75 protein-coding genes, 1 tRNA gene and 1 pseudogene (1 of these 77 running past the window's edge) are annotated in these 44,776 nt (G+C 67.2%); 38 read left to right on the forward strand and 39 right to left on the reverse strand.

The window, feature by feature from the left end:
- The 13 genes from IWC96_RS14425 to IWC96_RS14485 form a co-directional block, all read right to left on the reverse strand.
- Positions 1-369, reverse strand: the 5' portion of a protein-coding gene (locus IWC96_RS14425) for a hypothetical protein (protein WP_196839152.1). 18 nt of this gene lie to the left of the window's left edge; only the first 369 of its 387 coding nucleotides appear in the window; its start codon is at positions 367-369; the stop codon falls past the left edge of the window.
- The gene (locus IWC96_RS14430; RefSeq protein ID WP_196839153.1) at positions 369-803 is read right to left on the reverse strand and encodes a Bbp16 family capsid cement protein; all 435 of its coding nucleotides are present in this window, start codon (positions 801-803) and stop codon (positions 369-371) included. The genes IWC96_RS14425 and IWC96_RS14430 overlap by 1 nt, the downstream gene beginning before the upstream one ends.
- A gap of 27 nt (positions 804-830) precedes the next feature.
- Positions 831-1,868 (reverse strand): major capsid protein, encoded by a 1,038-nt coding sequence (locus IWC96_RS14435; protein WP_196839154.1) that lies wholly within the window; start codon positions 1,866-1,868, stop codon positions 831-833.
- Positions 1,868-2,626, reverse strand: a complete 759-nt coding sequence (locus IWC96_RS14440; protein WP_196839155.1) for a hypothetical protein — start codon at positions 2,624-2,626, stop codon at positions 1,868-1,870. The genes IWC96_RS14435 and IWC96_RS14440 overlap by 1 nt, the downstream gene beginning before the upstream one ends.
- The gene (locus IWC96_RS14445; protein WP_196839156.1) at positions 2,592-2,882 is read right to left on the reverse strand and encodes a hypothetical protein; all 291 of its coding nucleotides are present in this window, start codon (positions 2,880-2,882) and stop codon (positions 2,592-2,594) included. The genes IWC96_RS14440 and IWC96_RS14445 overlap by 35 nt, the downstream gene beginning before the upstream one ends.
- Positions 2,882-4,420 (reverse strand): portal protein, encoded by a 1,539-nt coding sequence (locus IWC96_RS14450; RefSeq protein ID WP_196839157.1) that lies wholly within the window; start codon positions 4,418-4,420, stop codon positions 2,882-2,884. The genes IWC96_RS14445 and IWC96_RS14450 overlap by 1 nt, the downstream gene beginning before the upstream one ends.
- Before the next feature lie 3 nt (positions 4,421-4,423).
- Positions 4,424-4,729 (reverse strand): hypothetical protein, encoded by a 306-nt coding sequence (locus IWC96_RS14455; RefSeq protein ID WP_196839158.1) that lies wholly within the window; start codon positions 4,727-4,729, stop codon positions 4,424-4,426.
- Positions 4,674-5,084, reverse strand: coding sequence for a hypothetical protein (locus IWC96_RS14460; protein ID WP_196839159.1), 411 nt, complete (start codon positions 5,082-5,084; stop codon positions 4,674-4,676). The genes IWC96_RS14455 and IWC96_RS14460 overlap by 56 nt, the downstream gene beginning before the upstream one ends.
- Positions 5,081-6,640: a hypothetical protein gene (locus tag IWC96_RS14465; RefSeq protein WP_196839160.1), complete on the reverse strand. Its 1,560-nt coding sequence runs from the start codon at positions 6,638-6,640 to the stop codon at positions 5,081-5,083. Before IWC96_RS14465 ends, IWC96_RS14460 begins: the two co-directional genes overlap by 4 nt.
- 41 nt (positions 6,641-6,681) lie before the next feature.
- Complete coding sequence (locus IWC96_RS14470) at positions 6,682-6,882, reverse strand: hypothetical protein (protein WP_196839161.1); 201 nt, start codon at positions 6,880-6,882, stop codon at positions 6,682-6,684.
- Positions 6,882-7,538 (reverse strand): hypothetical protein, encoded by a 657-nt coding sequence (locus tag IWC96_RS14475; protein WP_196839162.1) that lies wholly within the window; start codon positions 7,536-7,538, stop codon positions 6,882-6,884. Before IWC96_RS14475 ends, IWC96_RS14470 begins: the two co-directional genes overlap by 1 nt.
- Entirely contained in the window at positions 7,535-7,828 is a 294-nt protein-coding gene (locus IWC96_RS14480; RefSeq protein WP_196839163.1) for a hypothetical protein, read from the reverse strand. The genes IWC96_RS14475 and IWC96_RS14480 overlap by 4 nt, the downstream gene beginning before the upstream one ends.
- A 193-nt stretch (positions 7,829-8,021) precedes the next feature.
- On the reverse strand, positions 8,022-8,672 hold the full coding sequence (locus IWC96_RS14485) for a hypothetical protein (protein ID WP_196839164.1): 651 nt from the start codon (positions 8,670-8,672) through the stop codon (positions 8,022-8,024).
- Between the two features lie 408 nt (positions 8,673-9,080).
- Here IWC96_RS14485 and IWC96_RS14490 point away from each other — a divergent pair, with 408 nt between their 5' ends.
- The 4 genes from IWC96_RS14490 to IWC96_RS14505 all read left to right on the forward strand — a co-directional run bounded on the left by IWC96_RS14490 (position 9,081) and on the right by IWC96_RS14505 (position 10,855).
- Positions 9,081-9,269, forward strand: coding sequence for a hypothetical protein (locus IWC96_RS14490; RefSeq protein ID WP_196839165.1), 189 nt, complete (start codon positions 9,081-9,083; stop codon positions 9,267-9,269).
- Between the two features lie 98 nt (positions 9,270-9,367).
- Positions 9,368-9,820 carry a hypothetical protein gene (locus tag IWC96_RS14495; protein WP_196839166.1) on the forward strand — a complete coding sequence of 151 codons (453 nt, stop codon included), beginning with the start codon at positions 9,368-9,370 and terminating at the stop codon, positions 9,818-9,820.
- A gap of 2 nt (positions 9,821-9,822) precedes the next feature.
- Positions 9,823-10,383 carry a hypothetical protein gene (locus IWC96_RS14500; RefSeq protein ID WP_196839167.1) on the forward strand — a complete coding sequence of 187 codons (561 nt, stop codon included), beginning with the start codon at positions 9,823-9,825 and terminating at the stop codon, positions 10,381-10,383.
- A gap of 193 nt (positions 10,384-10,576) precedes the next feature.
- Positions 10,577-10,855, forward strand: a complete 279-nt coding sequence (locus tag IWC96_RS14505) for a hypothetical protein (protein WP_196839168.1) — start codon at positions 10,577-10,579, stop codon at positions 10,853-10,855.
- Here the strand turns inward: IWC96_RS14505 and IWC96_RS14510 are convergent.
- The 8 genes from IWC96_RS14510 to ssb are packed head-to-tail and all read right to left on the reverse strand — an operon-like array spanning position 10,852 to position 15,218.
- Positions 10,852-11,241: a hypothetical protein gene (locus IWC96_RS14510; protein WP_196839169.1), complete on the reverse strand. Its 390-nt coding sequence runs from the start codon at positions 11,239-11,241 to the stop codon at positions 10,852-10,854. The genes IWC96_RS14505 and IWC96_RS14510 overlap by 4 nt on opposite strands.
- The gene (locus IWC96_RS14515; protein ID WP_196839170.1) at positions 11,238-11,390 is read right to left on the reverse strand and encodes a hypothetical protein; all 153 of its coding nucleotides are present in this window, start codon (positions 11,388-11,390) and stop codon (positions 11,238-11,240) included. The genes IWC96_RS14510 and IWC96_RS14515 overlap by 4 nt, the downstream gene beginning before the upstream one ends.
- Complete coding sequence (locus IWC96_RS14520; protein WP_196839171.1) at positions 11,387-12,238, reverse strand: DUF1376 domain-containing protein; 852 nt, start codon at positions 12,236-12,238, stop codon at positions 11,387-11,389. The genes IWC96_RS14515 and IWC96_RS14520 overlap by 4 nt, the downstream gene beginning before the upstream one ends.
- Positions 12,235-12,768: an HNH endonuclease gene (locus IWC96_RS14525; protein ID WP_196839172.1), complete on the reverse strand. Its 534-nt coding sequence runs from the start codon at positions 12,766-12,768 to the stop codon at positions 12,235-12,237. Before IWC96_RS14525 ends, IWC96_RS14520 begins: the two co-directional genes overlap by 4 nt.
- The gene (locus tag IWC96_RS16270) at positions 12,765-14,180 is read right to left on the reverse strand and encodes a DnaB-like helicase C-terminal domain-containing protein (RefSeq protein ID WP_196839173.1); all 1,416 of its coding nucleotides are present in this window, start codon (positions 14,178-14,180) and stop codon (positions 12,765-12,767) included. Before IWC96_RS16270 ends, IWC96_RS14525 begins: the two co-directional genes overlap by 4 nt.
- Positions 14,177-14,356, reverse strand: a complete 180-nt coding sequence (locus IWC96_RS14535) for a hypothetical protein (RefSeq protein ID WP_196839174.1) — start codon at positions 14,354-14,356, stop codon at positions 14,177-14,179. The genes IWC96_RS16270 and IWC96_RS14535 overlap by 4 nt, the downstream gene beginning before the upstream one ends.
- Entirely contained in the window at positions 14,353-14,739 is a 387-nt protein-coding gene (locus IWC96_RS14540) for an HNH endonuclease signature motif containing protein (RefSeq protein WP_196839175.1), read from the reverse strand. Before IWC96_RS14540 ends, IWC96_RS14535 begins: the two co-directional genes overlap by 4 nt.
- Positions 14,739-15,218 (reverse strand): single-stranded DNA-binding protein, encoded by a 480-nt coding sequence (gene ssb, locus IWC96_RS14545; RefSeq protein ID WP_196839176.1) that lies wholly within the window; start codon positions 15,216-15,218, stop codon positions 14,739-14,741. Before ssb ends, IWC96_RS14540 begins: the two co-directional genes overlap by 1 nt.
- Positions 15,219-15,250: 32 nt before the next feature.
- On the opposite strand from ssb, the gene IWC96_RS14550 reads away from it, so the two are divergent.
- Entirely contained in the window at positions 15,251-15,460 is a 210-nt protein-coding gene (locus IWC96_RS14550) for a hypothetical protein (RefSeq protein ID WP_196839177.1), read from the forward strand.
- Positions 15,461-15,471: 11 nt separating this feature from the next.
- On the opposite strand, the gene IWC96_RS14555 is transcribed toward IWC96_RS14550, so the two are convergent.
- The 6 genes from IWC96_RS14555 to IWC96_RS14580 form a co-directional block, all read right to left on the reverse strand.
- On the reverse strand, positions 15,472-15,942 hold the full coding sequence (locus IWC96_RS14555) for a GcrA family cell cycle regulator (RefSeq protein WP_196839178.1): 471 nt from the start codon (positions 15,940-15,942) through the stop codon (positions 15,472-15,474).
- Positions 15,939-16,394, reverse strand: coding sequence for a RusA family crossover junction endodeoxyribonuclease (locus IWC96_RS14560; RefSeq protein ID WP_196839179.1), 456 nt, complete (start codon positions 16,392-16,394; stop codon positions 15,939-15,941). Before IWC96_RS14560 ends, IWC96_RS14555 begins: the two co-directional genes overlap by 4 nt.
- The gene (locus tag IWC96_RS14565) at positions 16,394-16,627 is read right to left on the reverse strand and encodes a hypothetical protein (RefSeq protein WP_196839180.1); all 234 of its coding nucleotides are present in this window, start codon (positions 16,625-16,627) and stop codon (positions 16,394-16,396) included. The genes IWC96_RS14560 and IWC96_RS14565 overlap by 1 nt, the downstream gene beginning before the upstream one ends.
- A complete protein-coding gene (locus tag IWC96_RS14570) occupies positions 16,627-17,796 on the reverse strand; it encodes a hypothetical protein (protein ID WP_196839181.1) in 1,170 nt (389 codons plus the stop codon). Before IWC96_RS14570 ends, IWC96_RS14565 begins: the two co-directional genes overlap by 1 nt.
- Complete coding sequence (locus tag IWC96_RS14575; protein WP_196839182.1) at positions 17,793-18,221, reverse strand: hypothetical protein; 429 nt, start codon at positions 18,219-18,221, stop codon at positions 17,793-17,795. The genes IWC96_RS14570 and IWC96_RS14575 overlap by 4 nt, the downstream gene beginning before the upstream one ends.
- 316 nt (positions 18,222-18,537) lie before the next feature.
- Positions 18,538-18,732, reverse strand: coding sequence for a hypothetical protein (locus IWC96_RS14580; RefSeq protein WP_196839183.1), 195 nt, complete (start codon positions 18,730-18,732; stop codon positions 18,538-18,540).
- An 87-nt stretch (positions 18,733-18,819) separates the two neighbouring features.
- On the opposite strand from IWC96_RS14580, the gene IWC96_RS14585 reads away from it, so the two are divergent.
- Entirely contained in the window at positions 18,820-19,503 is a 684-nt protein-coding gene (locus IWC96_RS14585) for a hypothetical protein (RefSeq protein WP_196839184.1), read from the forward strand.
- A gap of 1 nt (position 19,504) precedes the next feature.
- On the opposite strand, the gene IWC96_RS14590 is transcribed toward IWC96_RS14585, so the two are convergent.
- Positions 19,505-19,729 (reverse strand): hypothetical protein, encoded by a 225-nt coding sequence (locus IWC96_RS14590; RefSeq protein ID WP_196839185.1) that lies wholly within the window; start codon positions 19,727-19,729, stop codon positions 19,505-19,507.
- 214 nt (positions 19,730-19,943) lie between these two features.
- On the opposite strand from IWC96_RS14590, the gene IWC96_RS14595 reads away from it, so the two are divergent.
- From IWC96_RS14595 to IWC96_RS14615, 5 genes are all read left to right on the forward strand, one after another.
- Complete coding sequence (locus IWC96_RS14595; protein WP_196839186.1) at positions 19,944-20,171, forward strand: hypothetical protein; 228 nt, start codon at positions 19,944-19,946, stop codon at positions 20,169-20,171.
- Between the two features lie 29 nt (positions 20,172-20,200).
- The gene (locus tag IWC96_RS14600) at positions 20,201-20,419 is read left to right on the forward strand and encodes a hypothetical protein (RefSeq protein ID WP_196839187.1); all 219 of its coding nucleotides are present in this window, start codon (positions 20,201-20,203) and stop codon (positions 20,417-20,419) included.
- Between the two features lie 19 nt (positions 20,420-20,438).
- A complete protein-coding gene (locus IWC96_RS14605) occupies positions 20,439-21,191 on the forward strand; it encodes a hypothetical protein (RefSeq protein ID WP_196839188.1) in 753 nt (250 codons plus the stop codon).
- Entirely contained in the window at positions 21,191-21,463 is a 273-nt protein-coding gene (locus tag IWC96_RS14610; protein WP_196839189.1) for a hypothetical protein, read from the forward strand. The genes IWC96_RS14605 and IWC96_RS14610 overlap by 1 nt, the downstream gene beginning before the upstream one ends.
- A gap of 79 nt (positions 21,464-21,542) precedes the next feature.
- Entirely contained in the window at positions 21,543-21,956 is a 414-nt protein-coding gene (locus tag IWC96_RS14615; RefSeq protein WP_196839190.1) for a hypothetical protein, read from the forward strand.
- A 2-nt stretch (positions 21,957-21,958) separates the two neighbouring features.
- On the opposite strand, the gene IWC96_RS14620 is transcribed toward IWC96_RS14615, so the two are convergent.
- Positions 21,959-22,348 (reverse strand): hypothetical protein, encoded by a 390-nt coding sequence (locus tag IWC96_RS14620; RefSeq protein WP_196839191.1) that lies wholly within the window; start codon positions 22,346-22,348, stop codon positions 21,959-21,961.
- 28 nt (positions 22,349-22,376) lie between these two features.
- Between IWC96_RS14620 and IWC96_RS14625 the strand changes: the two genes are divergently transcribed.
- From IWC96_RS14625 to IWC96_RS14700, 16 genes are all read left to right on the forward strand, one after another.
- Positions 22,377-22,622, forward strand: a complete 246-nt coding sequence (locus IWC96_RS14625; RefSeq protein ID WP_370541146.1) for a general stress protein — start codon at positions 22,377-22,379, stop codon at positions 22,620-22,622.
- Between the two features lie 29 nt (positions 22,623-22,651).
- Positions 22,652-22,912: a DUF2312 domain-containing protein gene (locus IWC96_RS14630; protein WP_196839193.1), complete on the forward strand. Its 261-nt coding sequence runs from the start codon at positions 22,652-22,654 to the stop codon at positions 22,910-22,912.
- Between the two features lie 5 nt (positions 22,913-22,917).
- Positions 22,918-23,640: a lambda exonuclease family protein gene (locus tag IWC96_RS14635; protein ID WP_196839194.1), complete on the forward strand. Its 723-nt coding sequence runs from the start codon at positions 22,918-22,920 to the stop codon at positions 23,638-23,640.
- Positions 23,637-24,287, forward strand: coding sequence for a hypothetical protein (locus IWC96_RS14640; RefSeq protein ID WP_196839195.1), 651 nt, complete (start codon positions 23,637-23,639; stop codon positions 24,285-24,287). Before IWC96_RS14635 ends, IWC96_RS14640 begins: the two co-directional genes overlap by 4 nt.
- Before the next feature lie 11 nt (positions 24,288-24,298).
- Positions 24,299-24,511 (forward strand): hypothetical protein, encoded by a 213-nt coding sequence (locus IWC96_RS14645; protein WP_196839196.1) that lies wholly within the window; start codon positions 24,299-24,301, stop codon positions 24,509-24,511.
- A complete protein-coding gene (locus IWC96_RS14650; protein WP_196839197.1) occupies positions 24,508-24,888 on the forward strand; it encodes a hypothetical protein in 381 nt (126 codons plus the stop codon). The genes IWC96_RS14645 and IWC96_RS14650 overlap by 4 nt, the downstream gene beginning before the upstream one ends.
- Positions 24,885-25,166 (forward strand): hypothetical protein, encoded by a 282-nt coding sequence (locus IWC96_RS14655; RefSeq protein WP_196839198.1) that lies wholly within the window; start codon positions 24,885-24,887, stop codon positions 25,164-25,166. Before IWC96_RS14650 ends, IWC96_RS14655 begins: the two co-directional genes overlap by 4 nt.
- 4 nt (positions 25,167-25,170) lie before the next feature.
- A complete protein-coding gene (locus tag IWC96_RS14660; RefSeq protein WP_196839199.1) occupies positions 25,171-25,482 on the forward strand; it encodes a hypothetical protein in 312 nt (103 codons plus the stop codon).
- Positions 25,479-25,964 carry a hypothetical protein gene (locus tag IWC96_RS14665; protein ID WP_196839200.1) on the forward strand — a complete coding sequence of 162 codons (486 nt, stop codon included), beginning with the start codon at positions 25,479-25,481 and terminating at the stop codon, positions 25,962-25,964. Before IWC96_RS14660 ends, IWC96_RS14665 begins: the two co-directional genes overlap by 4 nt.
- Positions 25,957-26,163 (forward strand): hypothetical protein, encoded by a 207-nt coding sequence (locus IWC96_RS14670; protein ID WP_196839201.1) that lies wholly within the window; start codon positions 25,957-25,959, stop codon positions 26,161-26,163. The genes IWC96_RS14665 and IWC96_RS14670 overlap by 8 nt, the downstream gene beginning before the upstream one ends.
- Positions 26,163-26,933, forward strand: coding sequence for a hypothetical protein (locus IWC96_RS14675; RefSeq protein WP_196839202.1), 771 nt, complete (start codon positions 26,163-26,165; stop codon positions 26,931-26,933). Before IWC96_RS14670 ends, IWC96_RS14675 begins: the two co-directional genes overlap by 1 nt.
- A gap of 171 nt (positions 26,934-27,104) precedes the next feature.
- The gene (locus IWC96_RS14680) at positions 27,105-27,446 is read left to right on the forward strand and encodes a hypothetical protein (protein WP_196839203.1); all 342 of its coding nucleotides are present in this window, start codon (positions 27,105-27,107) and stop codon (positions 27,444-27,446) included.
- Position 27,447: 1 nt separating this feature from the next.
- Entirely contained in the window at positions 27,448-27,765 is a 318-nt protein-coding gene (locus IWC96_RS14685; protein ID WP_231379106.1) for a hypothetical protein, read from the forward strand.
- A 264-nt stretch (positions 27,766-28,029) separates the two neighbouring features.
- Positions 28,030-28,353: a hypothetical protein gene (locus IWC96_RS14690; protein ID WP_196839205.1), complete on the forward strand. Its 324-nt coding sequence runs from the start codon at positions 28,030-28,032 to the stop codon at positions 28,351-28,353.
- A gap of 295 nt (positions 28,354-28,648) precedes the next feature.
- The gene (locus IWC96_RS14695) at positions 28,649-29,041 is read left to right on the forward strand and encodes a helix-turn-helix domain-containing protein (RefSeq protein WP_196839206.1); all 393 of its coding nucleotides are present in this window, start codon (positions 28,649-28,651) and stop codon (positions 29,039-29,041) included.
- Between the two features lie 34 nt (positions 29,042-29,075).
- Positions 29,076-30,071, forward strand: coding sequence for a hypothetical protein (locus tag IWC96_RS14700; protein ID WP_196839207.1), 996 nt, complete (start codon positions 29,076-29,078; stop codon positions 30,069-30,071).
- Between the two features lie 100 nt (positions 30,072-30,171).
- Here the strand turns inward: IWC96_RS14700 and IWC96_RS14705 are convergent.
- Both IWC96_RS14705 and IWC96_RS14710 read right to left on the reverse strand, forming a co-directional pair.
- Positions 30,172-30,246, reverse strand: a tRNA-Asn gene (locus IWC96_RS14705).
- A gap of 86 nt (positions 30,247-30,332) precedes the next feature.
- Positions 30,333-31,109: an Ig-like domain-containing protein gene (locus tag IWC96_RS14710; protein ID WP_021698296.1), complete on the reverse strand. Its 777-nt coding sequence runs from the start codon at positions 31,107-31,109 to the stop codon at positions 30,333-30,335.
- Positions 31,110-31,189: 80 nt separating this feature from the next.
- Between IWC96_RS14710 and IWC96_RS14715 the strand changes: the two genes are divergently transcribed.
- Together IWC96_RS14715 and IWC96_RS14720 are read left to right on the forward strand one after the other, a co-directional pair.
- Positions 31,190-31,795, forward strand: a complete 606-nt coding sequence (locus IWC96_RS14715) for a TIGR00730 family Rossman fold protein (protein ID WP_196839208.1) — start codon at positions 31,190-31,192, stop codon at positions 31,793-31,795.
- A gap of 130 nt (positions 31,796-31,925) precedes the next feature.
- Complete coding sequence (locus IWC96_RS14720; RefSeq protein WP_021698298.1) at positions 31,926-32,228, forward strand: hypothetical protein; 303 nt, start codon at positions 31,926-31,928, stop codon at positions 32,226-32,228.
- A 50-nt stretch (positions 32,229-32,278) separates the two neighbouring features.
- Here IWC96_RS14720 and gltX read toward each other — a convergent pair whose 3' ends face one another.
- The gene (gltX, locus tag IWC96_RS14725) at positions 32,279-33,613 is read right to left on the reverse strand and encodes a glutamate--tRNA ligase (RefSeq protein WP_021698299.1); all 1,335 of its coding nucleotides are present in this window, start codon (positions 33,611-33,613) and stop codon (positions 32,279-32,281) included.
- A 116-nt stretch (positions 33,614-33,729) separates the two neighbouring features.
- On the opposite strand from gltX, the gene IWC96_RS14730 reads away from it, so the two are divergent.
- Both IWC96_RS14730 and IWC96_RS14735 read left to right on the forward strand, forming a co-directional pair.
- Entirely contained in the window at positions 33,730-33,981 is a 252-nt protein-coding gene (locus IWC96_RS14730; protein ID WP_045319307.1) for a type II toxin-antitoxin system VapB family antitoxin, read from the forward strand.
- Complete coding sequence (locus IWC96_RS14735; protein ID WP_021698301.1) at positions 33,978-34,364, forward strand: type II toxin-antitoxin system VapC family toxin; 387 nt, start codon at positions 33,978-33,980, stop codon at positions 34,362-34,364. Before IWC96_RS14730 ends, IWC96_RS14735 begins: the two co-directional genes overlap by 4 nt.
- Before the next feature lie 9 nt (positions 34,365-34,373).
- Here the strand turns inward: IWC96_RS14735 and IWC96_RS14740 are convergent, their stop codons facing one another.
- The 3 genes from IWC96_RS14740 to IWC96_RS14750 all read right to left on the reverse strand — a co-directional run bounded on the left by IWC96_RS14740 (position 34,374) and on the right by IWC96_RS14750 (position 36,240).
- The gene (locus tag IWC96_RS14740) at positions 34,374-35,222 is read right to left on the reverse strand and encodes an alpha/beta hydrolase (RefSeq protein ID WP_021698302.1); all 849 of its coding nucleotides are present in this window, start codon (positions 35,220-35,222) and stop codon (positions 34,374-34,376) included.
- A gap of 1 nt (position 35,223) precedes the next feature.
- Positions 35,224-35,637 (reverse strand): RNA polymerase-binding protein DksA, encoded by a 414-nt coding sequence (gene dksA / locus IWC96_RS14745; protein ID WP_370541147.1) that lies wholly within the window; start codon positions 35,635-35,637, stop codon positions 35,224-35,226.
- A gap of 180 nt (positions 35,638-35,817) precedes the next feature.
- Positions 35,818-36,240 carry a flagellar assembly protein FliX gene (locus IWC96_RS14750; protein ID WP_021698304.1) on the reverse strand — a complete coding sequence of 141 codons (423 nt, stop codon included), beginning with the start codon at positions 36,238-36,240 and terminating at the stop codon, positions 35,818-35,820.
- Positions 36,241-36,433: 193 nt separating this feature from the next.
- On the opposite strand from IWC96_RS14750, the gene IWC96_RS14755 reads away from it, so the two are divergent.
- The 4 genes from IWC96_RS14755 (at position 36,434) to IWC96_RS14770 (ending at position 39,963) form a co-directional block, all read left to right on the forward strand.
- Positions 36,434-37,543, forward strand: a complete 1,110-nt coding sequence (locus IWC96_RS14755; protein WP_021698305.1) for a flagellar basal body P-ring protein FlgI — start codon at positions 36,434-36,436, stop codon at positions 37,541-37,543.
- 8 nt (positions 37,544-37,551) lie between these two features.
- Positions 37,552-37,878 carry a rod-binding protein gene (locus tag IWC96_RS14760; RefSeq protein ID WP_231379107.1) on the forward strand — a complete coding sequence of 109 codons (327 nt, stop codon included), beginning with the start codon at positions 37,552-37,554 and terminating at the stop codon, positions 37,876-37,878.
- Positions 37,875-38,300, forward strand: a complete 426-nt coding sequence (locus IWC96_RS14765) for a hypothetical protein (protein ID WP_021698307.1) — start codon at positions 37,875-37,877, stop codon at positions 38,298-38,300. The genes IWC96_RS14760 and IWC96_RS14765 overlap by 4 nt, the downstream gene beginning before the upstream one ends.
- Before the next feature lie 64 nt (positions 38,301-38,364).
- The gene (locus IWC96_RS14770; protein ID WP_196839209.1) at positions 38,365-39,963 is read left to right on the forward strand and encodes an EAL domain-containing protein; all 1,599 of its coding nucleotides are present in this window, start codon (positions 38,365-38,367) and stop codon (positions 39,961-39,963) included.
- Here the strand turns inward: IWC96_RS14770 and IWC96_RS14775 are convergent.
- From IWC96_RS14775 to IWC96_RS16130, 4 genes and pseudogenes are all read right to left on the reverse strand, one after another.
- Positions 39,944-40,405, reverse strand: a complete 462-nt coding sequence (locus tag IWC96_RS14775; RefSeq protein ID WP_148291540.1) for a hypothetical protein — start codon at positions 40,403-40,405, stop codon at positions 39,944-39,946. The two genes, IWC96_RS14770 and IWC96_RS14775, sit on opposite strands and share 20 nt — an antisense overlap.
- 14 nt (positions 40,406-40,419) lie before the next feature.
- Positions 40,420-41,547, reverse strand: coding sequence for an ATP-binding cassette domain-containing protein (locus IWC96_RS14780; RefSeq protein WP_255552795.1), 1,128 nt, complete (start codon positions 41,545-41,547; stop codon positions 40,420-40,422).
- Positions 41,548-41,722: 175 nt separating this feature from the next.
- Positions 41,723-42,043 (reverse strand): annotated as a pseudogene (locus tag IWC96_RS16275) (ATP-binding cassette domain-containing protein); the annotation flags it as partial.
- On the reverse strand, positions 42,009-42,140 hold the full coding sequence (locus IWC96_RS16130) for a hypothetical protein (protein WP_255552796.1): 132 nt from the start codon (positions 42,138-42,140) through the stop codon (positions 42,009-42,011). The gene IWC96_RS16130 and the pseudogene IWC96_RS16275, both read right to left, overlap by 35 nt.
- A 46-nt stretch (positions 42,141-42,186) precedes the next feature.
- Here IWC96_RS16130 and chrA point away from each other — a divergent pair, with 46 nt between their 5' ends.
- The 3 genes from chrA (at position 42,187) to IWC96_RS14795 (ending at position 44,743) form a co-directional block, all read left to right on the forward strand.
- Entirely contained in the window at positions 42,187-43,494 is a 1,308-nt protein-coding gene (chrA, locus tag IWC96_RS14785) for a chromate efflux transporter (RefSeq protein WP_021698313.1), read from the forward strand.
- A gap of 32 nt (positions 43,495-43,526) precedes the next feature.
- A complete protein-coding gene (locus tag IWC96_RS14790) occupies positions 43,527-44,033 on the forward strand; it encodes a group III truncated hemoglobin (RefSeq protein WP_021698314.1) in 507 nt (168 codons plus the stop codon).
- 116 nt (positions 44,034-44,149) lie between these two features.
- The gene (locus IWC96_RS14795; protein ID WP_196839210.1) at positions 44,150-44,743 is read left to right on the forward strand and encodes a LysM domain-containing protein; all 594 of its coding nucleotides are present in this window, start codon (positions 44,150-44,152) and stop codon (positions 44,741-44,743) included.
- The last annotated feature ends 33 nt before the right edge of the window (positions 44,744-44,776 follow it).

The raw sequence follows: 44,776 nt of genomic DNA on the forward strand, positions 1-44,776 counted from the left end.
CAGGGCCTTCAGCTTGTCCGTCGGGGCGCCCATGAAGAACTTGATCTCCTTGGCCTTCAGGGCGGCGATGACCTCGGCGCGTTCATGGTCCGTGGCCTTGGCCTTCGGGGCCGGGGCCGGTTCGGCGTGGCTGTGGTCGTCGGCCACCGGCCGGGCGCGGCCGGCGATGGCATCCTCTGACGCCGGGTCAGCGACCGGCTCCGGCTTGGAACCGACGGGCTTGCCGTCGCCGTCGTGGTCGAACGCGGCGGGGTCGGCGCCGTTGAAGGGGCTGAACCACGACGCCGTGCCTTCGGCCTGGAACCGGTCGCCCGGCTGGCGAAGCAGGCCGCCGTAGTAGCCCATGCTGTGCGCGACGACTTCCGGCATTACAGCGGCGCCTGCTGGTTGCCCATGGTGATCGCGGCATCGACCGTGCCCGCGGAGGCGTTGGTGCCCGCGACGGTGTAGTAGATGCGAATGTAGCGCTGGTTGGACTTCAGCGGCACCGAGTCGATGGCGAAGACGTAGCCCGCCTTCAGGCTGGCCACCGGGATGGCGCCGGTCTGAACGACCGTGTCCGGCGAGGCGAAGTTCTCCACCGTGTCGACCTGCACCGCGACCGTCAGGCTGGTCAGGGTGGCGAAGTCGGCGGTGACCTGGATGTGCAGCGGAATCTTGCGGCCCTTGCCGAAGTCCACCGGCATCGCGCCGGACTGGCCGGGAACGGTGCCCGGCAGGCCCAGGTCGATCACGTTGGTCGACGCAGCCGACGCGGTGATCGCCTGGTCGTCCGACAGGATCAGTTCTTGGGAGCGGATCATGGTTCTGTTCCTTCAGGACGCGGCGGTTTAGACCACCTCAGCTTCGGTGTTGAGCAGCGAGTCGGTCAGGCGAAGCGGAATGCCGCGATAGGTCAGCACTTCCTGCCCGTCGATCTCCATGGGGCGGAGGCGGACGAAGTTGTCGCTGGCGCCCGCGTTGGTGCCGAGGGCGTCAAGCGCCTCCAGCACATCCGCGTTGCAGTAGATCGCCGCGCGAACCGGGGGGATGCCGGTGTCGGCGCCGCCGGAGCGGCGGAAGCTGTCGAAGCGACCGCGGTAGTAGGCCTTCCGCATGTAGCTGTAGAGATCGACGTTCCCGGCCAGCATCTCCGACACATCGATGTTGGCGATGCGGGCGTTGCGCTGCCAGTTGGCCACGGCCACCCCGTTGTGCCACGAGAACAGCTCTTCCTTGACGTAGTAGGGATCGCCGTTGTCGTCGTTGACGCGCTGCTCGCCCTTGTCCTCACGGACCAGACCGGCCTGCATGCCCGACGGATAGATCAGGTGAGTGTAGGCCTCGCCCCAGGTCACGAACCAGATCGAGGTGTTGTCGGAGCCGGCGCCGGCCGCGTCGATCACCTGATGCGAGGCGCCGGTCGTGCCGATGGTGTTGTAGCGCGAGGCCAGGCCCTTGAAGCCGTCCGGGTTCGTCGCGGTGTCCTCGTAGAAAATGTACGAGCCCATCGAGTTCGACATGCCTTGCATCTGGCCGTCTGCCTCGCGCATGCGGATGGCGTCCTCGCGGCCCGGATTCAGCTTCAGTTCGCGGCTGTCGATGGACGAGCGGCCCTCGATGAAGCCGGTCGTGTCGTCGACCTGCTGGTACTGCGACTTGGACTGGGGAATGCCCTTGTACAGGCGGCCCCAGCTGGAGGTCGGCAGGCCGGTGCGGATCTTGTGCCGGTGCTTGGTGCCCATGTTGCACTCGACCGCCACCGCATCCTCAAGGATGGGCGTGTGCGCGCGCAGCATTTCGATCATGAGCGAGGTCTCGGCGCCCTTGCCGTCCTCGCCCTTGTAGATGTCGATCAGGTCGACGAAGGTGTTGCCGATGGTGGCCATTAGCGCGCCCCTTGCTCAGAGTTGCCGTAGAAGATTTCCTCACGCGACTTGGGGCGCGAAGGCTTGGAGCCCGTCCCGCCCGGCATGTCGGGGCCGGAGCGGAGGGCGATGATGCGTTCCAGGCCGGGCACGGCGCCCGGACCGATATTGTTCAGCAGGGCGTCCGCTTCCTTTTCGGGAAGGTTGGCCAGCACCCAGTTCTTCGCGGCTTCGGTGCGCTCCTTGGCGCGGTCGCCGAGGCCGGACATCTGGGTGGCGTAGTCCTCGACCACCGCGTTCTGCGCCGCGATCTGCTGGCGGGCGTAGGCGTCGACCATCTTCTGGACGGCGGCCTTGGGCATGCCCGCTTCGTGGGCGGCGGCGGCGAACTCCTTGAAGAACGGGCTGTCCTTGTCGGTGTCGATCACGAAGCCCTCGGGCACCGTGACGGCCTCGGACACGGCCAGTTCGTAGCCGTCGGGCGCTTCCGGCACGTCGGCGCGGGCGGTGTCGGTCTGGGTCTTGAGGTCGCGGTAGGCGGCGAACAGGTCGGCGGCCTTCACGCCCTTGGCGTCGTCCCAGAACTCGTCGGGGAGGCCTTCGGGTCGGAGGGGGGCTGAGGCTGCGGGCTCGGCGGCCTGTTCCTTCGGCGCGGCTGCGGATTCGGTGGAGGCGCCGGTTTCAGCCGCAGTTCCCTCGGTCGCGGCAGCAGCCGCGGCCTCGGTCGCAGCGGCGCCCGCACCTTCATTCGCTTCCGCGTTTTCCGTCGCTTCGGTCATCTGTCACCCGGTTCCTGAGACTTCTCAGTTCGCGGACGACGGTGCGGCGACCCTCTGTGAGCAACAACGCACCAGTATTCGGGGCCTGCCTGTCGACGGACTCGGCGTCGATGCGGGCGGCCAGGTATTCCAGCAGCACCGGCCACTCGGCTTGTTGCGTCAGGCGTTGCAGCGCGGCGCGGGTGTTGCGGTCTATCCGCTCCGGCGCCTCCTTCGGTGTCCGGCTCTCCAGAATGGCGTCGACGCGGTTGCCCATCAGGCCTCACCCGGCACGGTTTCCAGACCCGGCGCCGAACCGGGCTGGCCGAGGACGCCGCGCATGTACTCGTCGGCCTGTTCAGCCGGACGCACAGCGATCAGGCCGTCGTTCAGCTTTTCCTTGAACGCCTCGAACGTCTTGCCGCCGTCGACCAGGGCCGCCATCGCCTGCGGACCGAAGATCGCATTGCCCGCCTGCAGCAGTTGCTGCGCGACCTGCACCTCCTCGTAGTCCTGCTGACGGGCCAGCGGGTTCATCGGGCGGACGCGGATCGGGGCGCCGCTCCGCACGCTCAGGAACGGGTCGATGGTGCCGTTGCGGATCAGCAGGTACTCGAACCGCTGAGTGATGGCGATGACGCCCTCGGCGTAGAGCTTGCCGGTGGGCATCTCCAGCCGGCGCCCTTCCTCCGACTTCTCGTCCAGCCACTGGCCCAGCGTCGGCGGCGTCTTGCCGCGCTGCCGGGGCCCGGACTGGAACCCGGCGCGGCGGATGTTGTCCTGCAACTGGCCCTGCTCGTAATAGGCCGCCTCGACACGTCCGGGCTCGAGCCGGTCCACCTTGGAGCCGGGCACGCGCGGGATCCAGTCGCCGGCGCCGACACCCCCCTCGGGGTTGAGGACACCGTCGTCGTCATAGACCACCGGCGGCTTCACGATCTCGCCCAGGTTCTGAAGCACCAGATAGCGCTCCTGATCCAGCGTCAGGGCGTCGGGCACGGCTTTCAGCAGCGGGCCCAGACCCCACGGCGACGACGCATGGGTGCGCCAGCGTGACGCCATGATCGGGCACGATCCGGTCCCGGTCAGGGTTTCCTCATGGACCAGTTCGTCACCGACGCAGACCCGCCACAGCCACTTCTCGTCGCCCGGATCAGGGATCAGGGTGGCGGACTGGACGACGGCATGCCGGACGCGCTTCTTGGTCTTGTCGCGAGCGTCGTCCTTCTGGCGCTTCGTCCACTTGTAGGTCGGCCAGAACGTGACGGCCTCGCCCAGTTCCCATGCACATTCACGGGCGATGAAGTTTATGCCCCGCGCCCCGCGCAGGATCAGCAGCTGATACGGCGGGATGGCCTCGCAGTAGAACGGACGGCCGGCGCCGGGGTCCACGATCATCAGCCCGGACGTGCCGTGGCCCTGATTGAGCGCCCATTCCCCGGCCGCCTCGTCGTAGAAGTTGGACGAGCGGATGCTGTCGAAGATGGTGGTGGAGCGCTGCTTCAGCGGCTCCTTGATCTGGGCCTTGATCTCGTCCGGCACGGCGTCCAGCGGCGCGTAGGTCAGCCAGTCGGCCTGACGCGGCATGATGCGGCCGATCAGGTCCGATGCGAAATCCTCGGCCACCTCCTGCATCGTCGTGTCGAACAGGTCGTCGGCTTCCTCGGCCCTGTCGACGGGCTTCTTCACGTCGTCGCCGACACGCGGACTGGTCGGGTCGGCGAAGCGGAGATAGTGGTTGATCTGGTGCTGGCGCCGGGCCCGTTCGTTCCGGGCGCATGACAGCAGGTGGGTCAGGTCGTCGGGGAGCGCCATGGCTCAGAAGACCTCGCGGCTGATCGAACCGGAGCCGCCGATGCCGCCGGAACTGCCGCCGCCACCGCTGACCGAACCACCGCCACCGATGGGCGAGAAGGAACCGCCGCCGCCGAAGCCTCCACCGAACGAACCACCGGGGCTCACGCCCGCCAGAGAGGCGCGGCGTCCAAGCCGACGGACGCGCCGGCGGGTCTCATCGTCCAAGATGCCCTGCTGATTGTCGACGAACGCGGCGTCGGCGCGAGCCTGCTCACGCTCCCGTGCGGCCTTGGCCTCGGGGTCTTCCGTGTTCTTGGGGGCTTTCACTCGCACGGGGGTGCACCTCGACTGCGCCTGCCCGCACAAGGTCGCGCCTCAACCCCTCGGGTGAGAACGCACCCGACCGGAACGCCAGCGCCTGCTTCACGGTCCCGGTGCAGAAGAACGCCGGAAACAGCACGCGCCGGTCGCCTCTCGCGATCCGAAGCGCGCACGTCGACCGGGCCGTGGCGTCCACGAACCAGCGGTCGAAATCGGCGGGCCGGAACGTCAGGTATTCCGTCCAGCCCAGATGCGGGTCGATCACCAGCCAGCACGCGCTGACCGGGTCGAAGCCGCAGCACAGCACATGGCCCCAGGGCGTGCGGCCGCGCTCGAACAGGACGGTCCATTCCGCGATCATCGGGCGAACACCTTGGACGCCGACCGGGGGCCGCGGTCGTAGGGGTTGACCCGGCGCAGCGTGTTGACGCGCTGCGGCCGTGCGGCCCGGCCCAGCACCGTGCGCGACTCCCCGCCGCCCATGAAAATCTCCAGCATGGCGTCAACCGGGTGCGAATACGGGCCGGTCTTGTCCGGCTCGGTGTCGTAGGTCGGGGAGCCGCTGACCCGCTTGCGCTTGTAGCAGTAGCCGCCGGCCAGCGCCGTCACCACCGTGGCGCACGTCGACGAAACCAGCACGGCGGGCTCCCCGCGAATCATGCGGTTCAGCATGCTGGTGAAGGTCTCGATGCGGATGGCCCGGCGTCCGGCGTTGTCGGCCTTGCGGACCTGCATGCCGTTCTTGGCGAAGATGTCGAACGCGGTCCGGTCATCGACCTCCGACCGCTTCGAGTCTCCTGACGGGTCGCCCCAGAACAGGATGTCCGGCTGGCCCTCGCCGCCCCAGCCCGGGAACTTCAGGGCCAGGCGCCGCTTCACCATGGGCGCGAAATCCTCCGCCGCCATGTTCGAGCCGGTCATCTCGTCCAGCACGGACCAGCGGCCGCCGACGCACTGGGCCACCACCATCGCGGGCTGTCGTCCGAAGTCGAGGCCCACATGCAGGGTCACGCCCTCGGTGGCTTTCAGCGGGGCCTTCGACACATGCACGTCGCGGCTGAACATCGGGAACACCGGCCGCCCGGGCTGCTGGATCAGCACACGGTTCATCAGCTCGGCGTCGATCTCGTCCGTGGTGCGCCCGTCCAGCAGGGACAGGACGTTCTTCTCGCCCAGGATGTTGATGTTCTCGGCGTCCGGGTTGATCCGGTAGCCAGTCACGAAGCCGCGCTCGTCCTTGTCCTCGACGAACCATGCGGGCTGCACATGGAACTCCCAGTCGTCCGGGCGGACCAGTGACCGGCGTTCACCCTCGTCCATTTCCTCCGGGATGACGCCGTCGCCCCGCATCATGGGGATCCAGTGGCCTATCGGCGGCGCGTTCATGTCCAGCTGCAGGAACTTCGGCCCGTCCGGCACCGGGAAGTAGCCGGTCCGCGACAGCAGGGTCACGGTGAACTTGCGGCTGAAAAACTGCGCCTCGTTGATCCAGCCGCCGGTGTACTCCCGCGACATCAGGCTCGGAATGTCGTCGTCGCCGGAAAAGCTCTCGAAATGGAAGTCGGCCTCCACATCGCCGAACCGGACCTCATGCAGGAACGGCGCGGTCCAGTAGAAGCGGCCATAGACCGCCTCCGGGAACCATTCCAGCCAGGTCTTGATCGTCGACGCCTCGAGGTCCGGGTAGGTGTTCCGCACGATCAGCCAGCGGGACCGGCGCTTGCCCTGCGTCACCGGCACATTCATCGCCGCTTCCATGAGCCGCATGCAGCTGGCCACGGACGTGCCCGACCTGATCGGTCCCTGAATGCACGACAGCGCCTTCGCGTATGGCTCGGGCGCCGTGTAGGGGTTGCTGGCGAGGTAACGCTCCAGCGTGACCCCGTCGGGGATGTAGTGGCGGCCCTGCTGCGACATGGGCGGCAGGGTCAGCCTGACACCCGCCAGTCAGAACGCACTCAGAGCGGGACGGGGGCGCCGTTCTCGATGCGGTGCGTGGTGTCCTTGACCGGGGAGCCGTCCGGCAGCGGACACAGGGCGGCGCCCTCGTAGGCGGTCAACTGGAGCGTCGCATTGGCGGGCGTGCCGCCCACGACCGTCAGGATCGAGCCAGAGTCCCCGCCCGGCGCGTCAGGCTGGTAGATCGCGAACAGGGCCATCAGGGCTTTCTCAGGGTGATAACATCGGCATAGCGGCGGTTGGCGATTCCGACGTATTCGGAGCCGCTGGCCTGAGCCTGCAGAGTGTAGGTGAAAGTCCCGGCGCCGGGCGTGTCGGTGACCTTGGAGCCGTTCTTTCCAGCGGGCAGGACGTGGTTGCCGCCCGCGATCCTGACGCTCCCCGCATTGGACTGGGTGGCCATCTGGGTTCCGCCCTTGAACCACGCCGCCTGGATGAGCATCGTCGCCGTCAGGGCGTCGTCGACAGAGAAGTTGAACTGTCCATCGAGGCGGACCGTCTCACCCGCAATCGTCGTGACCACCAGCGTCGCCACCGTGACCCACCCCAACCCGGCGGAAATGTCGACATTTCCGTCCGTATAGGTGAACGTCGTCTGCCCGGCCGCACCCGCCACCATCTTCGCCGTCGGAACCAGATCATCATCCAGCCCGGCGTCATTCACCAGCTTCTCGCCATCCGTCTTGTCGAGGAACGCCTTCACGTCCTGCGTGCCCACCAGCAGGCCGGCGAACGGCTCCGACCCATCCAGGGCGCCGCGGATCAGCCGTTCCGCCCGGCCGTCTCCATCAGCGACCAGCACCGGCGAGCGCTTCACGCGGTCGTAGTAGCGGCTGATCGGGGTCCGGCGGCTCATGGCGTGGTCTTCAGTGACGGCCGCCAGTCGTCCTCGGCGCCGCTGTTGTGGATGTCGTCCGACAGAGCCTGCTGGATGGCATGCGGAAAGGCCCGCATCGGCATGACACCGCCAGTGTCCCACAGGGTGTAGAACCCGCCGTCAGACGAAACCGCCACCACGGCATAGGCCCGGACATCGCAGTCGCGCACCAGCTTGCCGACCTGTCGCGTCAGATCGGCGGCGACCACCCGCTTCCGGCGGGCCTCCACCTTGTTCCGGTGCATGCTCAGGCTGACAGGGCGCTTCATGGCGCCGACCATCCGCCCGCCACACCAGCCCGAAAACGCACCCGCCGCGATTAAGTAGGAAAATTTGCCGACTTAACTCGGGGGTGGGGGCACACGAAATTTCCGCCAGTCCCGTTCCCGAACACCCCGATCCCCAGACAGGCCAGAGAAGGGGTGGGGGTGCAAACTTTCCCGGACCATGCCCATAGGACGATCACCCGCCCGGTTTTTCCCGGGGGGGTGGGGTCTGACCGGACGGGCGCCCCTCTGATGCTGGAGCGGGTCGAGCCTCACCATGCGGGACGAGGTTCACTTCTGGGGGCTCTGACGCCTGCTCAGGCACCGTCCAACTGGGCTGATGTTGGACACTCGCCTGATGTATCAATGACTTGTCCAGCCTTGGAAGCTGATCGCCTGTCAGTTGCTGCGGGTCGCGGCGGTGGATCACGACCATCCGGCCCAGGTCGATGTGGATCGTCGGGCCGCTCTGGTCGGCGTACTCGCTGAACAACGCCCGGACCTGCTGCGACCACGCGCCGGCCGGGAACTTGTTGTCCTTCTCGCGGATCGCCAGCCGCGGTTGCCTTTGCCACCAGGCCTTCGCGCGGGTGCGGGCGCGTTGGAGCGCCTCCTTGAAGTCCGGATGCGCTTCACTCCACCCCATCATCGTTTCTTCGCTGATGCACCAGTGGGCGGCTAGTTCGGCGCCGGTCATGCCGATGTCGGCCAGGGCGATGGCCTCGTCGTTCAGTGCCGGGTCGTATGGGATGGGGTGTTGCCGCTGGGGTGTGGGGGTGTCGGATGCGGCTCGGATGCGTTCGAGCTCGGCCTGGGCTCTTGCGTGGGAGAGGGAGCGGCCGGCCATGTCGTGGGGTGCTCGTCGGGCTGGGGTGTCTGGCGGTTGCCGGTGGGGTGTCTGCGCGGGCGGGGCGACTTCGCGAAGGGTGCGCCTGTTTTCGAAAACGTGAGAACGCACCGGCTTTTGCTGCGGCCTAAGTCGTTGTTTTCGTTAGGCGCGGCCTACCCTGTTGCAGATCAATCCCACTTGACACGGTATTATGCGAAATCGACTAAGTGCCTGTAATCGTTCGCTGTAAGGTGGACCTGACACGCGCCGATCCTGCCCCCTCGCGGAGCCGCCCGCCCCTTACGCGCGCGGAGCCGCAAGGGTGGAGCGGCGCCCGAAAATACCCGCTTGACACCCTGAACTCCCTGACGTAGTGTTACGTCATCAGCCACGGCAATGGGCCGAGGCGAGATCGGAGAGACCGAGATGCAAACCTACCGCGTTTTCGACTGCACGCACGCTGCGAACCACCCCTCTGACATCGTGTTCTATGGCCCGCGCTGGGTCGCTCAGATGCTGGTGTGGGTGAAGGACCGGGGCGCCGGGTATTGGGACTACCAGTCCGAGGCGTCCTACCAGCGCCATTACGAGCGCTTTCAGTCGCTGGAGGGCTGAGCCTGACCCTTCAACCAGGGGGCCGCGTGTCGGCCCTCTCATTGAGCGATCAGGCTCACGGCCCGGAATGGTTCGGGCCGGAACACGGAGAGACCGTTGTGACCATCACCATTCAATCACTGGCCGCCGACCTGGGCCGGGCCTTTGAAGGCCGTTACCGGCCCGACTCAAGCTGCTTCCGCGCCCTTAAGGACGGGTCGCCGGAATGGATGACCGATTGCATCCACGCTGCGCACGGCGACCGGATGCCCGATGACTGGATTTACGCGGCTGTTGAGCGGGTCGCGGACGCCATTGGCGAAACCGACGAAGACGCGGACCTCGACGACGAAGCGCACGAAGCGATCGACGGCATGGTCGACGTTTACACGTCTGCGCTTTGCGACTGGCTGGCGTCGAGCGTGACCCGCCCCGGCTACTGCGACGAAGCGGCCGAAGAACTGGGCCGTCCGGACTCCATCGTTCAGGCCATGCAATGGGGCCAGTTCGCCGAGTACCGGGAAATCTGGGCCGCCGTCGTCGAGTTTCTGACCGAACAAGTGGAGGCGTGAGCATGACGCACTCCCAAGCCCTCGCCCTGTACGAACGGGCCTGCGCAACCCACGCCCGGAAAGACTGGCGCCTCGCCTGTCACGCCCTGGCCGAAGTGGTCCGCGCACTGCCCGCGTCCAAGCCGGAGCCGATGCGTGAAGCGTATGCGGCCCCGGCGCCGGACATGCCGAAGGACAAGCGCGTGTCCCTGCTGGAGTTCCTGTCGCTGCGAGGCGTCAGGGATCCCGGCAAGGAACTAGAGGTGCGCGACGTGCACCGGTGGCATCGCCTCGCCCCGTTCCGGCGCCGCATCGTCCGCGACGACGGCATGGACATGGAGGCCGCCGCCCTGCTGGCGTGGGAACACGGCTATTTCCCGGACATCAGCGAGACCAGCATGGAGTCGGGCGAGAACATGCACCCGGTCGACCGTGAGCGGTTCCTTTCGGCCATTGACCGCGAACTGTCCGGCCGCCCGGTCTATCCGTGGGAATACGACATCGGCGCGCCCTATGTGGAGCCGTGCCCGGCGGACCATGACCCGATCTGGGGTGAAGCGTTCCCCGAACTGGCGGTGGCGTGATGGACTCCGAACCCGTCACCCTCGCCGATGGTCCGGCCGATCAGCAGCTGGTGCCCGGTGTGGCGCCAGTGGCTGCGGCCGTCCGGGCGTGCGACACGGAACGCAGGCGCCGGGACGCCAGACGCGGACACGCGGCCTTGCCTTCGGGCTCGCTCTGGGATGAAACCGCGCAACGCCAACAGGAGCTGTTCTGATGCCCGACCACCAAACCCACGCCGAACTGTTCTGCGCCGCTGGTCGGGCGTTGTTCGGCGAGAACTGGCAACAGCCCACGGCGCGGCTGCTGGGCTGGAAGCTGGTCAACGGGCAGAACCGGGCGGTGCAGCGCATCAAGGCCGCTGCGGATGCTGGCGAGGAATACGGGATCAACCCCGCCGTGCTGGCTGAACTGGCCGGCCACCTCGCTGACAGGGCCACCGAGTGCAAGGGCCTGGCCCGGCGTCTGGCTACGGCCGCGAAGCCCCGCACCTAGCCGTTCACCCTCAACCCCTGCAACACGGCCCACGGATCGCGCGCAGGCCCGGTCCGTGGGTCTTCGGCTATCTGGACGCCGAACAGGTCGGCGATGGGCCTGTGCGGCGCTCTGTGCGTCTTCTGGCGCCGTTCCCCGGTGTGACCGCGCCCGGACCCCATGCCCTGTGTGTCCAGCCAGTGGTGGACCTGCTGCCTGATCTGGTTCAGCTGGGCGTCGGAGTCACGCGGCGAACCGCTCACCGGGAACTTGCCACGAAACCGGCCGGTGCTGCTGTGGACGGTGACGGCGAAGTGCACACGGCCCGGCGTCAGGCTGCACACGAATCCGCGGGGCTCGAGGATCCCGGCGATGAGGGCGAGGGCTTCGCGGTGGTGGCGTTTCACCGCTCACCCCCTGCCCGCGCCGTGGCCAGTCCGTCCAGCACGACACCAATCAGCAGCACGACCCACCACGGCAACTCGCCAAGGCCGGGCGCACCGACAGCAGCGGCCAAATGATCGTCGAAGCACCACCACAGCAGAAACAGGATCATCCCACGCCCTCCAGCAGTTCGGCCGGGCACAGGCACTGCGGGTCGCCCGGCTCCGGGCCCCACAGCGACTCGATCCACCGGCCTGTCTGGCGCCAGACCTGCACGCGGGCTGGCCAGTCGGGGCCCTCGGGCAGTGACAGTTGCGCCGTCCCCTTCCTTCGCCCCACGGCATCAGCAGCCTTGCGCAAATAGCTCTGCGGGTCGCCGGTGCTGTTGGCCTGGGCCTGTGCGATGCTGGCCAACAGGTCGCGAGCCTGAAGCCCGCTTTCCTTCAACAGGCGGCCAAAGAATGACCGGGCCTGTTTGTCCGATACCCCGGCACTGGCCAGCAGGGTGACGACCTCGGCCCATGCCTTCTTGTCGGGATCGAGAGGCGCGTCGGCGCCCGTTCCGTTAGGAACGGAAGAAGGTATCTCCGAAGGAGATTGTAACGCGACACCCGCGTGTGTTTCGTTTTGGTTTCCGGTTTGGTTATCCTCAGGCAAACCATTTGGTTTTTTCTCGGTTTTAGTTTGCTTCGGTCTCCCGCCTCTTTTTCCGCTCTGTCGACGGGACTCGCTGATGGCTTTCGCCTTCGCGATCTCTCGGTCCATTCGAGGCGAGCGCCACTCGCCCCCATCCTCGATGAAATACCGCTGGAGGGTCGGCTTGACCCGTCTCCAGGCGGCCGGCGTCATCCGCGTGACAGCGGCCAACTCGGCGTCAGTGGCCGAAACAGGCCCTCCGCAGTTCCACGCCTCGATCAGCAGCAACAGATATGCACCGTGCTGCTCGGTGTTGAGCCGCTGGGTGTCTCTGAGGTAGTCGGCGGTGTGGAAGGGGAACCAAGTGTCGGACCTGCGGGTCATTGTTCGCCCTCCCTGATCTTGTTCCAACAGACCGCGCAGAAGTACCGAAAGACGCCATTGTCGTTGTAGATGCGCGCGGCGCGCGCCAACTCGGCGGCTTCAAGAACGTCGTTGACGCCCAGCTTTTCGATGAACCGCTTGATCGACACCAACCGGTCTCGCTTGATCGACGTTTCCCCCGTGAGCGCATCGACGACCTCCCAGGCCTGATCCTCGATGCGCTCACGGCGTGCCTGGAGTATCTCGTTGATGCCGATGAGTTGGGCCTCGGCCTCAGCCACGCGTGCCGCTTTGTCAGCGAGCGACTCCGGCGCCACGCGCAGGTCGCGGGCTCCCTTGCCGAGGTTGCAGGGCTCGCAGGCGGTGATCAGGTTATCGTCGTCGTTCTCCCCGCCCGCTGCGACCGCAACGATATGGTCAACGTGCAGCAGGACGCGCGGTGGGGTCGCCCCGCAATACTGACAGGTGAATCCATCCCGCTTGAAAATCTCGAAGCGGCGCATCTTGCTGATTGGTTTTCTCTGGCTCACGACCAGTCCCCCTCATCCTGAACGACATCGTATTTTGCGAGATAGCGCTGGCGATCGGTGCCGATGGGGCCGCCGCGGTTCTTCGCGGTGATGACCTCCATGGTGGCCTCGCACTCGACCAGGCGCATGGAATGTTCGGCCTCGCTCTCGCCTTTGCGGGGCCCCTCGCGCTCGAGGTAATAGGCGTCGCGGTAGCAGAACAGGACATGGTTGGCGTCCTGCTCGATGGCGCCGGACTCGCGCAGGTCCGACAGGTTCGGGCGCTTGTTCTCGCGCTCCTCCACCTTGCGCGACAACTGGGACAGCAGGACCACGCAGCACTTCGCCTCGCGCGCCAGTTGCTTCAGGGCGGCCGTCATCTGGCCCAGCACGGCGGCGTCGTTGCTGTTGCGGCTGTCCGGCCGCCGCATGATCTGGAGATAGTCGATGAAAATGGCCGCGACCGGCCGTTTCCGCACCATGGCGAGGGTGCGGCGGCGGACGTATTCCACGGTCAGTACGGGGCTGTCGTCGATCCACAGATTGGCCGGCGCGCGGGTTCGCAGCCGGTCCAGCCGGTCCAGCACGTCCGGCGCCAGTGGATCTGGCGCGGTCATGTCGAAATAGGGGATGCCGTGGCCTTCCTCGAACGAGAACTGCGCCAGCGACCGGTGATCCAGTTCCTCGCGGTCCATCTCCTGAGAATAGAAGATCACGGTCCGGTCGCTGTTCCTGCGGGCGCATCCGACAGCCCCGGCGCGGGCCAGTCCGGTCTTGCCCATGGATGGCCTGCCGCCGATCAGGAGCAGCCGCCCGGGGTGCAGACCACCCAGGCGCCGGTCGAAACAGCGCAAGCCGGTCATGGCGCCCCGCTGACGGCCCGTGGCGGCCTCTTCACGCATGGTCTGGACCGTCTGCGCCATAGACGCGGGCATGTCGGTCAGGAACGCCTCGTCGGGCGCGCTGGAGGCCATGATGGACCCCATGGCCCGCTCAGCCTCGGCGGCGATCTCGAACGGCTCCCGCTCGCCTCGATAGGCGTCCTGTCCGGCCTGCTGGACCGTGGCGATGATCTGGCGGCGGCGATAGGCGTCCATGACGGCGCCCGCGTATTCAGCGATCAGTCTGGGAGCCGGGGCGTTCTCGACCAGGGTGGCCAGGTACGCCATCCCGCCCGCGGCCTCGATGTCGCGGTTCTCGCGCACCAGCCGGATCACGGTCGTCGGGTCCGCCAGCCTGCCCTTGCCGATCAGGTCCGTGGTCACGTCCCACAGGATGCGGTGCAGCGGGTCAGAGAAGGCGTCCAGCGGCACGGGCTCGTTCAGGCTGGCGAAGGCGTCGTTCTCGAACCAGACGCAGCCCAGCAGCGCCTGTTCGGCCTCTACGGCGTGGATGGCGGATTGCTGGACCTCATCCGGCGCGAGGGATGTCACCGCACCACCACCCTGCCATCGCGCATGGTCACGGACTGTCCCTCGCGCAGGCTGACATCGGTGACGATCTGGGGCGGTCCGTCGAAGCCCTTGGCCCAGCGGATGACGCCGACAATGGCGCCGTCGGCATTGGAATAGACGCGGCTGATGGAGCCGAGGGGCGGCTTGGTGGTCATGCGGCCCTCCGTCGGGTGCGCAGTTGTTCGAGGTATCCCGGCGCGTTCAGGTTCTCCTTCTGCGTGCCCCACGCGAGGTTCTCTGGCCGATTGTTTCGGCTGTTCTCGTCGAGGTGCATGCAGACGGGCTTGTCGTCGGGCTGCGGGCCGTGGAACGCCTCACAAACCAGACGCGCGACCTTGTAGGTCTGCCCCCGGAACTGGAGGACATATCGGCAGTCCTGTTCGGACCACGCGCCAAGCGTGGGCTGGCCGCCGTAGGTCTTCACGCCCCCCTTGGGCATGGCCCCGTGCCACGGAATGCGCATCAGCCGCCCATGTGAGGACGCCAGATATTCAGGCAGGCTCGGGATGGGCCGCCATGTTTCGACCTGGGCCGCCATCAGAAGGGCACATCCTGATCGCCGAAGCCGTCATCGGCGGTCGTGCGGTCGCCGCGCGTGGTCATCCCGCTGCCGGTCGAATAGCCGTCAGACTGGCCAGAGCCGCCGCTGGAACGCTCGCCGTCATCCTTGCCGCCCAGCATGGTCAGCGTGCCGTTGAACGCCTTGAGCACGATCTCCGTGGCGTACTTCTCGACGCCCGCCTGATCGGTGTACTTTCGGGTCTGGAGCGCGCCCTCGACGTAGATGGTCGAGCCCTTCTTCAAGTAGGACTCAGCGATCTTCACCAGCGGCTCATTGAAGATGGTGATGCGGTGCCACTCGGTCTTCTCTTTCTTCTCGCCGGTGGCCTTGTCGGTCCATCGTTCGGACGTGGCGAGGGACAGGTTGGCCACCCGGTCGCCGCTGTTCATGGTGCGGATTTCCGGGTCGCGGCCCAGATTGCCGATCAGGATGACCTTGTTGACGCTGCCCGCCATGCGGAGCTCCTGTGATTGAGCACTCGCGCGGCATGGTCGGCGTCACGGCCGATCATGGCGTCGAGGGCCTGGTTGATGTGTTCGGGTTCGCGGTCGAGGTGCTGACCTATGGCGCGGTTGCTGTGCCCGCCTGCCTTGCGATCGCGGATGACGACCATGTCGTCGGTGCTGAACGGGCGCATCAGACGAACCGCCGGAGAAGGCGCTCCATGTCCTTGCCCGTGGACGCGCTGCCGGGCTGATAGGCCATGCCCTAATGTGTCTGGCAGTACGGGCTGCAGTCCGTGGACGCCCGCCCACAGAACACCCGCCCGACGCGCTCGCCGATGATCCAGCGGCAGTCGTCCTTGCCCAGCTCCATCAGGGTCTTGGTGGGCGTCAGGGGTTCGGGCGCCGGGGTGTGGCGCGGCGCTTGCTGGCCTCTCACCGTCGGCGCCGCTCCGAACACCACGGCGACCTTTTTCTGGGGGCCGGGCTTCGGCGGCTTGGCGTAGCGGGTGCGCTCGACCTTTGGGGCGCGCATCGGGCGGTCGCGTCCGACAGGCGGCAGTCCCCTGTCGGGCTGCGACAGACCCATGCGATGCAGCTTGCCGATCACGGCGTTGCGGCTGACCACGCCCTTGAACTCGCGGCTGATCTCGCTGCACGACTTGCCCTCCAGCCACAGCTTTTTCAGCGCCTCCACACGGTCGTCATTCCAAGGTGAAACCCCGACGTTCGTCATGCCGCTTCCCTCCCCTCGTCCGCCTCGATGGCGGTGACCTTGACGGTGATGCGGTCGACGGCGGACCAGCGGCGCCAGAAGACGAGCCCGGCGACTTGCGCGTCGTCGAGGAAGGCGATCCCGTTCATGCCGTCGAGGATGGCCTTGGCCAGATTATCGATGTCAGGCTTGCCGGTGATCGGCGTGCCCAGCATCGCCGCCGCCTTCTTCCGCGACCACGATTTCAGCGGCGCGCGCTCGACCAGGATGTCCACCACCACGGCCTCTTCCACGGCCAGCGGTTCGCCCGACCGCAGCATGGCGGCCTTGGCGGCGTAACCGATGGCGGTCTCATAGTCGGCGGTCTTCTTCGGCGTGTAGGTGCGGACGTTGCCGCCGATCCGCGCGAACTTGGGCCGGGCTTTCCCGACGGCTGGCGCGTCGTAGGTGAACTCGCAGATGACGCGGGGCATCAGTTGACATCCTCGCAGGTGCAGGAGGCTGGCTTCCGGTCTTCCGCGATCCAGCACATGGCCGCCTCTCGCGAAGGGAAGCGGACATCCTCCCACCGGATGCGCGGAAGAAAGGCGCCACGGTTCCACCGGGCTCGCTGGATGCGAACCGACATGCCGTCGGTGATCCGGTCCACGGTCCACCAGTCGTTCCGGTGCGGCTCGGTGTGGTGGCAGATGCGGTATTCAGCCATCACTCGCTCCCCTTCGTCGCCATGAAGTCCGCGAACCGGCGCCGGAATGCGTCGGCGCCCTCAAGGGCCGCGTCGTGCCGCGCCGGATCGGTCAGGTTCGCGCCCGGCTCACGGCCCAGCACCGCGTCCGCCCAGCCAGAGCGCCATGCGGAAACCAGAGGATCTTCGGTCGGCGCGTCGAGGGTGCGGCGGGTCTCGCGCACTTCCTCCACCTCCACGTCCATCGACATGATGGCCGACACGATCACGGCGACATCGCGCTGTTCCCGTTCCTGGGCCTCGCGCGGGGTGGTCAGCATGCGGATGGCGGCGGACAGGCCAGCGACGGAAACGCCGGTGTCCTCGGCCAGCAGGGACGCCGCCCTGATCTGGCCCTTGACCATCAGGTGCACGGCGATGCTGATGGGGGTGTTGACCTTGCCGACGCCACCGCCGGTCCCGTCATCGGCCTGCATGACCAGCGCGCGCACCCTCTGGCGCCACCGCTCCGTCGTGCGTTCCTCGCGGACTTCCTTGGCGGCGGCCTTCACAGCTGCGGCGCCTTCCCCGGCCACCTCGACCTGACGCTCATTGGACAGGGCGGACACGGCGGCGGCGGCGGACACGCTCACCTCGCCTGCGTCCACCATTTTCTGCACCTCGGGCGCGGCGTCCTGCTGCACGGCCTTGGCCGTCCGCACGCTGCGGTCCGACACGTTCAGCATCCCGGCCGCCTGTGCCTGGGTCGTGGCCGACGGTTCGGAAGTAGGCAAATTTTCCGGCTTACCGGCCGGGCGGTGGGGCGGCAGCTTGGCGATCCGCGCCGCGATCATCGCGCGCTGGCTCTCGTTCAGATGCCGCCGTTGCAGGTTCTCCGACAGGACGAACGCCACCGGGTCATCGCCGGTGAAGGTGACGGTGCGATAACCGACCCCGGCCTCGCGCGCCGCCAGATAGCGGTGCCGGCCGTCGAGGATCATCCCGTCCAGCAGCACCAGCGGACGCCGGACCCCGTTGGCCTTCACGTCCACGACCATCTTGGCGAAGTCCGCGGCGCCCATTTCGGGGAAGATGCTGCACAGCGGGTGCAGGCGCATCGGCAGCGCCCGGCCCTCGCTGTCCGTCAGCAGGCCGTCATACCCGCCGGTGATGTCGCTCGCGCCTTCGTCCTCGGTCGTCAGGTCGATCACCGGCGGGTCTCCGTTTCCATGTGTTCAAGGTTCAGTCGGGCGGTCCGGTCCAGAACCGGAGCCGCGCGGCGCGCAGGGCGAGAGACAGCGCCCTCAACCTGGCGCGCCATCGCCCGCTTGCGTTCGAGTTGGGTTTCAAGGTCACGCACTTCCTGTTCGAGCCGGGCCACCGTCTCGTCGATCTCGGGGGCGAACACGGCGTTCAGCACGTCATTGCCGAACCGCCGCGCGATGGCCGCCCAGTGGCGGGATGACGGCCATGACCCGCTCAAGATATTCTCCGCCGTCTTCGGCGTGCAGTCGATTTCGCGGGCCAGACGCTTGATCGCGTGGCCGTCCGCGTATTGAGTGCGCAGATAGCGGGCGAGCCGTCCGCGCGGTTCGTGGGATTCCGTCCCCATGCAAGTCACTCCGGTGCAGGTCATGAATGAGCCTGCCTTCCGGTGGAGATGCCGGGGCGCTTAGGAGACTGGACTTGGACGACCCGCACATCCTCTCGGCCATTGAAAATGCGACGGCGGCTTCCCGCTGGCGTCACATGGCCCGGTTCGAGGTTGGCGAGACAGCCGCGCGCTATACGCGGCTCAGCGAAATGAGGTCGGCGGCTGCAACCGTCGCTCTCAAGAAAGTCGTGGACGGGACCGGGCGCGAACCCGGTCCCCCCACCACGCACAGCGGCAGACGGGGGGGCGTAGCCCGCCGCGCGCGATCCCAGAAATGAATTTGCCCCCGGCCGCTGCATCAGGCGGCCTTGGTCTCGATCAGCGACCGGAGACCCGACCGCGCCCGCTCCAAGCTGCGGAGCGTCGGCGAGACACTGCCGTCGCGCCACTTCCACCACAGCGAGTCATGAACGCCGCCAGCCTTGAGGGCGTGGTGCGGCTGTACGCCAGCTTCGGAGCATTCACGCTCGAAATCGGAAATGATGTTCGACATGGCGGCGACGATGCCGCATTTCTGCGGCTCTGTAAACCGCATTCATTCGGCTCGCATCGCGCGCGCCGTCGCTGAATGGTGCGGCGCATGGACGATGTGGCGAGAATCATTCGCGAGTGGATGGCCGAGGTCATGGAGAAGACCGGCTGGTCCGCCGCCAAGTGGGCCCGCGAGGCCAAGGTTGCGCCGTCCACTGTCCAGAAGGCGGTGAAGGACGACTATCAGTTCGTCACCTCATACCGGACGCTCTCCAAGCTGGCCAAGGCGGCGAACGTTGAGCCGCCGGACGTGCCGAACGATGCGCCGGTCACCCAGGACGCGGCCTTCCTCCCTGTTCGTTATGAGGTCGGCGCCGGTCTTTGGCAGGAAGTGACCGACGCGCAGACCTTCTATGGATCTGGCCCCGTAGCGCCCGACCCGGCTTACGCTGGCTTCCCGCAATGGCTGGAGCGCGTCACCGGCGACAGTATGAACCTCATCTACGGTGAAGGGGCCCTCGCGCACGTCGTGGACGCGTTGGCGTTAGGTTATGCGCCGACGCATGGCGATCACGTCGTCATGGTGCGCCGGCGCTTTGGTGGACAGGCAATGGAGCGCACGATCAAGGAGGTGGTGCGCACACCCTCTGGTGGTCTTGAGTTCTGGCCGCGCTCCACGAACGCCAGATGGAACAAGCCGGTTGTCCTGACCGAAGGCGTGATCGACGGCGATGATTTCGAGGTCGAGATCGCGGGCCTGGTCATCGGGGCGTATCTCGCCCGCAGGCGCTGATCTATTCGCCGATCAGTCGAGGCTTCCGGGTTTGGGACCGGGCGATCACCCCAACCGCGAACGGCGCGACCACGAAGGCGCCGACCTGAACGACCAACATCATGGCGAAATGCCCGGCATCGGGCGATCCTGAAATCATCCGGACAGTCAGACCCGCCGCCGCGCCGAGCAAGCCGACGGGCACCATAAGGGCGGCGGCTGACGCCAGCCCGGCGAGCAGGATCATGGCGCCGTCCAGCCACGCGCCCCCAAGTCGCTCCATCGCCATGCCCTCCCGCACGGTTCGCGCCATCCCGAACACTACGGAATGCGAGCTTGATGCCAAAGCCGAATAAATGCGGTTGACAGTTACGCCGCATTTATGCGTCTATGTCTCCATCAAACCGGAGGACGCACTGACCGTCCTCCAGTCACCGGCATTGCCGAGATGGAGAGAGATGATGGAAGCCAAGTTCACCCAATCCCGCAGCGACATGCACTGGAGCCTCTATGCTGGCGAAGACGGGTTCGTTCGTTGGGGCGGCTACGACGATCAGAACTGGTGGGAGAATGTCGCCAAGAGCGACCACGCCAGAACTCGCGTCGGCAAGGCAACAGGACGGGCGTTCGTGATCGATTTCGACACCTGTCAGGTCGAGGTCCGCGAACCCGCCACGGGCGCCGCCTAACCCCCACCCTTGGAGAGAGAGACTAAGCCATGAAGCTGTCTGAACTGATTTCCCGCTACGGCGACGACGACGTGCAGTTCCAGAACTTGGACCAGTGCGCCACCGACCTGAACTACGCCGCCAAGACCGGCACGAAGATCACCTTTGGAACCGAGCAAGCCGTCGATCTGAACGGCACGAAGAAGCTCGGGCTGGTGGTCTGGATGGACCGTGATCGCGTGGCGGAAATCGTCAACGCGAAGTCCTAACCACCCTTGGAGAGAGACAATGGCGGAAGCCCTGTCGACCGAACACCCCATCCGCATCGGCCAACTCGTCCCGGCCGTGATGAAGGACATCGAGCGCCGGGTCATGCAGGCCCAGGGCGGCGAGAAGCTGCTGGCGATGAAGGCGGACGTGGAGCGGTGGATGCCGCCGGTGTTCGGGTCGGCGCGGTCGCGTCTGGCTGGCCGGGCGCTGGAGCTTGTCGGCGTGCCGTACCGCTTCAAGGGCGAGGACATCACCGGCATGGACGACTGGGGGCTGGTCCGCCAGTGCGTGGACCCGGCGATTGGCGATGTCCCCTGCCCGGTGTGGCGCGACGAGCCCGGCTACAGCGTGCTGACCGGGTCGGCGCAGATGGCGCTGCTGTCGTGGGGCGCTGGCCGGATCGAACCGCGTCAGGCTGAACCGGGCGACATCCTGCTGTTCCAGATGAACGACGCGGGCGGCATGCACCCGGCGGTTCTGACGGCGCCCGGACGCTCGTTCCCCGCCGCCCTGTTCAACAGCGACCGCGCGACGGAGCCGGTGATGATCCACGGCTACTGGGGTCGCGCCGTCATCGAAAGCTGGCTGGGCGACTGGTGGATGGAGCGCCTGCACAGCGTCTGGCGCATCGGTGAACGCGGCGCCCCGGCCCGTCCCGCCGCCGACGAAACCCCGCGCCAGATGGTCGCCCGCATGGCCGCCGATCTGGCCGCGACCCAGGCCGAAATCTCCGCCATCGCAGACATGCTTTCCAACAATGGAGACGACTGATGAACTCGCCCCTCGATCTGGCGCGCGCTGCATCCGGCCGCCCCGACTACCACGTCGTCACCGCTGGTGGCGCCACCGTGTACACCACCAACAGCCGTGAAGCCGCGATGACGTGGGCCAAGGTCAACCAGCGCGAACGGCCCGGCTGCTTCGTCCGTGAAGTCGTGGTGCTGGTGCAGGAGCGGACCATCTACCGGCCGCGCGCGCCGAGGCCTGCGACCCGTCCGGCCGATGACTTCGCCATCCCGGCTTATGCGGGAGCGGGGGCATGACCCGCACGTCCAACCTGCCCCTGATCCTGGCCGTGGTCATCTCGCTCGTCGGCATCCTGCTCTGCGCCGTGGTGACGGGATGAGCCGACGCTTCGCAGAGGACACGTCCGTTCCCGTCTCGCGGACGCAAGACGAGATCAAGAGCCGGCTGCGGCAGTGCGGCGCGGAAAGCATCGCCGTGTTCGAGAGCGACGAAAGGTCGGCCATCGCCTTCCGCCTGAACACCGCGATGTATCGGATCAGTGTGCCGGTCGATCCTCAAGCCAAGAACGCCGCGCAGGACCAGCGCCGTGCATGGCGGCTTCTCGGTCTCTTGATGAAGTCCAAGCTGGAGGCGGTGCGCGAAGGCGCCACGACAGTCGAGCGCGAGTTCCTTGCCGACATGCTGCTCTATGACGGGCGCACCGTCAGCGAGTGGGCCGCTCCTCAGATCGAACAGGCCAACCGCGAAGGCCGGATGCCGACGCAGATGCTGCTGGAGGGACCGCGATGACCCTACGCCGCGCTCCGGAACACCATGCGGGTCGTGACCACGCGCTCATGAACCAGCGGCTGATCGCGCCGACGGTTCGAGTACGGCGTGTGCGCGGCCTCCAGCAGGGGCGGCGCATCGGACGCGGCGACCAGCGCCTCCGCAGTCTCCCGGTCCATCAGCACCAGCCGCAGGCCCACCGCGTCCATCCAGTCGAACAGCGTCTTGGACACGCCCCAGATCACGCGCCGGCCGAACCGTCGAAGCGGCGCCTCGACCTTCCCCGCGTATCCCTCCTGCCAGCCGATCATGTCGTCCAGCTCAGCCTGGGTGATGTCCAGATCGAGGCGGCGGGTGCGCAACAGCCCCGCCAGTTGTTCGTCGTCGCGAAGAATGACCGGCCGGACCTGCATATCCCGAACCCCCAGATGGAGCGCCCCCGTGACTGACCAGATACCTGATGTTGAGCCCGCCGTCGACGGTGCGTTGTCGAAGCCCGCCAAGTCCCGCCGCGGCTTCGCCAGCATGGACCCCGCCAAGGTGCGCGAGATCGCGGCCATGGGCGGCGCCGCTGTCCCGTCCAACCGCCGCTCGTTCAGCCAGAACCGCGACCTCGCCCGCACCGCCGGGGCCAAGGGCGGCTCCATCTCCCGTCTGCCCCTGACGCCGCAGCAGACCTGCGACTGACCTTCACCCCCGACCACAAGGAACACCCCATGACCGACGCTAACCCCGATGTCCTGAACGCCTCCGCACAGGGCCGCCTCCGCACCATCATCGAACGGCTGGAACGCCTCGAGGAAGACCGCGAGGCCATCGTCGGCGACATGAAGGAGGTCTTCGCCGAGGCCAAGGGCGAGGGCTACGACGTGAAGACCCTGCGCAAGGTGCTGAAGATCAGGAAGCTGGATCGCGCCAAGCGTCAGGAGGAGGAAGCCATCCTCGACCTGTACCTGGCTGCGCTGGGCGAGGTCTGAGCCTGATGGCCACCGCCACCACCACGGCGCCCGTCAAGACCAAGGGCCACGTCACGCATCACGCCGACGTGGTCCAAGGCTCCGACGAATGGCACGAAGTCCGGCGCGGGCTGCTGACGGCCAGCGAGATGAAGCTGATCGTCACCCCCACGCTCAAGGCCGCGTCCAACGAGAAGGAACGCTCGCACCTCTACGAACTGCTGGCCCAGCGGATCAGCGGCCACGTCGAGCCGCACTACGTCAGCGACGACATGCTGCGCGGCAAGGATGACGAGCTCGAGGCCCGCGAACTCTACAGCCGGACCTATGCGCCGGTCACGGAAGTCGGATTCATCACGAACGACCGCTGGGGCTTCACCCTCGGTTATTCCCCCGACGGTCTGGTCGGCGATGACGGGCTGATCGAGTGCAAGTCCCGGCGCCAGAAGTTCCAGATCCAGACCATCGCCGACCGCGAGATGCCCGCCGATTTCACCATCCAGGTGCAGACCGGGCTGCTGGTGTCGGAGCGCAAGTGGATCGACTTCGTCAGCTACTGCGGCGGTCTGCCCATGGTGACGATCCGCGTGTTCCCGGACCCGGTCATTCAGGCCGCCATCCTCGACGCCGCCACCGACTTCGAGAAGCGCCTGCAGGAGCGGATGCGCGCCTATCAGGACGCGCTCGCTGCTGTCGGCGCGCGTCTCATCCCCACCGAACGCCGCATCGAACAGGAGATGTTCATTTGACCGACATGACCAGCGCCATCACCCCGAAGTCGGACCAGCTGAACGCTGACGACCTGATCTCCGGGCCCCGCACCATCCGCATCAGCCGCGTCGATGTCCGCGCCACGCCGGAACAGCCGGTGTCCATCTTCTACGACGGCGACAACGGCAAACCTTGGAAGCCCTGTAAGTCCATGTCCCGCGTCCTCGTCGCCGCATGGGGCCCGGACGCGAAGGCCTACACCGGCCGCGCCCTGACCCTGTACCGCGACCCCAAGGTGAAGTGGGGCGGCATGGAGGTCGGCGGCATCCGCATCAGCCACATGACCGACATCGAGCGCGAGATGGTGATGGCCCTGACCGAGACGAAGGGCAAGCGGGCGCCGTTCAAGGTCAGGCCGCTCCAGAGCGCCCCCCAGACGCCCGCCTCGCCCCCCGCCCAGTCAGACAACCAGCCGCCCTCCGACGCCCCCACACGGGCCGCTCTGGAGGCCGAGGGCATGATGGCCGCCGAGCGGGGGACTGTGCCCCTGCAAGCCTGGTGGGGCCGACTGACGCCCGACCAGAAGACCGACCTGAAAGCCTACCTCGACGGCACCCTGAAATCCGAAGCCGCGAAGGCCGATGCGTCCATGGCGCCGGCCGATGACGGCTTCCCCGGCGACTGAGAGGACACCCGATGAGCAAGGTCGACACCCGCATCAAGGCCGGGACGGTCCTTCAGGAGCGCCTAAAGTCCGAAGGCAATCATCTGGGCGCCGAGACAGTCGCCAACCTGATCCGCTCGCTCAGGGCCTCACGCCAACTGAACAGCGTGCTGCATGCCGACCTCCAAGAGACCCGCCGGCGCGCAGGACTTCCCGCCTTCTCCATCCAGGGACGCCCGAAATGACCCCCACCGACACCAATAAGCCGTGGACCGCTGGGGAGTGGACGCGGGAGGGTGACTTCTTCGAACATGTCCGCGTCGAGTTCGAAGGCTCCGGCCACTACATCACCGTGGCCTCGCCAGACCGCGACTACCCGATTGCCTTCGTGATCGGAACGCCGGGCCATTGTTGGAACGACGACGCCGAACAGGAAGCCAACGCCAACCTCCTTCTCGCAGCCCCGGATATGGCCGAGGCTTTGGCGGCGACACGGGCGCTTGTCGCTGAGGCCGCGATGGTCGGCTTCAACCACGAAGACGGCGACTGGTGCGAACGCCTGTTCAAAAACCAAGGCGTGATCACAGCCGCCCTCCAGAAAGCGCGTGGAGGGGAGTCATGAGCGAGTTTCACGGACGCTTGGCATCCATGCTCTCCAAGGAAGCGTCTGACGCCGGGAAGGCAACCGACCGGCCAGAGCGCATGGGCGACATGATCGAGGCCTTGGCGCGAGGTTTGGGCTTCACTGTGGCCATTGCGGCGAACGGCGACCCCGAAGCCATCGAAACCATGATCGCTGCCGCCGAGAAATACGCGCTGGAGGAAGCGGCCAGCAAGGCTGACTTCGCGCGGTTCATGGCGCTCGCCCGACGCCCCGTTGGAGGCCAATCCCGTGACTGATCGCATGACCCAATCCCTCCATGAACTGAAAGAGGCGGCTGAGGCTGCGGAAACCGATTTCGACCGGGTTCAAATCAGCGTCGGCGGTGGAATGCGCGCGACGAAAACTGTCCCCGCCTACATCGCCATCGCCAACCCCGCCACGATCAAGGCCCTCATAGCCGATTATGAGCGGGTGCGGGGGGCTTTGGAGACGATTGCGGAGGGGCACGATGTGGGCCGTCATGATGGCCTGCCGGAAGACGGTCCTGCGCATGACGCCGACACAATGTTCGCTCTCGCCCGCCAAGCTCTTACCCAAGGAGAATCCGCATGAGTGGGGTTCATTCGCCCGATGGGCTCATACCCAGCGAGACTGAGGCGAGCGCCGGTTCTATCTGGGCAGCATTCGAGGCAGACGTGCTGGCCTACGACCCGTTCGCTGGCGACTTCGGCGGGTCCGACGATCAGCCGTTCGTCGATAAGATGGTGACAGCGCGCAAGCCTCACCCCGAGTGCCATTGCTGTGCAGGCCCGATCCAGATGGGCGAGCGCCACCGCTACAAGTGCGACAAGTATGACGGCGAGTTGATGTCATGGCGCTGGTGCTGGGCCTGCTGTGTGGCGATGGCGAGATCGTGGCTGCCGTGGACGAACCATGACGCCGCTCCCCCTTATCAGGAGATCGAGGATCGGTTTGGCCAGCGCCTCCGCTCGACGTCCATCCCCGCCGCTTCCGAAGGCTCGGTAGGCACGCAGGCCGACAGGCCGAAGTCTCAAAATCCTCAACCCAATAGCCGGAGACAGGCTGATGACTGACGCAATGACTTTCTCTCTGCCGTTCTGGTCGATCCCTTTGGCGATGACCGTCGTGTTCTGGACTGCCGCGATCTGCTGGCCGCTACCGCCCGGCGGCGGTTCCTACGACTTCGGAACGCCCATCCGCGCCGCCCTTCATCTCACGCTCGCTTTGATCGCCACGCTAGTCGTGTGGCTAGTCTTTTTCATGGTGTTCTGATGACCACCCCCAACACCCCGCTAACGGCGGATGACGTGAAGCTGCTGAGGAAGGGGGACTGGCTGCTGCTTGGTGACCGCCCCCTTCGTGTCGCCCGCATGGGCGCCACTGGATGGGTTCACGTTCAGCTAAAAGAATCCGAAACCGCCCTTCTGAACGCGCTCGCATTTTCATTCCTCGGCCGCCCCGACCAATCCGGCTGGATACCCACTGACGGAAGCGGAAAGAACCCGGCTCCGGGGCTGAGGGTGGATGTGCGGGCGAAGCACTGCCGCTGGGATCGGGTCAGCCTTTCGGATGATCTCGAATGGTCCCACGGCATGCTGCACGGAACCGCCGAGTCCGAAAGTGCAATCACCCACTGGCGTCCCCACGTCCCCGCCCCTGCTGGTGAGGGCCTTCAATCGCGTGAAGTGATGCTGGCCGATCTTGAAGCCCCTCCCCAACCCAAGGGGGAAGTGGCCGCACACTTGCGAGGCTTGGCGCCGTTTGATCGGGCCATGCACAAACTGACCTACAGCACGACGCCACCGATCCGCTCGACGCGCCTCGACTATGACGAGGCCAAGGCGATCCTATCCGCCCTCACAGCATCCCAGGCACGAGAAGCGCGGGCGGTGGAGGCTTTGAGACGGGCGAGCAAGCTCCGCGAAGACTACTCGCGGTTGGCGACGGGCGACGGTGATGCCGAGAAGGTCTTGTTCGCCGTTGACGCCCAAGTCGACGCCGCCCTCACCGAGTTCATAGACAATGGAGAAGACGGTGGATGATCTGCACTGGATAGACGCCTTGGCGCTCGCATTTATCGTCGCCGGTTACGCCTTCTTCATCTCGACTGCGCGAGTCGCCATTCGGCCATACGCCCCGAAGCATTGGCGAGCGCGCGGCCTCCGAATGTCAGTTCGGAACGGGAAAATCCGCCTCCATCAAAGGAAAAACCAATGAGCAATGATAGCGTAGTGGTGCCGAGAGAGCCGACCGAGGCGATGTTGAACGCTGGCCAGAGGAAGTTGGGGGACACCGCTGCGTCCGTCTGGTCAGCCATGCTCTCCGCAGCCCCCCAGGCCGCCGATCTGAGAGAGAGGGTGGCCAAGGTTCAGGCCGCGCTTGCCCGTGTCCTTCCGGTCGTCTGCGTCGATACTCCCGACTATGCCGAGATGACATTCGGGGAGTCGCGCTCACAGGCGATGACGGTCGAGCCTGACACGTTCCTCGCGCTGAACGATCTGCCTGCGCTCCTCGCCCTTCTCCAGCCCTCCCCTGTGGAGCAGAAGGATGGGTGATATGCCCCCTCGCGCCGAAGGACTGCACGGCCTCGGCCTGAACGATGACGGGATCACTGTCGGCAAGGTTCCCGTGCGAGGAACTGGCCTCCGCGTCGGAATGCAGGGCGGCGGCGTGGCGCTCATCATGTCGCCCGCCAAGGCCCGCCGTGTAGCGAAGGACTGGCGCAGACCCGAAGCGGTCGCGGCTGAACTGGACTGGATTGCCGACGCCCTCGAAGAAGCCGCCGACGAGATCGACGCGACTCCGCACGATGAGCAGATGCGGATGGTCGATCAGGCGTGGGCGACGATTGCAGCGAAAGGAACCGCGCAATGACCCCCTCCCCCATAGAACAGGCAGCGCGGGTGTTCTACGAGGCCCGCCGCAAAGCCACTGGTCTGGATATTCACGGGGCCGTCGAGGTCCGATGGGATGATCTGCCCGAACAGATGAAGTCCGACTATCGGGCCGGGATGTCTGCCCTCCATGAAGCCGGGATGCTGGTGGATAAGCAGGCATTCGGAGGCGCTTGGAGTAGTGCGGGCTGCGTGGAAGCAGCCGGATGGCGGCCCTTCCCCCTCCCCACAGAGGATAGATCAGATGGATGATTTAGCTCATTTTCCTGCGGAAAATACCCAGCGAGCGACGGGGCTGCTGGTGAATACTCACCCCAGCGTTTCCATGGGCGTGTATTTCGGCCCTCTACGTCTAACTTGGAACTGCATTCATCCGGTGCGCGGGAAGTGGAGCCGCCGCCTGATCTGGGCGCCCTACCTCTGGCGAGACTGGTCGATCTCTTGGCCGACACTCCGCAAGCTGCGGTATGCGCGGAAGCTGACACAGGATGATGCCTCGCGCTCGATGGGTATGAGCGAAGCGAATGAACAAAAAATCCAGCACACACAAGGAGGCGGGAGAGGATGAGTAGCTGTTGCCGCCAACTGCTTTCCGAAGGGCTGGACCTGTGCGTTCGGGCGCGAAAGCTTGATGCCCAGCAGCGAACGAACGACCTGCTGGTGCACAGCCCAGACGTCGATCTTGAGCGGTTCACGATGCGAGCGGCGATCACAGACCCCGACCGGCCTTACATGACGCGATCTGGCACAATTCCGCTGTGGATTCAGGACCAGTACGAGAAAGACCTTGCCGATTGGGAACGCCGATCACGGCACCATCTGACGCAAGGATGCCCCACCACCCCACCAGGGGAGAAAGAGCCGTGAAACTCGCCGACCTGCCAGCCAGGCTGACCACCACCGAGGTCTGCGCGCTCGGCAGGATCAGCACGCGCACGTTCCAGAAGCGGCGGAAGTCGGGCGTTTACCGGATCCAGCCCTGTGACCGTGGCGCCGAGAACCTGTGGGCCCGCGCCGATGTGGTGCGCGTCCTGAACCTGAGCGATGATGACCCCGCCGGCGCGACCGCACCGCCGGAACCGAAATGGAGCGTTGACCCCGATGCCCTCCGTGAAGCTCGATCTCGGCGCCTACGTCGTCGTGAAGCCGCATCTGACGCAGCCCCCCCGAAAGGACGGGACGCGCCGCGTGCTGTTTCAGGTGCCCGCCAGCCTCCGACCCTCCGGCTGGTTGCCGTCGATCCCGCTTCCTCTTGACGGGCGCCGCGGTGATCTGACGGATGCGGACGAGGTGGCGCGGATCAAGCGCGACGCCAAGGCCCTGCACGAACGGCTGCTGGTCCAACGCGGCGGTGAGCCGGAAGGACCGCAGACCCGCAGTTTCGCGACCCTGATCAAGACATGGCGCCGGACGCAGGGGTTCAAGAAGCTGAAACCCCGGACCCAGCGCGGCTACGATTTTCTCGTCGGCTACATCGAGGACTGGTCCGAGGCGACCGGCCATCCCGACCCGACGAAGCTGACCAAGCCAGACATCGAGGCGTTCCTGGAGACGTTCGACGACCGGCCCACATCGCGGCGCCTGCTGAAGGTGGTGCTCAAGATGGTGATGGATCAGGCCGTCGATCTGGGCTGGCGGACGGACAACCCCGTCGAGCGCATACGCATGGGCCAGCCGAAGTCCCGGGTGTCGATCTGGGAGGCGGCGGATGTCGAGGCCTATGCATGGGCGGCCATCGCGGTCGGTCAGCCGGACATGGCGGCGATGATCCTGATGCAGTGGGAGATCGGCCAGCGCCTGACCGATGCCTACCTTTTCCAGATAGGGGCCGATTTCCTGCCCGTGGAGGGCGAGTTCCGGTTCGAACAGTCCAAGACGGCTGAAAAGGTCGCCATACCCGTCAGCGACCGCCTCAGGGCCGTTCTCGCCCACGTCTCGACGCCGGGCAAACTCTACCTGTTCCACGACGCCCGCACCGGCCGTCCCTGGGCCAGGCTGATCGGCAACCGGCTGGAAGCTGACGACACCGCCGCGTCCAAGGCGTTCGCTCTGGTGCGCGACATGGCTCTGACCGTCGACGGCGCCCGGTCTCTGAAACTGAAATGGCTGCGTCACAGCTGCGTGGTCCAGCTGGCGCGCGCCGGGTGTACGGTTCCCGAGATCGCCAGCATCACCGGCCACAGCATCGCCAGCGTGGAGCAAATCCTGCAGCGCTACCTGCCGCGCGACAGCACCGTGGCCCGCAATGCGCAGGTCAAGCGCGGGCTGATCCAGAACGCCGGGTGAACACCATGTTGGACGGTCGGCTTGGACGGGTGTTGGACGGTCGCGGAATGTTCCCGGTGTGCCCGCCCCCTCAAACCGTTGACCGGCAAGGGACAGGCGATGGCTCCGCGGGTAGGATTCGAACCTACGACCAGCCGATTAACAGTCGGCTGCTCTACCACTGAGCTACCGCGGACCAGTTCGCTCGGGAGGCGCGGCTATAGCAGCGTGTTCGCCGGCGATGCAAGCCGGGCGACGGCGGAAAATGACGCAACGTCGGCGTCAGCCGTCGTCGTCTCCCGCATTCAGTATCCAGCTGCTCTGGAAGCCCCCGCCCGGCGTGGGCCAGTCGATGCGCGTGGCGACGGCCGAACCGCTCGTCCCCAGCGCCTCCGGCGGCGCGGTCAGGGTCAGCACCACGTCCTGAATCCGTTCACCGGCCTCGACGCGAAAGCGGCGCGGTCCAGGCGGGACCGAAGCGAACCGCGCCACATAGCGGCCCGTCTGATCCACGGTCACGGCCTGGGCCGGTCGGTCGTCCAGGCTGACGCGGACCGGTTCGCCCGGCAGCGCCGCGCCTGAGACGAGGACGGCCGAGCCGTCATAATCGACGCCCGACAACAGGCCCGCGTGGTTCAGGGGCGTCACTACGGCGCCAGGCGCCAGCACCGCGGCCACCGCATCCGGCCCCCGCGTGATGGCGAGCCACTCGCCCGCCCGGGCCTGGCTGCCCCGGCTCTGGATCTCCGCATGATACAGGCTGACCTCAGCGGGCGTTGCCAGGCGAAGACTGAAGACGCCGTCGTCGCCCGCGGTGGCGGCCACCGAAACCCCGGCCGTGTCCGTCAGCACGATCCGGTCGCCAGGCGCGGCGGCGCCGGTCAGGGTCACGCCGTTGGGTCCGAAGACCGCCGTCTCGAGCCGCGCGGGCGCAGCCCAGCTGGTCTGCAGCTCGCCCGGCTCCCGCGTGTCGGCCTCCGGTTGGTCACCACAGGCGGCCAGAAGGATCAGGGCCGCGGCGCCGGCGCCGGCCCTGCACCCGGCAATCAGTCGTTTCATCCGCGCGTTCCCGCCTGTATGGCTTCCGGTCCCAAAATCGCAACCGCGTTCTTCCTGTCGCCGCAATCGCCGAGACGTCAATGCCCGAAGGCCCCCTGCCCCACGATCTGAAGCCCATCCGTTCGGTCTGCCTGTTCTGCGGTTCGTCGGATCGCGCCGATCCGGAGTACGTCGTCTGGGCGCAGGATCTGGGCAAGGCGATGGCCGCTGAAGGCATCCGTCTGGTCTACGGCGGAGGCGGCGTGGGCCTGATGGGGGCGGCGGCGCGGGCGGCGCACGAGGCCGGCGGCGAGGTGCTGGGGATCATGCCCCTGTTCCTGCGCAGCCGCGAGCGGCTGTTCGAGGAGGTGGAGACCTTGGTGGTGCCCTCCATGCACCAGCGCAAGCAGCTGATGTACGATGAGTCCGACGCCTTCGTGGTGGCGCCGGGCGGGGTCGGGACCCTCGAGGAGGTGGTGGAGATCCTGTCGTGGAAGCGGCTGGACCTGCACGACAAGCCGGTGATCTTCCTGAACCAGAGCGGATTCTGGGAAAGCCTGTTCGCCCTGATGCGCCATACGGTGGACGAGGGCATGACCCCGGCCCTGTTCCTGGAAGCCTGGGAGGTCTGCGACACGGTGGACGAGGTGATAGCGGTGCTGAAGCACGCGCATGAGGCGCCTCGATTGCGCCATGATCGTCGATAACTTATCAACGATCATGATTGCGGTCCATGTGGGTTGCGATTGACAACTCGCCTTGACAGTTTCGATTAAAGACTGACACATGGCGCCGTGGGGCGATCAAGCGCGCCCCGACATCATCGGAGACCTCCCCATGCGTGCTCTCATCGCCATCGCCGTCCTGGCCCTCGCCGTTCCCGCGGCGGCTCAAACGCCCGCCACCAGCCTGACCCTGGCCGACGCCGCGTCGGCGCCCTCGGGCCGCGTCATCATCGACGGCGCCAGCTGGTCGTGCGACGAAACCGGCGCCTGCGAGGCGCGCGGCGGAACGAACCAGCCCGCCGACCGCGCCTGCCGTCGCGTGGTGGCGCGCCTCGGCGCCGTCACCGCCTTCTCGTGGAAGGGCCAGGCCCTGAACGAACAGGAAATCGCCGCCTGCAACGCCTCGGCGGGCTGATCAGACCTGCCGCTCGTCCTGGCCACGCGCCGGGATGAGCGGGTTCTGGCCTAGGCCGTCTCGCCCTTCAGCCGCCGCACGATGCGGTCACGATCGATCAGGGGCAGCAGGGCGGCCATGTCGGGACCGTGCTCCATGCCGGTCACGACCTGACGCAGGGGCATGAACAGGGCCTTGCCCTTGGCCCCCGTCGCCTCCTTCACCGCACCGGTCCAGGCGCTCCAGCTGTCGGCGCCGATCTCGGCCGGGAGAACCTCCAGCGCCGCCGCCGCGAAGGCCGGGTCGGCGATGACCGGCGTGACCGGGCCGTTCACGAGCCGGGCGTAGTCCTTCACATCGGCGAATTTGCCCAGGTTCGGGCGCACCGCGTCCCAGAACCCCTCCCCCAGATCACAGTCCATGGCGACCAGCCGCGCCCGCGCGTCGTCATAGGCGATGCCGTGCAGGGACTGGGCGTTCAGCCGATCCAGGTCGGCGGTGTCGTAGCGCGCCGGCGAGCGGCCCATCTTGGAGAAGGCGAAGGACTGGCCCAGCGCCTCGACCGAATCCGCCACCTCCAGCGGATCGGACGTGCCGATGCGGCCCAGGTGGCTGGTGATGGCGATGGGCTCATAACCCTGGTCGCGCATGTCGGCGATGGACAGGGAGCCCAGCCGCTTGGACAGGGCCGCCCCGTCCGCGCCCACCAGCAGCGGCATGTGGGCGAAGCCCGGCGCGTCGGCGCCCAGCGCCTCGAAGATCTCGATCTGGGCGCCGGTGTTGGTGACATGGTCCTCGCCCCGGATCACGTGGGTGATCTTCATGTCGATGTCATCGACCACCGACGGCAGGGTGTAGAGGAACAGGCCGTCCTCGCGGATCAGCACCGGGTCGGACATGGAGGCGGTGTCCACCTCGGCGTGGCCGCGGGCCAGATCCTCCCAGGCCACGCGCCTGCCCTCCAGCTTGAAGCGCCAGTGCGGCCGACGGCCCTCGGCCTCCAGCTTGGCCCTGTCCTCGTCGGTCAGCTCCAGGGCGGCGCGGTCGTAGATGGGCGGCAGGCCACGCGACAGCTGCACCTTGCGGCGGCGGTCCAGCTCGTCCGACGTTTCGTAGCAGGGGTACAGACGCCCGGCCGTCTTGAGCCGCGCGGCGGCCTCTTCGTAGCGGTCGAAGCGCTGCGACTGGTTGTAGCGTTCGTCCCAGGTCAGGCCGAGCCATTGCAGGTCGGTCTCGATGCCGGTCTCGAATTCCTTGGTGGAGCGCTCCAGGTCGGTGTCGTCGATGCGCAGCACGAAGGCGCCGCCCTGCCCCTTGGCGAACAGCCAGTTGACCAGGGCGGTGCGCACGTTGCCAACGTGCAGGCGTCCCGTGGGGGACGGCGCGAAACGAACCTTGACGGACATGGGATTCAGACCTTGCAGAGAAGGCGCACAGGTCGGTCAGCGGGGGGCGGAAGTCAAGGCGAGCGTTGGCGGCGCCATTTGCCGGAGCGACCCAATCATGATAACTTCAATCCATCATGAACGCGCCCGTCCAGATCAGGAAGCCTGCCGTGGCTGAAGGCTTGCGCCTAATCGCCAAGGCGGAAGGCAAATCCATCACGGATTTGGTGGAAGAAATGCTGGCTGCGCATCAGGCCAGAAGAGATGACGAGCGTGAACGCCGGCTGGCCGCCATCCGCAGGATTCAGGCTGAGGTTCGTCAACTCCCGCGCATCGGGCCCGATCTGACGGACGATGATCTTTATGATGAGGACGGGTTGCCCCGATGATCGTGACGGACGCTTCGGCGTTGGTCGCGATCCTGCTCGAAGAAGACGAAGCGACGGTTTTTGCCGAGGTGTTGGCCGACCATAACGCCCTGCTCTCTCCCGTGGGATACTGGGAAGCCTGTGTCCGGATGCGCAACATCTACGGGGACGAGGGCGTCAGACGCCTCGATCTGTTGCTTCAGTCCTCGGGAGTTCGGATGGAACCCATTACAGCTTCGACGACTCGCCTTGCGAGCGAAGCAGAGAGACGTTTCGGCAAGCGAACGTCCGCAAGGCTCAATCTGGGTGACTGTTTCGCTTATGCCTTGGCGCATGAAAGAAGCGCCCCGCTACTCTATAAGGGCGATGACTTCTCGGAAACCGACGTCGTGTCGGCGCTCTAAGACTAAGCGTTACTCCGGCGATTCCCGCCCGAACAGCCACAGCATGCCCGCCCGGTAAGCGTCCGGGGCGTTGGCGGCGTGGGTGCCGCCCTCGATGCGGACCGGGTGCAGACGCCACGGGCGCACAGACTGGTTCTCCCAGTGCGCGATCCACTGAACGGCCTCGGCCTGCAGGTCGGGACGGTCGCGCGTGCCGCTGGTCACCACCACGCCGAGATCGGCGCGCGTCGCTTCGGCGGCGGGCTCCAGCAGGGACTCGATCCCGGGCGTGATGGAGGGATTGCTGGCGATGCGGCCCCAGAACAGGTCGGGGTCCGTGACGGCGGAATAGAGCACGAAGGCGCCGCCGCGCGACTGGCCGAACAGCACGCGGCGCTGCGGATCCGAGCGGTAATTCGCCTCGATGCGCGGGAGCAGCTCGGCCTTCAGGAAGCGCTGGAACGCCTCGGCCCCCGCCTGTTCGACGCCCTCACCGGGAGACTGAAAGTCGATGTTGCGCCGGTTCACCGACGCATCGAACCCGCCGTAGGCGATGCCCACCACCAGCGCCTCGGGCAGTCGCTCGTCATAGTGCAGGAACAGATGGTTGGCCGCCAGGATGGGGAACAGGGAATCCCCGTCGGTCAGATAGACGGTCGGATAGACCACGTCCGCCGCCGGGTCGTAGCCCTCGGGATAGCGGACATAGATGTGATAGGGCCGCCCGGTCGCGTCGGAGTCGATGCGGAAATAGTCGCCGCGCAGGGCGGGCAGGTGATCCAGCGGCGTGACGCCGTTCGGCGTCTGGGCGCGCACGGAAGCGCCCGTCAGCGAGAGGATCAGAACAACCAGGACAGCGGTCAGCCCCGGCGCGCGCATGTCAGTCGTCCCGGTGGACGCGCTCGCGGCGCTCGTGACGCTCCTGGGCCTCGACGCTCAGGGTCGCGGTGGGGCGGGCTTCCAGACGACCGAGGCCGATGGGCTCGCCCGTTTCCTCGCAATAGCCGTAGGAGCCGTCCTCGATCCGGCGCAGGGCCTCGTCGATCTTGGAGATCAGCTTGCGCTGGCGGTCGCGGGTGCGCAGCTCCAGCGCCCGGTCCGATTCCGAAGACGCCCGATCCACCAGATCCGGGTGGTTCTCGGTCTCGGCCTTCAGGTTCACCACAGTGCCCTTGGACTCGCGAAGGATATCGTCCTTCCAATCCATCAGCTTCTGTTTGAAATAGGCCAGCTGCCGTTCATTCATGAACGGCTCGTCGTCAGATGGCCGATACGCCGACTGTCCGGCTGTCATGGTCGCGGTTGCGGTCATCACAAACTCACGCTCGCTCCGAGCGCCCCCCTGCGAAGCGAGTGGACGTATATGGCCCGCGACGAGTCGCCGCAACGGGGTTCTCGCATCCGTGATGGAAAATTCATCAAGCGGGCGAAGTTCACCGCCTCATCAGGGAAATCCCTGAATATTGACAGTATTTCAGGCGCTCCGGCGCATGTCCGCCTTGGCCAGCTCCACCGCCGCGCGCAGATCGATCTGGTCCAGCACCGCATCAAGACCCGGATCGGCGCTGTCGGGACGCTCCTCGCGCACCGCGCGGGCGAGAGTGTTCAGCACGCCCACGCCGTCCTGCCCGGCCAGCATCACCAGCTTCAGCTCGTCCAGCCGGTCCAGCAGTCCGCCGCCCCGGCGCATTGCCCTGCGACGACGCTCGGTGGCGTCCTCGACCCCCTGCAGCGCCATCAGGGCCGAAACTCCGGCGACGCCCCCGGCCGCTGATGCGGCGGATGCGGCGCCGGCGCCGGACGCGCCGCCGGACGGCAGGCTGAACCCGCCGCCGGAGCTGCGGGACGGGCGGCTGGACGGGGTCGAGGTCGTGCCCGAGGGACCGGTGACCTTCATGGACAAGCGCTCCTGAACCTGGCGCGGAATAACACGAGGGCACCATCGGAGCATTCGGGTCACCGTTTGGTTAACGGCCCGGCAGCATTTGCCCGGCGGGTGAAAGTTCCGCCTCACCGCTCTCTGTTTTTGCTACATTTTTTGGTGGCACGCATCTGGCATCGCGCCTGCCGAACAGTATTGGAATTCACCCATGCGTCTGATCGTCCGCATCGCCGCCCTAGCCCTCGCCGCCGTGGCTGTCGGCTGGAGCGCGCCCGTCCTGGCCCAGTCCCGCATCAAGGACATCGCCTCGGTCGAGGGCGTGCGCACCAACCAGCTGGTGGGCTACGGCCTGGTGGTGGGCCTGAACGGCACCGGCGACTCCCTGCGCAACTCGCCCATGACCCGTCAGTCGCTGGAGGCGATGATGGAGCGGCTGGGCGTCAACATCCGCGACGCCAACGCCAACACCAAGAACATCGCGGCGGTCATGGTCACCGCCGATCTGCCGTCCTTCGCCACGGCGGGCTCGCGCATCGACATCAACGTCTCGGCCATGGGCGACGCCAAGAGCCTGCTGGGCGGCACCCTGCTGGTCACCAGCCTGCAAGGCGCCGACGGCCAGGTCTATGCGGTGGCGCAAGGCACGGTGCAGACCGGTTCAGTGTCCGCCGGAGGCGCATCGGGCTCATCGGTCACGCGTGGCGTGCCCACCTCGGGCCGCATCGCAGGCGGCGCCAGCGTCGAACTGGAGACCGGCTTCTCCCTGGCGTCCATGAGCGAGCTGCGGCTGAACCTGCGCAACCCGGACTTCACCACCGCCCAGCGCGTGGCCCAGGCCATCAACCTGGCCTATCCGGGTACGGCCTTCGCCGACAACGGCGCGGTCATCACCCTGCGGCCGCCGCCCCAGCTGGGCGCCGCCGGCTTCATCAGCCGCATCGAGAATCTGCCGGTGACCGTGGACAGCCCCGCCCGGGTCATCATCGACGAGGTCAACGGTGTGATCGTCATGGGCGACGCGGTGCGCGTCTCCACCGTGGCCATCGCCCAGGGCAACCTGACCGTCTCCATCCAGGAGCGCCCCTTCGCCAGCCAGCCCGAGCCGTTCTCCGATGGCGAGACGGTGGTCCTGCCCGATTCCGAAGTGACCATCGAGGAGGAGCGTGGCCGCCAGATGCGCATCATCGGCGGCGACACCTCCCTGTCCACCCTGGTCAACGGGCTGAATGCCCTGGGGGTCAGCCCCCGCGACATGATCTCCATCCTGCAGGCCATCCGCGCGGCGGGCGCCCTGCAGGCCGAAATCGAGGTGATGTGATGACCCCCATGGCTCCCTCCGTCGACATGCTGCGCGGCGCCCCCTCGCTGGCGGCCCTGTCCGGCGCCGACGAAGCCCGCATCCGCCAGACGGCCCAGGATTTCGAGGCCACCTTCCTGGCCCAGATGCTGCGGCCCATGTTCGAGGGCCTGTCCACCGAGGCGCCCTTCGGCGGGGGCCACGCGGAAGAAACCTGGCGCGGCTTCATGATCGACGAGATGGGCAAGCAGATCAGCCGCTCAGGCGGCATCGGCCTGGCCGATCAGGTCATGGCAGAGATGATCCGCATGCAGTCCGGACAATCCACCGTCCCCAGCGAAGGAGACGCCGCATGACCCCGGCCGAACACGCCACCCACCTGACCGCCCTGACCGAACGCCTGACCGCGCGCCTGACCGAGGAGACCCGCTGCTTCGAGGCCCGCCGTCCGCAGGACGTGGCCGCCGGGGTCGCCGAGACCCAGGAGATGGCCAACCTCTATCGCCGCGAGACGGCGCGGGTGAAAGCGGATCGCCGCCTGCTGGAGGACCTGCCCACCGCCGAGCGCGACACCCTGATCGCCGCGACCCAGGCCTTCGAGGCGGTTCTGGCGCGCCACAACCGGGCGCTGGAAGCCGCCAAGACCATTACCGAAGGTCTGGTGCAGGCCATCGCCCAGGAAGTCGCCGCCGCGCGGGCCCAGGGCGCGGGCTATGGCGCGGGCGGCAGGGCGGCGGGCGTGGACGGCCGCGCCGTGACCCTGAACAAGACGGCGTGACGCTTGAGGTGCGTTAACTGACTGCATTGGCGGGAAATTTACATCTTTCAGCGATATCGGTCCGATGTCGCTGACCCGCAGCCTCCTTGGCATGGCCTTCGCATCCGCCGACCTGTTGATGGAGGTCGATGGCGCGGGACGCATCGTGCTGGCCCTGGGCGCCCCGCCGAACGGAGCCGACACCGAATCTCTTCAAGGCCAGTTGCTGGCGGACCTTGTCGCCCCGGGCTCGCGCAACACGGTCTCAGAGGCGCTCGGACGGCGTGCGGCCGGGCGGGAAACCGTTGCGGTTCAGGTTCACTGGGGAGCAGCGAAGGTCCGCGAGGCCGAGCTCAAGATTTTCGGTCTGCCCGAGCTGGCGCCGCGCCTGTCCTGCGCCCTGACCTATCGGGGCAAGCCTGCGGCCATGGCGGCCCTGGAAACGGGCGCACCGCCACCGGCTCTTGCAGACGGCGAAGGCCTGATGCGCCTGGTTCAATCCGCCATGGAAGGCCTCACTGTTCAGCAACGCAGCGTCCTGTCATTCACTTTCGTGGATCTTCCCGGGGTTGAGGGATACACGACAGGCCCGAAGGGCGAGGCGTTGATGGACGCCCTGTCCAGGTTGCTTCAGTCCGCTTCGTGGAACGGCGCCAGCGCCGCCCGGCTCAGCGACGAGCGCTACGCCCTGCTGAGTCAGCCCCCGGGAATCGATCAGTTGAACGGCGACCTGGAACGGCTGATGGAGCGACATGGCGCCGAGGTTGCGCCGAAAACCGTCTCCGCGCCCGTGCCCCACACGCCTGATCCTCTTCCCACGCTGCGGGCGCTGCGCATGGCGCTGGATGGCTTCCTCAGCAAGGGCGTCGACGGCGAGCCGCAGATGACTTTCGCCGCGGCCCTGATGCGAACCATGAAGGACGGCGAACGCCTGAGAACCATCATCGCCGAGCGCGCCTTTGATCTGCACTATCAGCCCATTGTGGACTTGGAGACAGGCGCCGTACACCACTTCGAGGCCCTGATCCGGTTCACCGAAGGAGCCAGCCCCGCCGGCGCCATCCGAATGGCCGAGGAGCTGGCCATGGTGACGGACCTGGATAAAGCCGTGGCCGACAAGGCTGTGCGCAAGCTGAACAGTCCGGGCTTCGGTCTCACCCGGATCGCCGTGAACGTATCCGCCGCCTCGCTGGCATCTGATGACTATGTTGACCGGCTGCTGGCCATGACGGGCGACCGTCCCGATGTGCGCAAGCGGCTGATGGTCGAGGTCACCGAAACCGCCGCGCTCAATGATCTGGCGGCGGCCGACCGGCGCCTCGCGCGTCTCCGCGAGACCGGGATTCAGATCTGCATCGACGATTTCGGTGCGGGCAGCGCATCCTTCGATTATCTGCGCTCCTTGTCGGTTGACATCGTGAAGATCGATGGGGCTTTCGTGAAGACCCTCGCGGACGGCGGAAAGGACAACACCGTGGTTCGCCATCTGGTGGAACTTTGCCGGGCGCTGGAGATCGACACCATCGGCGAGATGGTGGAGACCGAGCAGGTCGCCGACGCGCTTCGAGCTCTGGGTGTGAATTTCGCCCAGGGCTATCTCTATGGACGGCCCGAAAAGGAGCCGCGCACGCGCGTGGCGGCTGCGCCCGCCAGACGTCAGGGCGTCACGGAAGGCTGGGGCTAGCCGGCCCGTTTCGTCGTGGCCGCGGCCGGGGCCGCAGGGGTTCGGCCAGCAGGGCGCAGGCCAGGGACGAGATCGCGCCGATCAACATGATCCCGGCCACGTCCGCGCCGTCAGGCCGGCTGGTCGGATAGCCGGTGTTCAGGAAAACCAGATTGACCGCGCTGGTCGTGGCGCCCAGCAGAACCGCGACGGCGACCCAGAGCCTGCCGGCCCTCAGGCGCGGCGACGTCAGGGCCGCGCCCACGCCGGTCGTGACCGCAGGCAGAAATCCGGCCAGATACCCCAGCAGGGCGGCGTATATCGGCGTGGTCAGATAGGCGGCGCGCCAGGGCTCCGACGGCGAGGTCAGCACCTCCACGATCCACAGGAGCCCGAACACGAATCCGCCGATCAGCGGTCCCGCCCCTGCGAAGATCAGCACCACACCGAGGGCGCGCGCCATGAACTCCCGATCCTTCATGGCGGCAGAGAAGACGCCCCGACTCGGGCGCCGGGCAACGCCACGGTGCGGGTTATCCCCACATGTTCCAGGAAGACCGTATCGTGGCTGACCACCGCCAGGGCGCCGTCATAGGTGTTCAGCGCCGCCTCCACCGCCGCGACCGAGTCCAGATCCAGATGGTTGGTGGGCTCGTCGAGAACCAGCAGCTGCGGCGGCCGGGCGCCGGTCATGACGCAGGCCAGGGCCGCGCGGAGGCGCTCCCCGCCTGACAGGGTTCCGGCGACGCGCCGGGCCTCCACATTGCGGAACAGAAACCGGGCCAGGGCGGCGTGGGCGCCGTTGGGCGATCCTTCCGGGTTCAGGCGCAGCCAGGCCGCGATCACGGTTTCATCGGGTTTCAGAAGGGCCGCGTCCTGATCCAGCAGGGCGGCGCGAACCGGGCGGCGCACAATGCCCGATGTCGGTTCCAGCAAACCCGCCATCATCTTCAACACCGTCGTCTTGCCGGCGCCGTTCGGCCCTGTGATCGCGACCCGTTCGGGCCCGGTGAGGCGCAGCGAGACGGGGCCGAGGACTTTCCCCTCCCCCTCACTGTCCCCCGCAACGGGAAAGGCGAAACGGACCTCCTCCACCTCAAGCACGGTCTTGCCGGACGCCAGGCCGGTGGATGGCATTGGGATGGACAGCAGGCGCACCCGCTCGACCCGCTCGCGGGCCGCCGTCAGATCGGCCTCGGCCTGGGCGGATTGTCGGGCGGCGAGGCGGCTGTTCCGGGCGGCCGAGGTCTCGGCGCTCTCGGCCCGCATGCCCAGCAGGATCTTCGGCATGTCGCCCTTCATGCCCTTGCGGCGACCGGCCCGGTCGCGGCGGGCCTGCGTTTCTGCGCGGCGCCGGGCGTCGGCCGCCGCGCGGGCGGCGTCGGTTTCTGCGGCGGCGAGAGTGCGCTCGGCCGCCGCGCGCTCGGCGGCCTTTCGGTCGGCGTAGAGGTCCCAGTTCCCGCCATAGGTGGCCGCGCCCAGGCCGGACAGTTCGACGATGCGATCCACCCGGCCCAGCAGGTCGCGGTCATGGCTGACCACCACCGCGCCGCCCTCCCACCGCTCCAGCACCCCGGCGATCAGGGCTCGGCCCTCGGCGTCCATGTGGTTGGTGGGCTCGTCCAGTAGAATCAGGTCGGGCCGGGCCAGCAGGAGGCCCGCCAGACGCAGGCGGGTCTGTTCGCCGCCGCTGAGGCGGCGCCGTCCCGCGGTTCAGGTCAATGCCGGAAAGGCCGACCTGGGTCAGGGCGTCGTTCAGCCGATCGTCCAGCGTCCAGTCCGCCTCGCCAAGATCCGTGACCGAGCCCTCGCCCGCCAGCACCCGCCGCAGCACGGTCAGCGAATGCGCGACGCCCAGGGTCTCGGCGACGGACTCCCCCGGCGCCGGGTCATGCCTCTGGTCCAGCACGCCGATGATCCCAGTGCGCGACACCGCGCCCTCGGCGGGCGGCTGCGTTCCGGCGATCAGGCGCAGCAGCGTGGACTTGCCCACGCCGTTGCGGCCCACCAGACCGGTGCGCTCATGGCCGAAGGCCAGGGTCAGATTGTCGAAGAGGGGGGTTCCGTCAGGCGTTCGGGCGGCGACGCTGTCGAGCGTCACGAATGCGGACGGGGACGGGTTTGGGGCGAAGTGCGACATAGCCGATGAGCAGCGAAAGGGCGGAAAGGGCGAAACCGATTTCCAGCGCGCTGATCATGGTCGTGTCTCCTTCTGAAGCTCGAAGATTGGAATATAGGTACGAAATGTCCGGTTCGCCAAGTCAGGTTCCGCTTCACGACCTCGTCAGGGCGTTCGGCCGCGTCGGGCTGATCAGCTTCGGCGGGCCCGCGGGCCAGATCGCCCTGATGCACCGGGTGGTGGTCGACGAGCGCAAATGGCTGGACGAGGCCCAGTATCTGCGGGCGCTGAACTTCTGCACCCTGCTGCCGGGGCCCGAGGCGCAGCAGCTGGCCACCTATGTGGGCTGGCGCCTGCACGGGGTGGCCGGGGGACTGATCGCGGGCGGCCTGTTCGTGCTGCCGGGCGCGGCGGTGATCCTGGGCCTGTCGATCCTGTACGCCTATGCGGCGGACCTGACCTGGGTGCAGGGCGCGTTCTTCGGCATCAAGGCGGCGGTGCTGGCCATCATCCTGCAGGCGCTTGTCCGCCTCGCCCGGCGAGCGCTGGACACGGGGCTCAAGCGCGGACTGGCGCTCGCGGCGTTCGGCCTGCTGTTCCTGTTCAACGCTCCCTTCCCCGCCGTGATCCTCGGCGCGGCCCTGATCGGAGCCCTGTTCGCGGCGGCGCCGGTCACCGAGCCGACGCCGGACGCGGAGCCCCGGCCGCGAAAGCGCGACATGGCGTGGCGGACCGGGCGCGCCGTCGCCGTCTGGGGCGCGGTGTGGGCCGCGCCGGCTCTGGCGATCCTGCTGGTGCTGGGTCCGGACCATGTGCTGATGGACATCGCCGCCTTCTTCTCGAAGCTGGCGGTGGTGACCTTCGGCGGCGCCTATGCGGTGCTGGCCTATATGGCGCAGGAGGCGGTGCAGACCCACGGCTGGCTGGACGCGGGCCAGATGGCCGACGGCCTCGGCCTGGCCGAGACCACGCCCGGCCCCCTGATTCTGGTGACCCAGTTCGTGGGCTTTCTGGCGGCGTTCCGCTTTCCCGAGCCGTTCACGCCCCTGATTGCCGGGATCCTCGGCGCCGGCCTGGCCACCTGGATGACCTTCGCCCCCTGCTTCCTGTGGATCTTCGCCCTGGCGCCCTGGATCGAACGGCTGGAGCACGCGCGGCGGCTGCAAGCGGCCCTGTCCGGGGTGACGGCGGCGGTGGTCGGGGTGATCGCCAACCTGGGCCTGTGGTTCGCCCTGCATGTGCTGTTTGACCAGACGCGGCGGGTCCAGACCGGGCCGCTGGACCTGACCCTGCCGCTGCTGGCGGGCTTCCAGCCCGTGGCCCTGATCCTGGCCGCCGTCGCCGCCGTCGCCCTGATCCGCTTCAGGCTGGGGATCATGACCGTGCTGGCCGGCGCGGTCGCGGCGGGCGTGGCGCTGCAAGCGGTCGCATAGCGCGGACCCCGCCCCGCCCCTATCTTCCCTCCATGACCACCCGTCCCGTCCAGACCGAAGCCGAACACCGTGCCCGGCGCGAGGCCGCCACCGCGCGGCTGCGGGCCGAGACCGGCATCGACGAGGCCATGATCGATGCGCTGGTGGAGGGCTTCTATGGCCGGGTGCGCGATGACGCCCTGATCGGGCCGATCTTTGCGGCGCGGGTGGAGGACTGGGGCCCGCACCTGCATCAGATGAAGCTGTTCTGGTCGTCGGTGGCGCTATCCACCGGCGTCTATCAGGGGCGGCCGATGCCCAAACACCTGCCCCTGCCCATCGACGCCCGCCATTTCGACCGCTGGCTGGAGCTGTTCCGGGAGACCGCCCGCGACCTGTGTCCGCCCGCCGCCGCAGCCCACTTCATTGAACGGGCCGAGCGGATCGCCCAGAGCCTTGAGCTGGGCGTGGCCTCGACCAACGGGGTGATCGTGGGACCGGGCGAGCGCTATGTGATGGCCACCCGGGCCTGGACGCCGGACGACGGCGGACGCTTTTGACTGGGGACAAAAACACCGCCTCTTGGCGCCGTTAACCTTTCCGCCCCAAAATGGCGCCCTTCGCGGGATTGGATGCCGCATACGATTCTGATCAGATTTGAAAGACGAGGGCGGGGATGACCGGCTGGACGATTCTGGCGCGCAGGGCGCTGATCATTGCTGGTGCGGCGGCGACACTGGCGGCCTGCGCCTCCTATCCGTCGGAGCCCCGCTATCCGACCCGGCCCACCACCGGCGCCCCGGAGCGACAGTCCCCCTGGGGTGAGCCCGTGCCCAACACGCCCGCGCCCCAGCCCCAGCCCGACGTCGCCCCCTATGAGCCGACGCCCGCGCCCTATGAACCCATTGAGGCCCAGCCTCTGCCGCCCACGGGCCAGCCGCAGCCGCAGCCCGATTACCTGCCGGACCAGCGGCCCGGCGACCTGCCGACGCCCCCCGCACAGCCCGGCCCCATCGGCCCCGGCGCCACCTATATAATCCAGCCGGGCGACACCATTTCGGGCGTCGCGCGCCGCTTCCAGGCGCCGGTCCAGACCCTGATCGACCTGAACGGCCTGGCGCCTCGCGCCGACATTTCGGCCGGGCGCGGGCTGGTCCTGCCTGACACCGCGGTGGACACCGGCCCCGATCCCTACGCCACCGGCCCGTCGCCCCGGGGCGTGCTGGTGCCCGACAACGGCACGCCCCGGGGCGACGGGCCGGTGGCGTAGGGATCGGGGCCGGTGTCCACCGCGGTGTCAGGC

Origin of the sequence: Brevundimonas sp. BAL450 (genome assembly GCF_015767455.1) — a bacterium.
Taxonomy (GTDB): Bacteria; Pseudomonadota; Alphaproteobacteria; order Caulobacterales; family Caulobacteraceae; genus Brevundimonas; species Brevundimonas abyssalis.

Coding starts and splice junctions, on each gene's coding strand:
- IWC96_RS14430 (WP_196839153.1), bottom strand. CDS start 803: ATGATCCGCTCCCAAGAACTGATCCTGTCGGACGACCAGGCGATCACC.
- IWC96_RS14435 (WP_196839154.1), bottom strand. CDS start 1,868: ATGGCCACCATCGGCAACACCTTCGTCGACCTGATCGACATCTACAAG.
- IWC96_RS14440 (WP_196839155.1), bottom strand. CDS start 2,626: ATGACCGAAGCGACGGAAAACGCGGAAGCGAATGAAGGTGCGGGCGCC.
- IWC96_RS14445 (WP_196839156.1), bottom strand. CDS start 2,882: ATGGGCAACCGCGTCGACGCCATTCTGGAGAGCCGGACACCGAAGGAG.
- IWC96_RS14450 (WP_196839157.1), bottom strand. CDS start 4,420: ATGGCGCTCCCCGACGACCTGACCCACCTGCTGTCATGCGCCCGGAAC.
- IWC96_RS14460 (WP_196839159.1), bottom strand. CDS start 5,084: ATGATCGCGGAATGGACCGTCCTGTTCGAGCGCGGCCGCACGCCCTGG.
- IWC96_RS14465 (WP_196839160.1), bottom strand. CDS start 6,640: ATGTCGCAGCAGGGCCGCCACTACATCCCCGACGGGGTCACGCTGGAG.
- IWC96_RS14470 (WP_196839161.1), bottom strand. CDS start 6,882: ATGGCCCTGTTCGCGATCTACCAGCCTGACGCGCCGGGCGGGGACTCT.
- IWC96_RS14475 (WP_196839162.1), bottom strand. CDS start 7,538: ATGAGCCGCCGGACCCCGATCAGCCGCTACTACGACCGCGTGAAGCGC.
- IWC96_RS14480 (WP_196839163.1), bottom strand. CDS start 7,828: ATGAAGCGCCCTGTCAGCCTGAGCATGCACCGGAACAAGGTGGAGGCC.
- IWC96_RS14485 (WP_196839164.1), bottom strand. CDS start 8,672: ATGGCCGGCCGCTCCCTCTCCCACGCAAGAGCCCAGGCCGAGCTCGAA.
- IWC96_RS14490 (WP_196839165.1), top strand. CDS start 9,081: ATGCAAACCTACCGCGTTTTCGACTGCACGCACGCTGCGAACCACCCC.
- IWC96_RS14500 (WP_196839167.1), top strand. CDS start 9,823: ATGACGCACTCCCAAGCCCTCGCCCTGTACGAACGGGCCTGCGCAACC.
- IWC96_RS14505 (WP_196839168.1), top strand. CDS start 10,577: ATGCCCGACCACCAAACCCACGCCGAACTGTTCTGCGCCGCTGGTCGG.
- IWC96_RS14515 (WP_196839170.1), bottom strand. CDS start 11,390: ATGATCCTGTTTCTGCTGTGGTGGTGCTTCGACGATCATTTGGCCGCT.
- IWC96_RS14520 (WP_196839171.1), bottom strand. CDS start 12,238: ATGACCCGCAGGTCCGACACTTGGTTCCCCTTCCACACCGCCGACTAC.
- IWC96_RS14535 (WP_196839174.1), bottom strand. CDS start 14,356: ATGACCACCAAGCCGCCCCTCGGCTCCATCAGCCGCGTCTATTCCAAT.
- IWC96_RS14540 (WP_196839175.1), bottom strand. CDS start 14,739: ATGGCGGCCCAGGTCGAAACATGGCGGCCCATCCCGAGCCTGCCTGAA.
- ssb (WP_196839176.1), bottom strand. CDS start 15,218: ATGGCGGGCAGCGTCAACAAGGTCATCCTGATCGGCAATCTGGGCCGC.
- IWC96_RS14550 (WP_196839177.1), top strand. CDS start 15,251: ATGGTCGGCGTCACGGCCGATCATGGCGTCGAGGGCCTGGTTGATGTG.
- IWC96_RS14555 (WP_196839178.1), bottom strand. CDS start 15,942: ATGACGAACGTCGGGGTTTCACCTTGGAATGACGACCGTGTGGAGGCG.
- IWC96_RS14560 (WP_196839179.1), bottom strand. CDS start 16,394: ATGCCCCGCGTCATCTGCGAGTTCACCTACGACGCGCCAGCCGTCGGG.
- IWC96_RS14565 (WP_196839180.1), bottom strand. CDS start 16,627: ATGGCTGAATACCGCATCTGCCACCACACCGAGCCGCACCGGAACGAC.
- IWC96_RS14575 (WP_196839182.1), bottom strand. CDS start 18,221: ATGACCTGCACCGGAGTGACTTGCATGGGGACGGAATCCCACGAACCG.
- IWC96_RS14580 (WP_196839183.1), bottom strand. CDS start 18,732: ATGTCGAACATCATTTCCGATTTCGAGCGTGAATGCTCCGAAGCTGGC.
- IWC96_RS14585 (WP_196839184.1), top strand. CDS start 18,820: ATGGACGATGTGGCGAGAATCATTCGCGAGTGGATGGCCGAGGTCATG.
- IWC96_RS14590 (WP_196839185.1), bottom strand. CDS start 19,729: ATGATCCTGCTCGCCGGGCTGGCGTCAGCCGCCGCCCTTATGGTGCCC.
- IWC96_RS14595 (WP_196839186.1), top strand. CDS start 19,944: ATGGAAGCCAAGTTCACCCAATCCCGCAGCGACATGCACTGGAGCCTC.
- IWC96_RS14600 (WP_196839187.1), top strand. CDS start 20,201: ATGAAGCTGTCTGAACTGATTTCCCGCTACGGCGACGACGACGTGCAG.
- IWC96_RS14605 (WP_196839188.1), top strand. CDS start 20,439: ATGGCGGAAGCCCTGTCGACCGAACACCCCATCCGCATCGGCCAACTC.
- IWC96_RS14610 (WP_196839189.1), top strand. CDS start 21,191: ATGAACTCGCCCCTCGATCTGGCGCGCGCTGCATCCGGCCGCCCCGAC.
- IWC96_RS14615 (WP_196839190.1), top strand. CDS start 21,543: ATGAGCCGACGCTTCGCAGAGGACACGTCCGTTCCCGTCTCGCGGACG.
- IWC96_RS14620 (WP_196839191.1), bottom strand. CDS start 22,348: ATGCAGGTCCGGCCGGTCATTCTTCGCGACGACGAACAACTGGCGGGG.
- IWC96_RS14630 (WP_196839193.1), top strand. CDS start 22,652: ATGACCGACGCTAACCCCGATGTCCTGAACGCCTCCGCACAGGGCCGC.
- IWC96_RS14635 (WP_196839194.1), top strand. CDS start 22,918: ATGGCCACCGCCACCACCACGGCGCCCGTCAAGACCAAGGGCCACGTC.
- IWC96_RS14645 (WP_196839196.1), top strand. CDS start 24,299: ATGAGCAAGGTCGACACCCGCATCAAGGCCGGGACGGTCCTTCAGGAG.
- IWC96_RS14650 (WP_196839197.1), top strand. CDS start 24,508: ATGACCCCCACCGACACCAATAAGCCGTGGACCGCTGGGGAGTGGACG.
- IWC96_RS14655 (WP_196839198.1), top strand. CDS start 24,885: ATGAGCGAGTTTCACGGACGCTTGGCATCCATGCTCTCCAAGGAAGCG.
- IWC96_RS14660 (WP_196839199.1), top strand. CDS start 25,171: ATGACCCAATCCCTCCATGAACTGAAAGAGGCGGCTGAGGCTGCGGAA.
- IWC96_RS14665 (WP_196839200.1), top strand. CDS start 25,479: ATGAGTGGGGTTCATTCGCCCGATGGGCTCATACCCAGCGAGACTGAG.
- IWC96_RS14670 (WP_196839201.1), top strand. CDS start 25,957: ATGACTGACGCAATGACTTTCTCTCTGCCGTTCTGGTCGATCCCTTTG.
- IWC96_RS14675 (WP_196839202.1), top strand. CDS start 26,163: ATGACCACCCCCAACACCCCGCTAACGGCGGATGACGTGAAGCTGCTG.
- IWC96_RS14680 (WP_196839203.1), top strand. CDS start 27,105: ATGAGCAATGATAGCGTAGTGGTGCCGAGAGAGCCGACCGAGGCGATG.
- IWC96_RS14685 (WP_231379106.1), top strand. CDS start 27,448: ATGCCCCCTCGCGCCGAAGGACTGCACGGCCTCGGCCTGAACGATGAC.
- IWC96_RS14690 (WP_196839205.1), top strand. CDS start 28,030: ATGGATGATTTAGCTCATTTTCCTGCGGAAAATACCCAGCGAGCGACG.
- IWC96_RS14710 (WP_021698296.1), bottom strand. CDS start 31,109: ATGAAACGACTGATTGCCGGGTGCAGGGCCGGCGCCGGCGCCGCGGCC.
- IWC96_RS14715 (WP_196839208.1), top strand. CDS start 31,190: ATGCCCGAAGGCCCCCTGCCCCACGATCTGAAGCCCATCCGTTCGGTC.
- IWC96_RS14720 (WP_021698298.1), top strand. CDS start 31,926: ATGCGTGCTCTCATCGCCATCGCCGTCCTGGCCCTCGCCGTTCCCGCG.
- gltX (WP_021698299.1), bottom strand. CDS start 33,613: ATGTCCGTCAAGGTTCGTTTCGCGCCGTCCCCCACGGGACGCCTGCAC.
- IWC96_RS14730 (WP_045319307.1), top strand. CDS start 33,730: ATGAACGCGCCCGTCCAGATCAGGAAGCCTGCCGTGGCTGAAGGCTTG.
- IWC96_RS14735 (WP_021698301.1), top strand. CDS start 33,978: ATGATCGTGACGGACGCTTCGGCGTTGGTCGCGATCCTGCTCGAAGAA.
- IWC96_RS14740 (WP_021698302.1), bottom strand. CDS start 35,222: ATGCGCGCGCCGGGGCTGACCGCTGTCCTGGTTGTTCTGATCCTCTCG.
- dksA (WP_370541147.1), bottom strand. CDS start 35,637: ATGACAGCCGGACAGTCGGCGTATCGGCCATCTGACGACGAGCCGTTC.
- IWC96_RS14750 (WP_021698304.1), bottom strand. CDS start 36,240: ATGAAGGTCACCGGTCCCTCGGGCACGACCTCGACCCCGTCCAGCCGC.
- IWC96_RS14755 (WP_021698305.1), top strand. CDS start 36,434: ATGCGTCTGATCGTCCGCATCGCCGCCCTAGCCCTCGCCGCCGTGGCT.
- IWC96_RS14760 (WP_231379107.1), top strand. CDS start 37,552: ATGGCTCCCTCCGTCGACATGCTGCGCGGCGCCCCCTCGCTGGCGGCC.
- IWC96_RS14765 (WP_021698307.1), top strand. CDS start 37,875: ATGACCCCGGCCGAACACGCCACCCACCTGACCGCCCTGACCGAACGC.
- IWC96_RS14770 (WP_196839209.1), top strand. CDS start 38,365: ATGTCGCTGACCCGCAGCCTCCTTGGCATGGCCTTCGCATCCGCCGAC.
- IWC96_RS14775 (WP_148291540.1), bottom strand. CDS start 40,405: ATGGCGCGCGCCCTCGGTGTGGTGCTGATCTTCGCAGGGGCGGGACCG.
- IWC96_RS14780 (WP_255552795.1), bottom strand. CDS start 41,547: ATGGACGCCGAGGGCCGAGCCCTGATCGCCGGGGTGCTGGAGCGGTGG.
- IWC96_RS16130 (WP_255552796.1), bottom strand. CDS start 42,140: ATGATCAGCGCGCTGGAAATCGGTTTCGCCCTTTCCGCCCTTTCGCTG.
- chrA (WP_021698313.1), top strand. CDS start 42,187: ATGTCCGGTTCGCCAAGTCAGGTTCCGCTTCACGACCTCGTCAGGGCG.
- IWC96_RS14790 (WP_021698314.1), top strand. CDS start 43,527: ATGACCACCCGTCCCGTCCAGACCGAAGCCGAACACCGTGCCCGGCGC.
- IWC96_RS14795 (WP_196839210.1), top strand. CDS start 44,150: ATGACCGGCTGGACGATTCTGGCGCGCAGGGCGCTGATCATTGCTGGT.